The following is a 55,281-nucleotide window of genomic DNA, read 5'->3' on the forward strand; positions in this document are numbered from 1 at the left end:
GTAAGAGCACCGACGATCAGGATTACCAATGTGAGCCAGAGAGCGAACGGCACCTTGTCGGTCGGCAGGGTTCCCAGGCTCGGCGGCACGTACTTCTTCTCAGCAAGAGCCCCAGCCATGGCTAGCATCGCCACCGCCGGGACATAGCGGCCGATGATCATGGCCAATGATCCCCACAGGTTATAGAAGTTTACGTTGGCGTTCAGCCCGGCAAAGGCGCTGCCGTTGTTGTTGGCCATGGAGGCGAAGGCGTAGAGGACCTCGCTGAGACCATGTGCTCCGGGATTGGCCATGGAGGCCACGGCTGATGGGGTGAGCATGGCAATGGCCGAGAGTATGAGGACCGTGACCCCGGCGATGAGCACCGTGACGATGGACATCCACATCTCCCGAACCTCAATCTTCTTGCCCAGGTATTCCGGAGTGCGGCCAATCATGAGGCCGGAGACGAAGACGGCGATCACGGCAAAGGCGAGCATGGTGTAGAGCCCGGAACCGACCCCACCGAAGACGATCTCGCCCAGCAGTATGAGGCTTAAGGGGATCATACCGCCCAGCGGGGTCAATGAGTCGTGCATGGCAGCCACGGCGCCACAAGAGGTGCCGGTGGTGGCTACCTCGAAAAGGTTGGTGCCGGCCAGCCCGAAGCGGAGTTCCTTGCCTTCCATGTTGACACCGGACACGCCGAGCTTGGTCACCAGTGGATTGCCGCTCACTTCGGCCCATTGTAATACCGTAAACGAACCTATGAGCAGGAAAAGCATGACCCCGAGTATCGCCCACCCTTGGCGGGTATTACCCACCATAACCCCAAATGTGTAGGTGAGACTGCCAGGGATAAGGAGGATGAGCAGGATCTCCAGCATATGGGAGAATGGGGTAGGATTCTCGTAGGGGTGAGCCGAGTTTGCGTTGAAGAAGCCGCCGCCGTTGGTCCCCAACTCCTTGATCGCCTCCTGGGAGGCCACCGGCCCCATGGGGATGGTTACTTCTTTAGCTGTTACACTCTCGGTGACCGGGTTCCCCTTGACATCCTTGAGCGGATTGCCTTTGTCATCAAGCTTTGGCTTGTCGTAGGTGACGGCCTGCACCAGAGACACAGTCTTGTATGCCTTGAAATTCTGGATCGCTCCCTGGGAGACCAGCAGTATCGCTGCAACCAATGAGATCGGCAGCAGGACATAGAGTGTACACCTCGTCATATCCACCCAGAAGTTGCCAAGTTGTGAGGTGCGTCGCCGGGCAAAGCCACGGATCACGGCGATCGCCACGGCGATGCCGGTGGCGGCGGACACGAAGTTGTGGGTTGCCAGCCCCACCATCTGGGTGAAGTAACTGGCGGCCTGTTCCCCGACATATGCTTGCCAGTTGGTGTTGGTGACGAAACTGATGGCGGTGTTGAGCGCCAGTTGCCAGGTAAAGGCCGGGACCTTCTGTGGATTGAGCGGCAGAAGGTGCTGGGTCATCAGGAGTACGAAGAGCGACATGAATAGCACTAGGTTGAAGAGGATCATGGACCCGGCGTAGCGCTGCCATCCCATCTCCTCCTCGGACTGAACACCGCAGATGCGGTAGATAACTCGCTCAATTGGTCCGAGTATCGGGGTAAGCAGGGTCCGTTCCCCTTGGAAGAGACGGGCCATGAAGCCACCCAGCGGCTTGACCGCTGCCAGCAGTACTGCAAAGTACAGTGCAGTCTGTAACCATTCAAACTTTTCCATAATGTTCTCCAGATTTCTTTAGTTCATCTGCCAATGAATAAAACAGTGTGACTAGGCAATTACTGTTAATGGCAATATTGAGATTCGGCAATCCTTGGCCTTATCAGTGCGAGCTACTGTTCCAATTATATCAACGATTCTTGCCACTAAGTCATCGGATGCAAAAAATTCAAGCTTCACTTTTTCAACGATATTAGATAGATAACTTGTCCCTCGGCAAATCGTCCACTGACCCTTATGACGTCCATGGCAAACAAGAGAGCTTTCCATAAATTCTTTGATGCCAATTTGCCGTAAAGCATTTTTGACAGCTTCCAATTTTATCGGGCGTATAATTGCTTCGATAATTTTCATACTTATCCCTCCACGCATTATTCAGACACTGTAACCATACTTCTTCGAACCTAAAGAAGGTGTTAAAATGCGCACAGATGACATTAAGAAAGTGTGAAAGGGGAGACGCTTTCTAGGAAATGCGCAAATGAAAAAAGGCGACCACTTGGGTCGCCTCTATCCAGGCCGGACGGGTATCTGGTCTGAAGATGCTAGCAGGGTCTCCCGCCGGCATATATGGCAAGAACCTCAAATTCGCCACCGGCAATGTTGTTCCGGTGCAGCGCCTTCTCAAATTCCTCCCAGCTCAGCGTGAATTCCCTACCGTTGATACGTGCTCTGACTGACATGACTCTATCCCCCTTGTAGTTTTGTTGGTGGCCCAAAAGGGCTCCCTACAACCACCGCCGGAACGGTGACTCTAGGGAACCCTCTTGAGCCGGGGGGAAGAGCCGAGGGAGAGCGCATGAAGCGCCGCTCCCTCCCTATTTACAAAAGTCCCTGTTCGACAAAGCTTAGGAACTCGTCATCACCGACGATGATGTGATCCAGCACCCGGATGCCGAGGATGTCGCCGCTCTCCTTGAGACGCTTGGTGATGGCGATATCTTCGCTGCTGGGATTCGGATCACCGGTCGGATGGTTGTGCACAAGCAGGATGGCCGCTGCATTGGACAGACATGCCGTCTTGAACACCTCCCGAGGATGAACGATGGCCTGGTTGAGCGAACCGATGGAGACCCGGTCGAAACAGACGATCCGGTTCTTGCCGTCGAGATGCAACACTACGAAATGCTCCTTTGTCTCACGCCGGAGATCCCGAAACATCTCATAGACCTGTTCTGGTTTCGTGAAGCGCATCGATACCCACTCCGGGGCATCGTCACGCACGACTTCGTTTCTGTAGCGAGCCTCGATTGAGCGCACCATAATTCGTTTGGTGACCGGCGGTACCGGTTCACCGAATAGGTTGAGATTCATGTCCTCCTCCGATAGCGGGGGCGGACTTCCCCCTGGGGGGCAGTCATCGCCCCCACAGGGTTTGAGATAGATTATGTTCAGCTCTGGAGAGCCAGTACGGCTTCCCGGAAGGTCACGCCATCCAGCGCCATCGTGGCACTGATCGAATCCCAAGTCCGGTTGCAGACGAAACAGTGGACATGGTTCTCGTACAGGGCCATGGACGGATTGCGGTCCTCGTGAAACGGACAGCAGCGGTACCGTCCCTTGGAGAATTCGATGATGCTGCTTATGGGATACTGCCGGGCCTGATCGATCATCTCCGGGGTGATTCCGCCTGGCGCCTGCACCGTCTCCTTGCCGTTGACATGGTTCAGGAGCTCCGTCGCTTCCCGTTTCATGGGGCGCAGCTCCTTTTCCTGGTCTCTGATGAAGGATTCGGACAGGGCCTTGATCAGCGGGTCGCGACTGCGATCTATCCGCCGTCGCGCTCCCCAGATCTCCCGTTCCAGATGTTTGATCTGCGGCTGCAGGAAGGCCAGCCGGCGCATTACCGCGTAGCGCTCCGGAACGCCCATATCCCGTGCCGCCTGCAATGTCGCGTTCAGGGTCATTGTCAGCCTCCTTTCAGTCACGCAGCCGTTCGTCCCAGCAGCACTCGCCGATGAAGTGGGCGTAGTCGTCCCGCTGGTACAGGATGCGCGTCGAGGCCTGCGAAATCATGTTGCCGCAGCCGACACATTTGACGGCACGCTGGAGTGGGCTGTCCGGGGAGTTCAGCTCCCGGATGAAGGTCTCGTCGCATTCCTGGCAGTCGTACAGCTTCCGGTCGATCCCCAACAGGGTGTCGGTACAGGTGACTTCCAGAAAGCAGCCGCACACCGGGCAGCCGAGCTGGCCGGTATCGCCATGCTCCGCGAGCCGTTCATGGTTGTAGTTGTTGCGGGCGACGCGGAGATTCTCTTCAAAATCGATCTCCATCCGCTCACAGAAGTGCATCAGGTCGGTGAGCAGATCCTTCACGTCGTCTTCGTCGCCATCGAAATCCCGTCCTTCGAGGGTCAGACAGTAGGCCTGCATGACCGTGTCGATCCTGTTGGCACGATCCTCGTTGGTCGGTTCGTCTGTTGTTCGTTCAAGAAGGCTCATGCTGCGACCTCCTCTTCTCCGCACGCTTCCCGTTCATCCAGGACGTCCGGTTCATCGAGCGACTTGATCAGCACCGTGTCGGTTTCCCACCGGACATCGGTGTGCTTGTAGTAGCCCGACCAGAAGAAATCGCTGTCGGTGACGTTCAGAGTGGAACACTCCATCCGCCCCTCAAACTCCTTCATGGCAACCTTGCCGTCGTCCGGCTCGGCATCCCAGTCGGCGGTCCTGAAATCGCAGGCACAGTTGAATTCGCTGATCTTGTAGGCCTTCATCTGCCTCACGACCACCGCCAGCTTCTTGATCCGCTCGATGAGGGCGGCGTCAAGATCGATGACGGCGTAGTCAGCATTCTCGGAAAAGAACTCGCTGTTGTCGTGCATGGGGATGATGAGGCGCTTTACGATATGATTATTTTCAGTCATGACATACCCTCCACCGGACGGCTTACCTTGACCGTGCGAGGGACCATGATGGTTTCCTCGGCAGCCTCGTTGTGCAGAGTGAAGTCGATGAACGTCCTGATTGCGGCATCGACAGTTCTGTCGAAGTCCCAGACGATATCAACCAGTTCCTTGAGGCTTGAGGTGTCCCAGTCATCGTAGTCGCCGGAAGGCTCGCCAATCGATTCACCGGAGGTGTATGCCGTCATAACGGGGTGGGAGTAGTTGCGGCGCGGGTGTTTGCAGACACCGCACAGGTCGTGACCTTCCTCCGCTATCCGGTAGTTTCTCTGGCCGCAGGCGGGACAGTACGACTTGTAGCCGGTGTCCTTCCTGCCGCCACGGTACAGCACCAGGTACCCCCCGCTGCGACCGTTGCGGTGAATCTGGTAGCGGTAGTCGTTGCGGGCGTTGAATCCAGCGATGGTATTGTCGAATTCCACGAACGCATCTTCTACGTCCAGCAGATCCCATGCTCGGTTGCGGGTCTCATTATCGGGAAACTGAATGCGGTGGAGTTTGATGTTGCGGGAGAATGATGTCCCCCTGTTCCAGCTGGACATGGTGTCGTAGCGCTGGTGGGTTGCGAGAAACGCAATCATCTCCTTACGTGATCTAGGTTTTGCCATTGATGTCCTCCTTATCTCGTGGAGAAGGCGGATATCCCCCAGATGGGGAATATCCGCATCCCCGACGGGTTGGCAGTTGTGAGTGTTATGCGACCAGTTTTTCCCGCAACAGTTCCAGCAGCGCCGGGGTGAACTGGTCGAGGCTCTTGATGATCCGGTAGTTGTCGGGTAGGTACTGTTTGATGCTGCTGTCCTGAATACCTATCCCGATCACCTCGATTCCCGACTCCCTCATGCGATTGATAGCGGCTTGAGTGACAGGGCTATCGCCGGTGTCGCCATCGGAGAAGGCGATACAGATCTTGCGTGTCTCCCGGCGCAGACAGAGTTCTCCCCATGCCCACCAAAGAGCATGGCCGAGCCTGGTGCCGCCGGAACCGGTAATGTTGAATCTGCTGTGATCAGGCTTTTCCCCGAAACCGACCATGGGGAAGACGCAGTTGTCATGACCCTTGAAGGTGGCAATCGCCGTACGGACGCCGGGGATGGAATAGAGGGCCTCCGCCGCCACGAAACAGGCGCGGGATGCGATGCCCATCTTGTTAAGGACGGTAGTGTTGCCCATGCTTCCGGAACTATCCAGAAGCATGCAGACAGCCGTATTGACCGCCCGTTTTTCCTCTTTCCTGGTAAATACCCTGGTGTCGCAGACACGAAGTCGTGTCAGTACACGGGAATCCAGTCGGTGCCCGACGCTGACCGGGGTGGATCGTTTCTGTTTCGATGCTTGGACAAGCCCCTGAAGCCGGGCCCGCAAAGCTGCCGTGTGGACACGAAGCGCTGAAAGATCATCGTATCCGCCGGTATGATTCAGTGAATGGGCTGTTGGCAGTCGTGGTGCTGCTGCGGCTGTCCCGTTGAATGAACTTTCGGTAGCATTCTGGCAGAGCAGTTCGGCCAGTTTTTCTCCCACGTTCCCGAAGGAGCCGACACTCTTGCCGGACAAAGCTTCCGCTAATGCCTGGCGGACAGATTCCTGGGATGGTGAATCAGACGCCCCGGATTGTCCCCGAGAAGAGTGTCCGGATGATTTATCCTGTCCGGAGCCGGCAGGCTGTGAGGAGATTTGCTGCTTATCCCTGTTCTGTACCTGTTGACTACCGTTACTGCCAGTTCCATTCTGTTGCCGGGAATGATCACTGCCTGTCCCGTCGTTTTTATCTCCGTGATTGCCGGATTGACTTTGGGAAGGCCGGGGTTGCCCGTTTTTCGGTTGTTGGTGTGCAGAGTCGCGGATGAGCTTCATCAGTTCATCCCGGAGCGCCGCTGCTTCTCGGGTCGATGTAAGTGCCCCGACCCGATCCAATAGCAACAACGCCTGATCGAAGTTTCTCCCCAGAGCCTGCCGGACCAATGGTTCGGCTCTGTCCCTGGTTTGCCGCAACGAGTCATGACCAAGTACTGCCATGTAGATCACGGCCATGATCCAGGCGAGGATGCTTTGGGATGGATGGGACGGGTCTGGTCTGAATACGCCTTCCTGTTCAACCAGAAGACGGGTCAGCTCGCGGAGATTGGCGATACAGCCGGGATATTCCTGGCCGATTGCCTGCTCGATCCTCACATCTTCCAGGATGTTGAGCAGATCCCCCGCGAAATCGTTCGTGAGACGAACGGAAAAATCGGTGTACCGGACATGCGCCGCTTCATGATCGATATAGCCATGGGCAAGCGCTTCGGCATGGGGGCCTGACACGACCGGGATAGTGATTTCCTTCCCGCTGGTGCAGGCAACCTGTCCGGCAATGGTTACAGTGACATCGTATTTCCGGCCAAGGACTTTGGCGATCAGGGCAAGAGGTCGTGTTTTCATGGCGACTCCTTACCAGAACCAGACAGCCGGCGCTTCAATCTGCTGTACCGGCTGCGGCATGATCGTTACGGTCTTTGGTGGAAGATGTGCAGATAGTGCCGGTTCGACTTCAGGTTCGGGGAGCGGTTGCAGCATTTCTTCCCGTTCCTCGGTCGTGATGAAACCGGCAATGTCGGACAGCTCGCACAATACTCCGACCAGCCCCATCAGGGTTGCTCCGGTGACCGGACCGGATCTGGGTACGGTGGCGAGCGCTGCATGTACGTTGGCAACGAGGCCACTGATCTTGTCAGGGCCAACGAAGCTGAGGCTGGAGAGTTTGTCGAGGATCGCCTTGAGGGGGCGCAATGCCTTCCGAGTAACGGAAGTGCGGCCTCGGTACGATTCTTCCCAGGTTGATTTTGCCAGGGCGCCGATTTCATGGATCAGTTGATCCGCAAGGCCGCCAACCTGACGTTCCAGCGGTTGTACCGCAGAAGCAGTTACTCCGGGGGCTTCCACCTTGAAAGCGGTGAAGCCGCAGGAGAGCCGTTCTGCGACACGATTGGCAGGTTCAACAGCGCGGGCGACGATTTCGGACCACTCACCGGCTTCGGCGAGCCAGTCCTTGAGGTTGTCGTCGTATGCCGACAGGAAATTCGTCTTTGCCGTGGCAAAGCTCTGTTCGACCTGTTCCATCTTCTCCATCAGGGGAGCCAGTTTTTCCTCTGGAATGGCGTAGCCACCAAGGAATCTGACTCCTACCTCTTCGCAGGCGCGTTCAGCCTGGCGCTTCAGGGTGGCGAACACCTTGAGGGCATCAGGATCAAAAATGCGCTTTGACCCGAGAGAGGCGAGTTTGTCGGGTGGCAGATTCGCACCCTTCAAATCTTCCGGCCGGAGTTTCTTCTTGCCGGACCAGACGGAGAAGCTGAGATGAACCAGGACCAGGCCCTGGAGTACTTTGCTGATGGTTGTGTTGTTCATGATGTCTCCTTTCGTGGGACTGTAATTGATTACCAGAACCAAGACTTCGGCCCGTTACCGCCGATTGCCGGTGCGGGAGCCTCTGGTTCCGGCTCTTTTGGTTGTGTGGTAGCAGGTGCGGTTGGCGCCGCAGAAGGTTTCGGCATCAGGTTGTTCCAGACGCCGGGAGTGATGCCGTCGGCGTACTGATACCCGTCGCCCTGAACCTGTTCCGTTTCTTTCTTGTGCATGAGGCGGATGGCGGTCTGATAATCACGGAGGTTCTCACCACCCTTCAGAATGCCGAGGCGCATGGATGCGCCACGACGCCCGTATCCGTACAGGACGTCATAGCCGCCGTCGTTACGTTCGAATACTGCCAAGTGATAGACTTTGTCATGATTCCTGACCAGATCCTGCAGGTGCAGATCCACGGATGATTTGAGTGCCCGGTATCTGCTCATGGCGACCTCCTGTCCCCGAAGTGCCGCTGCAATACTGCGTGCAGGGCGGTTCGGGTATCGGGTTCAGCCCGGAAGCCGAGTGCCCGGTCGAAGGCCTTGGTCAGTGTTTCGCCGTTGGACATGCCCTGACTTGCCGCGGCCCGTCCCTGGAAGGCGGTGATACGTGCCCACCGGGTCAGGGTGCGGGTCGAGAGAGTGACTTCCGTCTCCCCTTTGACAAACAGGGCTCTGATTTCGTTAGCGATGGCCACCATTCGGTCTCTGATGTCGCTGCCGACAGATGGCGCCACTTCGGTCAGGATTTTCTTTTCGATGTCCTGGTCGGGATAACCGACCTCGATCATGTAGAAGCGGTCGAGAAAAGCCAGGTTTTGCCGCATTATCCCCTGGTAGAGGCCTGTAGCGTCACCTGCTCCATTAGAGTTGGCGGTGGCGATGAATCGGAAGTCCGGGTGGGCCGTTACCACTTCTCCCGTTTCCGGAATGGTGATGGGGCGGCCTTCGGCAATGCCGTTCAGCCCCGCAGCAGTTGAAGGATCGAGCAGATCGATTTCATCGATCAGGAACCAGCCACCTTCCTTCATGGCAATAATGAGCGGCCCGTGCACGAAATCCATCCCGCCGCCGGCATTGAGCCGATAGCCGCCGATCAGTTCCGGTGTTTCCAGCCGGGAGTGGGCGACGACATTCCAAAGGGGGATATTGAGCCGGGCTGCTACCTCGATGATGACGGAGGATTTGCCGCAGCCGGTGGGGCCGGTGAGGTAGAGAGAGTGTTCGCCGAGGAGATACCAGGTGAACAGATCCGACAGGGTTGACTGCCGGAAGATGTACTGGATATCCTGTTGGGGAACCGCCGGATGTCCCGGTGTTCTCCCCTTGATGGTGACGGATTTGGGCGCGTCGATATTGAACGTGCTTCTGATTTCGTAGTTCATGTCTGCCTCCTGTGCAGTGTGTGGTAACCGGACAGGGAGACAGACTCCCCCACAGGGATGTCGTGCTCTCCCTGCCAGGTGTCGATGGGTAGTTTGTATTAGTTGAATTCGTGGGCGCTTACGGCATTTGCCTCTGCAAGAGCCGCTTCCTCAATCAGGTCATTCAGGTCTCGCCCGGTATCAAGATGTACAAGTACCAGACGGATTGATTCGGCAACGCAGTTGAGACAGGTATTACTCCCCAGATGACAGCCGATACCACTCAATGCTTTGACGGCATCGGTTGCTTCCAGTCCCGAACGGAGACCGTACGAGACCAGGCGGGCAATGCCGTCAGCCATGGCGGAACCGCACCCTCCGGCTTTGCCGAAGCGCACGAATATTTCCATGGGAACAGCGGTGCCCGGGGAGAGTGTTACCGTGGTGTAGATCTTGCCGCATGACGACCGGCGTTCAATGGTGAAACCGGTAACAGCCTTGGGCCGTGGAATCTTTGGGCTCATAATGGCCTCCTTGTTCTGGCAGTGTGCTGCTGTGTGATTGCTATGCTGCAGGAGGGACTTTCCAGGCAGTGATGATCCTGGGTGAACCGTTGACCAGACGGGCAACGACAAGTACTCCCTTGTACCTGAACTTGAGCGGCTTCTCGTTGAGGAGCGGTAGAAGGTGACGGACACCCTCGACAGCTTCCAGCGGAATGTCGCGCTCCAGGAAGCGGTTTGCCCCATGCAGTGACAGGTTGACCTCTTCCATGGCGACAGCAGGAAGATGTATTTCATCTCCCGAGCAGAATATGTTGACCGATCCATTCATCCTCGCACCTCCTCCCAGCCCTTTGGATAAACCTGGGGTTCCGGTGGAGCAGCAGCGGCAAACATGAACACGAAGAGCATTGCAGCTATGAGGATCAGCGACGCTATGGTCTGAAGTGCCTCCTTCAGATCTTCGTATCTGTTCTCGCGGGTGAAGGACTTGAGGTCAGGCGGTAACGTACCGGTACGATAGATTTTCATCGGTAATCTCCTTTCGCTGAGGGCAGACACGCCTCCATGAATGGAGATTTCCCATGGGGAGCGTGATGCCCCCTGGTGGGGTTGATTCAGGCCGCTTGTGCTACGGGCGGCATGAATGGTTTGATTTCAAGTTTTACGAAACCGGCTTTCGGTTTCGTGACTTGGTCATAGATGTCAGGATAGTTTCTCTTGAGCTTGCAGCTGTCGATCATTACCGACTCCGCCACTGAGGTGACGTTGATCAGTATCCCGTCCGAAGCCCCTTTGAACGTGCCATCCGCAAAGGTGAGGATGTCGTTTTTCAGGACGTCCAGCCGGGTTTCGAGAGCCTTCTTCTGCTCATTCAGCTCCAGATACTTCCTGCCGGCATCAAGTATTTCCCGGGGGAGATCCAGGGCGACGGCATGGGTAGGACAGCCGGTGCGAAACGGACAGTAACCGCAGAGAATTCCTGGTTCGGTTCGAGGGGCACACTCTCCTCGCGCTGCCGCAAGGATATGTTTTCCCTTTTCCACAAGTTGATCGAATACCAGTCTGTTGGGTGTATAGCTGTTGAACTCATGGTACGTTCCCGCGTTGAGGTCAACCACCAGGATCGAACCGCCGATTTCCACTGTTGGATCGAGGGTGAGTTGCAGCAGGCCCATCTGGACATGTAGCTGATCCACCCATGATGAGTAGGGTTCGTCGGGGATGCCGTCGGTTGACTTCATTTCCACGATATGCAGCCGTTTTGTCTGCCGGTTCGCGTAGAACAGGAAGTCGATATGACACCTGATCTCAGGGATGTCCGGATGCCGCACTTCGACTTCTTCTTCGAAGAGAGCGCCACCGGTCCTGAAAAAATCGGCATACATGGCTTGCGCAGCGTGACCACGAGAAAAACGAAGGAGCGTCTTGATGTCATGACCGGTCGGGTTTTGTTTGCTGAGTGCCGCTTTACGCGGGCAGCCGGCAATATCGGAAGCTCCGACATATCCCGTTCGGTCACCTAGATGCGATGATTGTTTCTGTTGGTGGGTCGGAATAGCGCGGCCCAGAAATGCGGCGAGTTTGCTCATGGCTGTCTCCTTTCAGATCAGAAACGGCAGGGTCCCGACTGCGGTAAGCAGGGAACCGAAAATGACGCCGGCAATGATCCTGGTGACATTGATACTGATCCGGCACTCCGTTACAGGTGCATAGACCGGTACCTGACAGCCTTTGATGGTTACGTGCTTGATGATGTGGGTAGTCATTTTCTTGTCTCCTTGTCTGTGGGTTTGTACCCGGCAGAGGAGACAAGACACCCCCGGTAGGGAGAAAGTCGTTGTCTCCCTGCTGAGGTGAGTTGTGAGTGATGTTCAATCCGGAACGTCAGGTATTACCGGTACTGCCAGCATTTGCCCTTGCCGTCCCATTTGAAGCCATGGTCTTTCAGCCATTGACGAGCTGAAGTGTCGTTGTAGTCAGGGAAGGCGGAGATCTCCGATTCATCTGCGGAGAGTTCCATTCTGATCCCTTTGGCCGTCAGATACCCGATGATCTCGGAAGTCGAAACTGGTTCGGCTTCGTGAGATGATGGGGCGCTGTCAGTTCGGTGAGTCTGCGAAGTCCCGGAGGTTGCGCTGGTACTGCCGGCACTGTTTCCTCCGTTGTGTTCCGTCTGTCCATAAAGGTCAGGATCTTCCTCGATGTCCTGGGTGAAGATGTCCGAGGCTGCGGTTGAGGTAAGTACAGCATCCACCAAGCCGCGCTTCTTGGCCATTTTCAGGCATGTGTTGTAAAAGTCGGCAGGATTGTCGTGTTCGACCTTTTCTCCCTGCCTGGCAATCTTCCAGTTGCCGCTGTCATCCTTTTTTGCGCTGAAGCCGCGTCCACCGATGATCTCCTGCGCCTTTGCCGGGTTCTCCTTGCGAAGATCCCAGTATTCCTTCGGCACCGGTTTGTTCGTCAGTTCAACTGGCCCGACACGGAAGCGATACTTGCTTTCCATGGTCGAGCAGGAACCGACACCGGTACCGAGACGCTGGCCTGCTGGTGAGTAGAGCGTCACCTTGATGCGATACTCACGATGGCCAAGATGCAGGTCGATGGTTTCCACTTCCACGTCGTTTGCCAGCCTGAAGGTCAGCATGAGCTTTTCGGCGCCCGGTTTGAGAAGAACGGCTTTGTCTCCGCAACCTGGAATGGTGCCGTAGTGCTCGCCTGATTTCATGACGTCACGCATGACGTACTGGATCAGGTTTACCTGGGCCTTCAGTTCGCTGATGTTGACGGCGTGGTGAGTGAGGGATGATGCGGTGGGGCTGATGGGAATGATTTGAGCTGGTGCGTTCATCTGTCTGTCTCCTTTTCTGTGGTTTGTGTCTGACAGGGGAGACAGACCAATCCCTTTGGGGATTTGGTAATGGCTCCCCATAGGACTGTTGAGTTGTGGTTGCTGGTTACCTAGAACGGATCATTGTCATCGGGCGGAATCTCCTCGTGTGCCTGGTCGCTTGTTGGCTGTTCATCACTTCCGTCGGGAATGCTGCCCGTCTTGCCGCCCAGCATGAGAAGCTTGTCGCCGATGATCTCGGTTGTGTACCGATCTTTACCGTCCCGATCTTGCCATTTACGGGTCTTGAGTTTGCCGTCGAGGTAGACACTCTTTCCTTTGGACAGGTACTCGCCAGCTACTTCAGCGAGACGTGCATAGAGGACGATGTTGTGCCACTCGGTGCGGGTCTCCCATTCGCCACTTTTGTTCTTTACCTTCTCACTGGTCGCGAGTGAAAAATTTGCGACAGCGGTGCCTCCTGGTGTGTACCTAATCTCAGGATCACGACCCAGGTTGCCGATGAGTTCCACACGATTCAGACTTGCCATACTGCCTCCTTGTTGGTTTTCCCGAAGCAAGGAGACATTTGTCCGTCCCGGTGGGGAGAGAACAGAGTGTCTCCCAATCGGGATGTGGTGAAAGTATCCGCCGCTTACAAGGCTTGTCGCGGATGTCGAGCAACAAAAAACCCACTCCAGCTATGCCGGAACGGGTCATTATTTTTGCGGTATTATGTGTGCTCCAGAAACTGGACGCACTACTGCTTGGATTTACGTCGTTTTACCCAAACGACTGCTCGGTTGGCAAACATGCCTCCGAATCTCATCCGGACAGGGGCAACAGCAGCCTGATCTATCCGGGGATTTCATCCCTGCCGGGGCGATTCTTCCTCGGGCTTTCCGAAGAAGTTTGTCCGGAAGCGCTATGGCTTGCGGAGTCTCTTTCTCTGAAAGAGTCTAAAATATACGAGTTTAATAGCAGACAGCAACTTCATGTGTCAATAGCAAAACGTATATGTAACTTGCTGTAAATACGCTGAAACATTCTGAAGCAAATACCTCGTTGATTCGCAGGCAGGGTGTTCCAACGAAGAACATAATTCATCCTACGTTCCCGCCATTTCTGATCAACACTGTCAGCAGATAGTTTATCGACTACTTAAGCAGGACTATCAATCAAGTCAGCTCTTTGCTCCAGAATTTCATGGGATGGTCCCGTTTGCCACCATTGGTCTCACGCCACGTGAAGTGGGTGGTTACCCCTGGGATCCGGACAAAACCGGTGCGGGCAAGGAATCTTGTGATGGGGATGTAGTCATTCGGGCGCAAGGGGTGATCATCGGGACGTTCAACCGTGGCACAAGTGAGCGTGCGGTAGCGGCCTAGAGAACGGATGTGGCTTTCCAGTCGTACAAGCAGCTTCTGGCCCAGTCCACAATTGCGGTAGACCAGGCGAAAGAGCAGTTCCCCAACGTAATATGCCTCGTTGAGCGGAAATGCTGTCCCAGAAAAGGCGTCAAGCATATGGGCGTCTTCATGGACAAGAGGCATGCCTGCAATCGCCCCGATAACCGCATGTCCTTCATGTGCGAGAATGACGCAGGCATCGGGTGCCTCGGCATAGGTACCCAGGTATTTAAGCTCATCTTCTCTGCGCCCTTGATACAGATAGGGATACTCCCGGAAAATTTCAAGTCGGAGCGTCGCCACATCGTCCAGAACATCCGCAATGGCAGTCTTGGTCAGGAATTGCTCGGTAATTTCCTTAATCCCTTTCATATCGAGCATCTCAGCCGTTTCCCAAATGTTTAAATTCAGTGATTCCACACTTTCCAATGCGGAAGTTGTTGTCTATTCCGCAGCGGATATCTGGCGGAGTTTCGTAATGTCCCGCAGTGGCGGCGCGCCGAACAGGCGGTTATACTCGCGACTAAACTGAGTTGGGCTCTCATAGCCTACTTGGAACGCTGCGTTTGCGGCATCCATACGTTCTGCGAGCATGAGACGTCTGGCCTCTTGCAAGCGCAACTGCTTCTGAAATTGAAGTGGACTGAGTGCGGTCATTGACCGGAAGTGGTTATGAAATGATGTGGGACTCATGTTCACCTGCTCTGCGAGGTCGTCTATACTAAATGGTTGTGTGAAGTTATTCTGCAACCACTCAATAGCACGCCTTATTTGCTGACTCTTACTCCCAACTGATGCTATCTGGCGCAAACGCTCACCTTGATCCCCCACCAGTAATCGGTAGATGATTTCTCGCTTGATGATCGTAGCAAGCATCGGGATGTCCTGTTTTTCAGCTAGGACTTCAATCAACCTTTGAAAGGCGTTAAGCAACGGCTGCGTCACCTCGCCAGTCGCCATACCACGGCTTGTCTGTTTCGTACGCGGTGGGGGCAGATTACTGTCCGCCATCAGTTGTGAAATTTCCTTCAGATCAAGTTTAAATCTGAGCGCCAGAAAAGGTTTCTCCGTACTTGCTTCAATAACCTGTACGATCGTTGGCAGATGCACGGATGTGATCAAATAATTGTGCGCGTCATACACATAGGTGTCATCTCCAAGAATGACTCGTTTAGCTCCTTGCACAGCCAAACAAACGCTGGGTTCATATGTGACGCTGATTGGTCCGGTAGGCCCATCCATTCGGAAAAGTGATAAGTCATGAATTGGGGTTGGGTCCTGATCGCCATTTTGGGTGCATCGGGCAATGCTCTTTGTTAGCGGATCAAGCGCAATCTCTATTCCATCATTAGTAAAATCCTGCATAAATTCCTCATTTAGCATACATTGATTATATTTTGATTCTAACTAACCCATTTGCTCGTTACAACTGTATTCTAGTAATTTTGCATTTTTAGGCAATAAGTTAGTAGTATTGGGCTACCTCCTGCAGATACTTCGGAGATAAGATGAAATCATCATGGTGGCAGAATAGATCAAGGAAGGATTTATGGAAAAGAATAACCAGATAACTGGATTGCTCGCTCAAAATCCCCAAGGACTGACTCGCCGAGACTTTTTGGTTACTACTGCACTTGTCGGGGCAGGATTGGCCGTCGGGCCACTGTTGGGAGTCGCATCAGCGGAGAAAATTGAGAATCGGTCCGGCAACGGACTCCATAAAGGCGGAAATACAATGAAAACTCGAAGGCTCGGAAAATTGGAAGTCTCGGCAATAGGTGCAGGGTGCATGAGTATCAGCGCCAACTACGGCCCACCCGCAGACAGAAAGCAAGGAATTAAGGTCATTCGCACAGCCTATGAAAAGGGGGTCACGTTCTTTGATACCGCCGAAGTTTACGGCCCCTATACGAACGAAGGCCTTGTCGGGGAAGCTCTCGCGCCTTTTCGCGACAAAGTCGTTGTCGCAACCAAATTTGGATTTGATCTTGTAGCGGGTGGACTTAATAGCAGGCCAGAACATATTAGGAAAGTGGTAGAGGAGTCACTAAAGCGGCTTAAGACTGACCGCATTGATCTCTACTACCAACACAGGGTAGATCCAAAGGTGCCAATTGAAGATGTGGCTGGTGTGATCAAGGATCTCATCAAGCAGGGAAAGGTTTTGCATTTCGGTCTCTCCGAAGCGAGTGCGAAGACAATCCGCCGAGCGCATTCTGTTCATCCGGTATCAGCAGTTCAGACTGAATACTCGCTTATGGAAAGAGATCCAGAACGCAACGGTGTACTTAAAACGTGTGATGAGCTGGGTATTGGCTTTGTTCCTTGGGGGCCGGTTGGAATGGGTTATTTGACCGGGAAAATTGATTCTCGTACGAAGTTGGACCCGAAAACAGACCTTCGCTCCGGGTTTGATCGTTTTACTCCTGTAAACATAAAGGCAAATATGCCGATTGTTGATTTTCTAAAAATATTTGCTGAGAAGAAGAATGCGACGCCTGCACAGATATCTCTTGCATGGCTATTGGCGCAGAAACCATGGATTGTTCCAATCCCAGGGACACGTAACATGGATCATCTGAACGAGAATTTGGGAGCAATCAATGTTCAACTAACGCCTGCGGATTTACGTGAGATCGAAACTGCACTCTCTAAGATCAAAGTGTACGGTGGCCGTATGGGCGAAATATACATGCGTGATGTTGACCAGTCAAAGTGATCAGTTGTTGTACCGGGTAAAGAGGAATTTGAAGTAGGATGAAATTGAAAGGGCGCCCGTTTCGGCGCCCTTTGCTTTTTATATTGGTATTTTGGTTTCTGTTGATATGAGTTGCACCAACCGTTCTCCGCTACGATTGCATCAGCATCCGCTCCTCAGCATGGTCAACGCGCCACTCCTTGCTTCGGTCATCGGTCAGGATCACGGTGAAAACGGACCTACCAATCGAAGCAGAACGGCCGTCTTCAGAATAGTCATCAATCCCGAAGTGGGCAGAGAGAGACGCCGTAACCACAGCGCCAGGTGGTGCCAGTTGCCCGGCGTTTCGGAGGAGTGTTCTCTGACACATACTGGCAAGAGTCCGGTTCCTCTCAATGTCGAATTCCGATGGTTCGATTCGCAGTTCCAGGAGGTCAATTGCCACCACCAGCAACTGGTGCTGATACGCCAGCCAGGCATAATGCTGGGCCGAACAGGCAAACATATGAGCGATGCCGCTGGCGAAGCTCTTGATATGCTTGCGGCCCAATTTTTTCTGCTCGAATGGTGCATCTGCCGTTACCATTGATCAATCCTCGCGCTTTGACTCAACCAGACAGGTTCACTCCGGCTGCCAGGCGCAATCTGCCCAGTGCGCTTCGTAGCGTTTCACAAAGTCTTTCATCTCCCGGATGTTGGCGGCAGGTTCGCGGCAAGCCCGGGCGCAGGTGGAAACAACATCCCGGTAGAACCGAACGGCCACGCCCGATGACGATGCAATAACAAAAGTCCCGATCAACCCGCTGCCGTCGTCACCGGATCGGGCCATCCCGGCCATCGCCCTTGAAGATTGGAGTCACATCCATCGGCCAGCAGGTCGCTGGATGTTGATTCTTGACTTTCGGCATGTTAGGCCTAATATTATGCAAAGTCTTGCAAGAATTTCCTCGAGCGAGGCCGCGTGACGTCGGAACTTGTGGGGGTGGTATGACAGCGCGCCAGCAGGCGATCTTCACACTCGACGAGTTGGCTGCCTACTTGAAAGTCGGCAAGCGGACGCTTTACCGGCTCGCCTCGCACGGGGAGATTCCGGCCTTCAAGGTCGGCGGGACGTGGCGGTTTCGTCAAAGTGAAATCGATCGATGGATCAATGATCAGATCCAAGCAGGCAGAAAGAAGGAGGTGATACGCACAGATGAGCAGCCAAAGTCAGCGGAACACTCCGTGTCGTCTGGGCGCGCTGTCCGTCGCCGCAGGCAAACGGAGTGAGCGAGAGTCTTCAATTTTTCTTCTGGAGGTGTGACATGGACATTGATTTCAAGAAATTGGCTCCCTGGAACTGGTTCAAGAAGGAGCAGGAAGAACAACAGAGCACTGCCTCGCTGCCGGTGCAGCGCAATGACCTGCCGGTGGCGGGTGGGCCCGTCAGTCCCATCCTGCAATTGCATCGCGAGATCGACCGCCTCTTTGACGATGCATTTCGAGGCTTCGGCTTTCCGGCGCTGGCCATGCCGCGATGGCCGTCGGACTGGCCGGGCCTGCTGAAGCCGGCACTTGACATCCAGGAAACCGACAAGCTGTATAAGATTTCTTTGGAGGTTCCCGGCGTCGAGGAAAAGGACATCCAGATCACGCTCGACAACGACGTGCTGCTGGTGCGCGGTGAAAAGCGTCAGGAGCAGGAAACGAAAGACGGCGGTTTCCACCGGGTGGAGCGCTCCTACGGCAGCTTTCAGCGCGCTCTGAACCTGCCGGCCGATGCCAACCAGGACACGATCAAGGCCGCTTTCAAGAACGGCGTGCTCACGATCACGATGGAAAAGCGCGAGGCCAGCGCGCCCAAGCAGGGCCGCTCGATCCCGATCAACGGCTGACGCTGGTCGGCTCGCTTTTCTCAAAACCACAAAAGGATGAGACGCCGTGATCGGCGGCGTCTCATCAAATCAATCTTTACAGGAGCATCAGCATGGCCAGAAAACAATGCCAGGTCTGCGGCCAGCCCGCCACGGTGCGGGTGGAAGCCAATCTCAATGGTCGACACAGCACCATGCTGTTGTGTGACGATCACTATCGCCAACTGGTGCGCCAGCAAAAGCGCACCGTCTCACCGCTGGAAGCCTTGTTCGGCTCGCGCAGCGGGCTGTTCGAAGACTTCCTTGGCAGCGACTTCTTCCGCATCGGTGACGACGCACCGTCCATGGCGGCCGATACCGACGAGGTCGTCGATGCCTCGTTCGGCGAACCCGCCCCGGCCGGTACGGGCACCGCGCGCCGTCGCGGCAGTGGGCTCGCCAGCCGTATCAGCGAACAGTCCGAGGCCCTGTTGCAGGAAGCCGCCCGACACGCTGCAGAGTTCGGGCGCGCCGAAGTCGATACCGAACACCTGCTGCTGGCGCTATCCGACAGCGACGTGGTCAAGACCATCCTGGGGCAGTTCAAGATCAAGGTCGATGACCTCAAGCGACAGATCGAATCCGAAGCCAAGCGCGGCGACAAGCCATTCGAGGGCGAGATCGGCGTGTCGCCCCGCGTGAAGGATGCGCTCAGCCGTGCTTTCGTGGCCTCAAACGAACTCGGCCACTCCTATGTTGGCCCGGAGCATTTCCTGATCGGGCTCGCCGAGGAAGGCGAAGGTCTGGCCGCCAACCTGCTACGCCGCTACGGGCTCACGCCGCAGGCGCTGCGCCAACAGGTCAGCAAGGTGGTCGGCAAAGGGGCCGAGGATGGCCGCGCCGAGACGCCGACCAATACGCCCGAGCTGGATAAATACTCGCGCGACCTCACCAAGATGGCGCGCGAGGGCAAACTCGATCCAGTCATCGGCCGTGCGCAGGAGATCGAGACCACCATCGAGGTGCTGGCCCGGCGCAAGAAAAACAACCCGGTGTTGATCGGTGAGCCCGGCGTCGGCAAGACCGCCATTGTCGAAGGACTGGCGCAGCGGATGGTCGCTGGCGAAGTGCCCGAGACGCTGCGCGACAAGCGCCTGGTGGAACTCAACATCAATGCCATGGTGGCCGGCGCCAAGTACCGCGGCGAGTTCGAGGAGCGCGTGCAGAAGGTGCTCAAGGAAGTGACCGAGCACCAGGGTGAGCTGATTCTCTTCATCGACGAGGTGCACACCATCGTCGGTGCAGGCCAGGGTGGCGGCGAAGGCGGGCTGGACGTGGCCAACGTGTTCAAGCCGATGATGGCGCGCGGCGAGCTGAACCTGATCGGCGCCACCACGCTCAACGAGTATCAGAAGTACATCGAGAAGGACGCCGCGCTGGAGCGTCGCTTCCAGCCGGTGATGGTGCCCGAGCCGACGGTAGCGCAGACCATGATGATCCTGCGCGGCCTGCGCGACACCTTCGAGGCGCACCACAAGGTCAGCATCACCGAGGATGCGATCATCGCCGCCGCCGAGTTGTCGGACCGCTACATCACCGCGCGCTTTTTGCCTGACAAGGCCATCGACCTGCTCGACCAGGCAGCCGCACGCGTGAAGCTGTCGGCCACGGCGCGCCCGGTGGCGGTGCAAGAGCTGGAGTCCGAACTGCATCAGTTGCGGCGTGAGCAGGACTATGTGGCTTCGCGCAAGCAGTACGACAAGGCCGCCAAGCTCGGCAAGCGCATCGAGGCCAAAGAGGCCGAACTAAAGAAGCTCGTCGAGGATTGGGAGCGCGAGCGCGCCTCGGGCAGCGCCGAGGTCAAGGCAGAGCACGTGGCGCAGATCGTCTCGCGGCTGACCGGCATCCCGGTCAACGAGCTGACGGTGGAAGAACGCGAGAAGCTGCTGCATCTGGAGCAGCGGCTGCATGAGCGCCTGGTGGGACAGGACGAAGCAGTACGTGCCGTGGCCGATGCCGTGCGGCTGTCGCGCGCGGGCCTGCGCGAAGGCAGCAAGCCAGTGGCCACCTTCCTGTTCCTCGGGCCGACGGGTGTGGGCAAGACCGAACTCGCCAAGGCACTGGCCGAGTCCATCTATGGCGATGAGGGCGCGCTGCTGCGCATCGACATGTCCGAGTACGGTGAACGCCATACCGTGGCACGCCTGGTGGGCGCGCCTCCGGGCTATGTGGGCTATGACGAGGGGGGGCAGCTCACCGAGAAAGTGCGGCGCAAACCCTACAGCGTGTTGTTGCTCGATGAGATCGAAAAAGCGCACCCCGACGTCTACAACATCCTGCTGCAGGTGTTCGACGACGGGCGGCTCACCGATGGCAAGGGCCGGGTGGTGGATTTCACCAATACCATCATCATCGCCACCTCGAACTTGGGCTCGGACATCATCCAGCGTCGGCTGAAGGCCCGTGGCGCCGCCGGCGAGGAATACGAGAAGACCAAGTCCGAGGTGATGGACGTGCTGCGCGGGCATTTCCGCCCCGAGTTCCTCAACCGCATCGATGAAATCATCGTCTTCCATGCGCTAGGCAAGGAGGAGATCCGCCATATCGTCGGCCTGCAGCTCGATCGCGTGGCGCGCAACGCCGCCAGCCAGGGCGTGACGCTGGCCTTCGATCAGACCTTGATCGATCACTTCGCGGAGGAAGGCTACAAGCCCGAGTTCGGCGCGCGTGAGCTCAAGCGGCTGATCCGCAGCGAGCTGGAAACCGCTCTGGCGCGCGAGATGCTGGGTGGCGGTATCGGCAAGGCCGATCACGCCAGCGCCCGCTGGGATGACAAGGCCGAACGGGTGGTCTTCGAGCGCCAGGAGCCACCCGCGAAGCCGGCCGAGCCTGAGAAGCCCGATGCCGCGAACGCGGCCGAGACGCCGCCTAGCGACGCGAGCAAGCCTGCGCGCAAGAAGAAGTCAGCGGGCGGCGAATCTTGATTGATGGGAGGCTGTCGTGTCCGACCCTAACGGGCTGACATGGGCAGCCACCCTCGTGTCGCTGGCGGTCGCCATCCCCACAGCGGGGCACGCGGTCATCTACAAGCGTGACCCGCGATCGGCCACGCTGTGGGTACTGCTGATCGCCTTGTTGCCGCTGGGCGGTTCGCTGCTGTATGGGCTGTTCGGCATCAACCGTTACGAGCGGCGGGCGCGGCGGCTGTTTCCGGGGGCAGATCCTGCTGTTCGGCAGGACCTCGCGCCTACGATGCCCCAGGCCGTATCGGCGCCGTTTGCCGGCCTGGCGCACCTGGTGGGACGTGCCACCGGCCAGTCGCTGACCAGCGGCAACCGCATCGAGCCGCTCGTCGATGGCGAGCAGGCCTACCCAGCCATGCTCGCTGCCATCGAGTCGGCGCGGCACAGCGTCGCGCTGGCTTCGTACATCTTCGACAGCCAAGGCATCGGGGCGCAGTTCGTCGATGCGCTGCGCCGGGCTCATGAGCGCGGCGTGCAAGTGCGGGTGCTGATCGACGACGTCTATGCCCGCTGGAGGCCCCGCAGCGCCTACCGCGCCTTGCAACGCGCCGGCGTTCCGGCGGCGACGTTCAACCCGACGTTGATTCCCGCGCGCCTGCATGCCGCGCATCTGCGCAATCACCGCAAGCTGCTGGTGATCGATGGCAAGACGGGTTTCACCGGCGGCATGAACATCTTCAGCCCGTATTGGCGGCCCGATGCGCCGGAGCAGGCCTGTCACGATTTGCACTTTCGTCTGCGCGGGCCAGTGGTTGCGCATCTGATGCGGTGCTTCACCGACGATTGGTGCGATACCACGGGCGAGCGGCTCAACGAGGGTTTCTGGGGCGAACCGCCCGCAACGGCTGATGAGCAAGGAACCTCTTGGGCGCGCGGCATCGAGGCCGGTCCCGATGAGACCCTGGACCGGCTGCGCTGGACCTTCATGGGCGCTTTGAGCGCCGCGAAGCATTCGGTGCGCATCTGGACACCGTATTTCGTCCCCGATCAGCCGATGATCGCGGCGCTGAGTACGGCTGCGTTGCGCGGCGTGCGTATCGACGTGCTGACGCCCGCAAACGGCGACCATCCCACGGTGCAATGGGCCGCACGCGCCCACTACTGGCAGGTGCTGGAGCACGGTGTGCGCATCTTCGAACGGCCGGGCCCGTTCGACCACAGCAAGCTGATGCTGGTAGACGGAGCGTGGTGCTGCCTGGGTTCGGCCAATTGGGATGCGCGCAGTTTGCGCCTCAACTTCGAGTTCAATGTGGAGGTGTACGACACCGCGTTGTCTACGCGGCTGTCATCCCTTTTTGATGCCGCCCGTGATGCATCGAACGAGATATCGGCCATGGCGTTGCGCGCCTGCCCGCTGGCCATCCGCTTGCGCGACGGGGTGGCCCGTCTGTTCACCCCCATTCTCTAGCGGCACGGCTTGCGAGGAACATTGCCGATGGAAAAGAAAGATCAATGGAACATTGGCTACTGGATCGTCGCCGGCCTGTTGCTGCTGACGCTGCAGAACTACTGGCAGGCGGCCAAGACCGTCGAGCCCGTGCCCTACAGCGAATTCGAGAAGGCGCTGGCCGAGGGGCGCGTCGCCGAAGTGCTGGTGTCGGACCGCACGGTCACCGGGCGCCTGAAATCGCCGGACAGCCGGGGCAAGACCACCATCGTGGCCACTCGCGTCGAACCCGACCTGGCCGAGCGGCTGTCCAAGTACGACGTGCCTTACGCGCGGGTGGTGGAAAGCACCTGGCTACGTGATGTGCTCTCCTGGATTCTGCCGGCGGTGGCCTTCTTCGGCGTCTGGTTCTTCCTGTTCCGCCGCTTCGCCGAGAAGCAGGGCATGGGCGGCTTCCTGAGCATCGGCAAGAGCCGTGCCAAGGTATTCATGGAGAAGAACACGGGCGTCACCTTCGCCGATGTCGCTGGTGTCGATGAGGCCAAGGCCGAGCTGGTCGAAATCGTCGACTTCCTGAAGAACCCGCAGGATTACGGCCGCCTCGGCGCGCGCATCCCGAAAGGTGTGTTGCTGGTTGGCCCGCCCGGCACGGGCAAGACCCTGCTGGCCAAGGCCGTGGCGGGCGAGGCCGGGGTACCGTTCTTCTCTATCTCCGGCTCGGAGTTCGTCGAGATGTTTGTCGGCGTGGGCGCGGCGCGGGTGCGCGACCTGTTCGAGCAGGCGCGCGGGCAGGCGCCGGCCATCATCTTCATCGATGAACTCGACGCGCTGGGCCGTGCACGCGGCGTCGGCGGGCCCATCGGCGGCCACGACGAGCGTGAGCAGACGCTCAACCAGCTGCTCACCGAGATGGACGGCTTCGACAGCTCGGTGGGGCTGATCATCCTCGCCGCCACCAACCGCCCCGAAATCCTCGACCAGGCGCTGCTGCGCGCCGGCCGCTTCGACCGCCAGGTGCTGGTGGACCGGCCCGACAAGAAGGGACGGCTGGACATCCTGAAAGTCCACGTCAAGAAGGTGACGCTGGCTCAGGATATCGATCTCGAACAGGTGGCTGCGCTGACCACGGGCTTTTCGGGTGCAGACCTCGCGAACCTGGTCAACGAGGCCGCGCTGGCCGCGACCCGGCGCAAAGCGTCCGCCGTGGAGTTGCAGGATTTCACCGCCGCCATCGAGCGCATCGTGGCGGGCCTGGAGAAGAAGAACCGAGTGCTCAATCCCAAGGAGCGGGAAACCGTGGCCTATCACGAGATGGGCCATGCGCTGGTGGCGCTGGCGCTACCAGGCACAGACCCGGTACACAAGATATCGATCATTCCGCGCGGCATCGGCGCACTGGGCTACACGCTGCAACGCCCCACCGAGGACCGGTTCCTGATGACGCGTACCGATCTCGAGCACAAGATCGCCGTACTGTTGGGCGGGCGCGCCGCAGAGAAGTTGGTGTTTGGCGAACTGTCGACCGGTGCCGCAGACGATCTGGCGCGGGCCACCGACATCGCGCGCGACATGATCACCCGCTTTGGCATGGACGAGGGGCTCGGCTACATCGCGTTTGAGGCGCAGCGGCCACGCTTTCTCGATACACCGGAACTGGCCCAAGGCGGCTGCCGGGTGGCCGAATCGACCCAGGCGCGCATCGATCAGGCCATCCGCGACATCGTGATGGGCGTGTTCGAGCGCGCCTACCGGATCCTCGACACCAACCGCGCGGTGCTGGAGCGTTGTGCGCGCGAACTGCTGGTGCGGGAAACGCTCGACGAAAGCGATATCCGTCAATTGACTCAAGGACTTGTTCGGAACTGAAAACAGTAGTAGGTGCCATTCAGAGTAAGCCGGCGGCTCTGTTCGGTGCGTCATCCAATTCGCCGGCATTGTTCAAGGAGAACCGATATGTCTGCATTGACTCCGTGGGACCCCTTCCGGGAACTGGATGAATTGCAAAACCGCCTGGCGACGATGTTGGGACGGCCCCCCCCAGCGACAGGGCGCCCGTACTGGCAACGAAGCCATGACCACGGCGGACTGGGAACCAATGGTGGACATCAGCGAGGATGAGAACGTATTCCTCCTCAAGCTGGATCTGCCGGAGGTCCCCAAGGATGCCGTGCGCGTCAGCGCGGAAAACGGCGTGCTCACCATCAGCGGCGAGCGCAAACTGGAAAAAGAGGAGCAGGGCAAGAAGTTCCACCGCATCGAACGTGCGTATGGCCGCTTTGTGCGCAGCTTTGTCTTGCCTGACAACGTTGATCCGACCAAGGTGACGGCCTCGATGAAAGACGGCGTGCTGGAAGTGCGGCTTGTCAAGGCCGAGCAAGCCAAACCGAAACAGATTGAAATCTCAGTCAACTAACTTTAACTAGGAGCCCAAGATCATGAATATCAAACAGCCCCAATTAACCTTCTCCGCACTTGCCCTGGCGGTCGTCGTCGGACTGAGCGGACCGGCTCTGGCCCAATCGGCGGCAGGTTCTAGCCCAGGTGCTGCAGCACCCTCTGCCGCATCCAAGGCGGCGCAGCCACAGGTAGATGACAAGGCCGCCCGGGAAGCCGAAAAAAAGCGTGCTGAGCTCACTCAGGACGCCATCACGGCGCTCACCAAGACCCAGGAGGCTTTGACACTTCTTGATGCAAAGAAGACCAAGGAGGCGCTCGCTGCGCTGGAACTGGCCAGCGGAAAGCTGGAACTGGTATTGGCACGCGACGCCAAACTTGCTTTGGCGCCGGTCAATGTACGCGTCATCACCCGCGATATCCACGCCAACGTGGAAACGGTGAAGAAAGCGGTCAAGTTGTCTCGGGAGTTGTTGGGTGATGGCGAGGTGCAAAAGGCCCGGCCCATCGTCGCCAATCTGGCCAGCGAAATCGTGATCGAAACCGACAACCTGCCGATGGCAACGTACCCGGCAGCGATCAAGTCGGCCGCACGGCTCATCGACAGCGGCAAGATCGACGATGCCAAGGCGGAACTCGCCCGAGCACTGAACACGCTGGTGGTGACCTCGGTCGCCTTTCCTCTGCCCGTGCTACGGGCTGAAGCCGCGATGGCAAAAGCTGAAAAGCTGGCCGAGACCGGCAAGCGCAATGCCAAACAGAGCAAGGAGCTCAGCGCCCTGCTGGCCTACGTGCGCACGGAAATCGAGCTGGCGCAAGCCCTAGGCTATGGCAAGAAAGCGGACTTCAAGCCCATCTTCGATCAGGTGAAGGCTATCGAGCAGAAATCCGCCGGAGGAAAAAGCGGCAAGGGATGGTTCGACGAGTTGAAGACGCGCATCCAAAAGCTGTTTTGAGGTGATGAAGGGGCTGACTGCTCTGTCGGTCAGTCTCGCGATGTTCGCATTCAGCCCCAATAGATTCGCCTATTTTCACTATCACATACGAGGTATATCACCATGAATGAGCAAACACCGAATCCCAATGCGACGAACGAAGGAATAAACGAACAGGCCGCGGTAAGCAGCCTTCCTGTCAGTCCAGAGGCCAAGCCTGAAGTCGTCACGGAGGTACAGCCTGAGGTTCAGAAGGAAACGGACTCGCAGGCGGCAGACAAACGTAAACAAGTCCTCGATGAGGCCGTCTCGGCCTTGTCGCTGACCAAATCAGCGCTGGCCGCACTTGACGGCAAGGACACTGCACGCGCATTAGCATCGCTGGCCGAAGTGACGGGAAAGCTGGAGCTGATCGTCGCGCGCGAACCCACGCTCGCCCTGGCCCCCGTTGATGTGCGCACCATCGTGCACGACTTGTTCGCCAACACGGAAACCATTGAGGCGATGACCGACGAGGCGCTGGATGCCCTCAAACATGGCGAGGTGCAACAGGCACGTCACGTGCTGGCTTTGCTGGCCAGTGAAATCGTGATCACGGTCACCAACATCCCTCTGGCGTCCTATCCCGCAGCCGTGAAGTCAGTCGTGCCGCTGATCGATCAGGGCAAGATTGAAGAAGCCAAAGCCGCGCTGCAGGCAGCGCTCAGCACGCTGGTCGAGGAGCGCAGCGTGCTTCCGCTGCCCGTCCTGCGTGCGAAGCTGCTCCTGCAGCGCGCCGAGACCTTGGTAGAAGATGGTCAGCGCAGCGAAGCGTCCAATGAGCGCCTGGAGACATTATTGAACGAAGCGCGGCAGCAGTTGGAAATGGCAGAACTGCTGGGCTATGGAAAGAAGAAGGACTTTGAGCCCCTGTATGCCGAACTCAAGAAAGTCAAGCAAAAGACGGCTGGGGGAGGCGGCGGAAAAGGCTGGCTCGATGAAATCAAGGCAAAGCTGTCCAAGTTGTTCTGAAACCGCTGGATAGGGCGTAAGAGGGGCGCGTCGCGCCCCTCTCTTGGCTCAGGAGTGTTTGCTTTTTCACCCCATTAGATCTTTAGGAGATATAGTATGAATACAGACACCATCACCAATTCCAATGGGGATGACCCCACCAAAGCACTGTGTTCGCTGAGCCAAAATTGGTGGCTTTTTGCGCTGCGCGGTGTCTTGGCATTGATTTTCGCAGCCCTTGCGTTCGAGATGCCACAATCGGCTCTGTTGGCCATGACCTTAGTGTTCGGCGCATTTTCCTTGGTCAATGGCGCTTTCAACTTGGTTGCAGCGGTGCGCCATATCCAGAAAAAAGAGCGCTGGGGCTGGCTGCTGTTCAGCGGCATTGTCGGCATCCTTACCGGCGTCGTCGTCCTGGTTGCTCCTTGGGTCGCCACGATGGTCATGGCTTCTTTTTTATGGGCTAGCGTGGGGTTCTGGGCGATTTTCACCGGTGTGCTGGAGATATCCGCCGCGGTTCGGCTGCGTCAAGAAATCAAGGGTGAAATCTGGCTTGCCTTCAGTGGACTGCTCTCGATTGTCCTTGGCGCTATCGTCTTGTGGATATTCTTTTCCCGTCCGGCCGAGTCATTCCTGGCCGCAGGCTGGCTGTTGGGCTTCTATGCGGCAGTCTATGGTGTCACGCTTTTGTTCTTGAGTTGGCGTCTTCGCAAAACGCGCCAGGGATAAGAGCAGGTCAAACTAAATTCTATGGATATGAGCATTTTCGGTTCGTGCCTCCATAGGAATGACATCAAAGGAGTCATGCATGCAGATTCAATATAGCTTTCGAGCTATCGACAAAGAGTTTCATGAACCATGGCAGAGAGCTTTGGGAAATGTGATCGAGCGCGACCTCAAGCCACTGCTCGACAAACACACTAAAGATTCAGTGCGACTTCAAATCGTCCTTGATCGCGACAAGATCAAGTGGCAATTTCTGGCCAGTGGCTATATGCACCTGCCCGGCAAAAAAATTGTCAGCGTTACTGCATCACATGACGAGCTGACGCCCCTCGCGCGGAAGCTCGCACAGTCGTTGTTCCGTCAGGCCAAGAAGCATTTTGACCGGCTGCATGCTCAGGACCAAATCAAGCGCAAAGCACGACGCGAGCGCTTGCGCGAGCTTAAGGTGCGAATTGCCGCAAAACCCGCGTCAGCCGCCCATGAGGCCAAAGTGACCCGAATGCCTCTACTATCGAAACTTGAGGCTGTCGCAAGGCGTGAGCTGGCTTATCTGCGTGCCGTCGGCGATTTACCGCGCGATTATCCGACGCTGCGCGACGTGGTGGATGAAGCGATTGTCCAAGCTGAGGTGGAATGGCAATCCGTGCCGGAAGAAAAAGCGGCTTACTTCGGTCTTCTGAAGCATCTGTTCGCCGTCCTAGATCACGAAGTGGTAAACAGCCGGCAATTTGGCGAATTCGTTTCTCTGGACGCGCCGGTCGAAGCGGATGCCCAGGACGTCGCCGAGGCCATGGTGGAAGAGGAAGTCTTCGAATTTTATCAGCCCGACGACACACTCAGGCTGGCCGATATCATCGCTGACAGTCAGCATCCCGATGCCGCAACGATCGCGGAACAGGAGGAGCTAGTTGATCGGTCGAGCGAGTTCGCTTTTGCATTCGACCTGCTGAAGGACATGCCGCGTTTGTGGCGGCGCATTTTTCTGCTTATCCGTGTGGACGGGCTGGATGCCAGCAGCGTCTCTGAAATCCTGCTGATTCCTTGTACGGAAGATACTGTCCAAAGGTGGCTCATGCAGGCCGAAGCATTCATCGCTGCTCATTTGGAAGAGGCCGGAGTAAGCAAAAACGGGAACGATTGGCTTCAAGGCGTTGATTGGTCGGCATTGTCTGTGACCCGAAGCGCGGCAGCCTCACTGTGGTCCAAGGAGGCGAACCATGAAGAATGATCTTCACCTCGTCTGTCCGCATTGCCAGTCCATCAACCGCGTACCGACTGCGAAGCTATCGGAACATCCCAACTGCGGCCGCTGCCAGCAGCCCTTGTTCACGGGCGAACCCATCGAGTTGACCACGGCGACGTTCTCGCGCCACGTGGAGCGCAGCGACCTGCCACTGTTGGTCGATTTCTGGGCACCTTGGTGCGGGCCGTGCAAGATGATGGCCCCGCAGTTCCAGCAAGCGGCGCGCCAGCTCGAACCCAGGGTCAGGCTGGCCAAGGTCAATACCGAGGCAGAACCCCACCTGGCCGCGCAGTTCGGCATCCGCAGCATTCCGACGCTCGCCCTGTTCCAGGGTGGGCGGGAGATCGGGCGTCAGGCCGGCGCCTTGGGCGCGCAGGACATCGTGCGCTGGGCATCTGCACAGGTGGGGCGCTGACCGATGCAGGACTTGCTCGGCGCCACCCTGATCCTGCTGGCGGCATGCAGCCTCGCGGCGGTGGCGACGGCGGCGTTCAGAGTACCCGCCTTGCTGGGTTACCTCGCCGTCGGCGCCTTGCTGGGCCCGTCGGTCAGCGGTGTAGTCGCGCCGGGAGAAGCGCTTGATTTTCTGTCCGAGCTGGGCGTGGCGCTGCTGCTGTTCATGGTCGGACTGGAATTCTCCCTCGGGCACTTTTGGCTCACTCGTAAGACCGTACTGGTGGCTGGCAGTTTGCAGATGGTCGTTGTGGCCGCACCTCTGACCCTGATGCTGATGGGGTTGGGGCAGCCAGCTCAGAGCGCTGCGCTGCTCGGCGCTGCGGCGGCCATGTCGTCCACGGCGCTGGTCAGCCGACAGCTGGCCGACCAAGGCGAGCTCACCACCCGCCACGGCCGCAGCGCCATCGCCGTGCTGGTCTTTCAGGACCTGGCCAGCGTGCCCCTGCTGGCCCTGCTGGCGATCTGGGCGCGCGGCGAGTCGCCGAAGATCGAGAGCGTGCTGCTCGAAGTGTTGGGCGTGCTGATGTTGTTCGCGGCAGCGGCCCTCGCCTCCCGTCGTCTGTTGCATGGCCTGCTGGGCTGGGTGGCGCGGCAGGGCCACGAAGAATCCTTCGTGCTGGTTTCCTTGTGCGTGGTGGTGGCTGCCGCCGCTGCTGCACACGCGGTCGGCGTATCCGCCGCCCTAGGTGCGTTTTTGGCCGGCATAGTGCTGGGCGAGAGCGACTTCCGTCACCACATGGAAAGCCACCTCAAACCGTTTCGCGATGTGTTGTCGGGGGTGTTCTTCGTGACCATCGGCCTGCAGTTGGACGGAGCGCAGATTCTTTCGGCACCACTGGCGGTGTTCGCGTGGCTGGCAGTGCTGGTACCGGTCAAGATCGGGCTCAACACCCTGGCCTTGCGGGCGACGCGCCTATCCGCCCTCGATGCCTGGCGCACGGGCATAGCGTTGGGGCATGGCGGCGAGTTCGCCCTGCTGTTGTTGGGCATGGTCTTGCAGCAGCATCTGATTCCCGCGACCGTCGTACAACCCATGCTGGTCGCGCTGGTCCTCAGCATGGCCTTGGCACCGCTGCTGATCCGCCATCACGATGTACTTGCCCGGTTCTTGAGCCGCACCGGCGGCGTCATTCAGCCACCCCAGGCTGAAGAAGTTGAGATCACTGCGCAGACAGCGCGATTTCGAGACCACGTCATCATCTGCGGCGCGGGCGAGCTTGGCCTGACCGTCAGTGAGATTCTTCGCCACGCCGGCGTGGCGCATCTGCTGCTGGAAGCAGACGAGCAGAAGGTAGAGGCCGAGCGTGCCGCCGGCGTGCCGGTGTTCCATGGCGATGCGAGTCGGCCCGATACCCTGCTGGCTGCCGGGTTGGCACAAGCGCGTCTGGTGGTGCTCACGTTCGCCCATGCTCAGCAAGTGCTGCGCATCGCCCAGGCGATTGCCGAGCGCCGTCCGGCGCTGACCTTGTGGGTGTCATGCGGAAGGACGGCCGCGGCCGATGCATTTCGCGCCACGCCCAACGTGCGTGTGTACCAGCAATCCTTTGCCGCAGGCCTTGGGCTGGCGGAACAAGTGATGTCGTCGCTTGGCATGTCGGCCGAGCTCGTCGAACGAAACATCAGTGCGATGCGCCGCCGTCTCGACAGCGGCAATGTCGCAGGGAGTCCATCTGCATGAAGTCAACAGGCCGCAATCCATTTCAGGTGTTCCGTGACCAATGGGCCATCATGAGTTTATACGAGCGCTTCGAGCAGGTCGTTGCCCTCGTTCTGTCGGCGGTAATTGCCGTCATCATCGTGGTGTCGCTGTTCCAGCTCATCGCCATCGTCTTCACGCTGCTGGTCCTCGATGCCTTCAATCCCCTGGATCACAAGGTATTCCAGAGTGTGTTCGGCATGATCATGACGCTCTTGATCGCGATGGAATTCAAGCATTCCATCGTTCGCGTGGCGCTGCGTCGGGACAACATCATCCAGGTCAAGACCGTGATCCTCATCGGTCTGATCGCGCTGGCGCGCAAGTTCGTGATCCTTGACCCCGAGGCGAGCCCCGCAAAGATAGCCGCGCTGGCAGGCGCCACGCTGGCTCTGGGTGCGACCTACTGGCTGCTGCGCAAGCGCGGCGACCGCGCCGCCGAGACATCTGAGCATGATCCGTCATCATCCCAATGACCCGCGCGCGGCGTTGTTGCAACACCGCTGGCTCAACCGCCTGCAGACCGGGCTGTTGATCCTGACCCTGGTCGGGATCGCAGCCGCCGCAGGAAGCCTGCTGTTCGGGGAAAGCGGCCTGTGGCTCGCGCTGTTTGCCGTTGCAGGCACGCTGCTGCTGGAACCGGCAGCCGCATCGGCGCTGACCTTGCGCCTGTACCGCGCGCGGGCCCTGCACCCGCACGAAGCGCCCGAGATTTGGGCCCTGTTGCGCGAGCTGTCCGCCCGTGCCGGTTTGCCCGCCACGCCGGTGCCGCACTACGTGCCCAGTGCCGTCGTCAACGCCTTCGCCACCGGATCGAAGCAGGAGGCATCGATCGCCCTCACCGATGGCCTGCTGCGCCGCCTGAGCCCACGCGAGCTGGCGGGTGTGCTCGCGCACGAGATCGCGCACATCGCCAGTGAGGATCTGCGCGTCATGGGGCTGGCGGATTCCGTCAGTCGCTTCACGAGCCTACTGGCCCTTATGGGACAGATCGCGATCCTGCTGAGCCTGCCCGCGCTGCTGGTTGGCGCGGCGGAGGTCTATTGGCCTGGTTTATTGTTATTGGCCGCATCGCCCCAGCTGGCCCTGCTCGCACAGCTCGGCTTGTCTCGCGTGCGTGAGTTCGACGCTGACCGCCTCGCTGCGGAACTGACTGGCGACCCGCAGGGGCTTGCGTCCGCGCTGGCGAAAATCGAGCGGGTCAGCCGCTCCTGGCGCGCCTGGTTGTGGCCGGGATGGGGCAATCCCGAACCCTCCTGGTTGCGCACGCATCCGGCCACGCAAGAACGCATCTCACGCCTACTGACGTTGGCGCCTGGGCCAGCATCAGCGTTGCCACTCCACGCGCCCCATTTCTTGCCGGAATCCGCTTTGACGCCGCGCCCACCGCGCTGGCGCCCGAGCGGGCTGTGGCGCTGATTGCCTATCAACAGGAGACCTCTCATGGCCTACCCCGACCCGTACCAACGTCCCGCGCCGGACCACTTCGTCCGGCGCTGGCTCTTCATCACCGCCTGCATTGCCGCGCTCATGCTGCTGTGGCAGTTTCTGCCCGCCATCGAGGCCTGGTTCAGTCCGCGCGAGGCGGCAGAACGCACCGTGACGGCGCGTGGCGATCTGGCGGCGGACGAGAAGGCCACCATCGAACTGTTCGAAAAATCGCGCGCCTCGGTGGTGTATATCACCACCGCACAGCTGGTACGAGACGTCTGGACGCGCAATGTCTTCTCCGTGCCGCGCGGCACCGGCTCGGGCTTCATCTGGGACGACGCCGGCCACGTTGTCACCAACTTCCACGTCATCCAGGGTGCGTCCGAAGCCACCGTCAAACTCGCCGACGGCCGCGACTACCAAGCCGCGCTGGTGGGGGCAAGCCCCGCGCACGACATCGCTGTGCTCAAGATCGGCGTCGGTTTCAAGCGCCCGCCTGCCGTGCCGATCGGCACCAGCGCCGACCTCAAGGTGGGTCAAAAGGTCTTTGCCATCGGCAACCCCTTCGGCCTGGACTGGACGCTCACCACCGGTATCGTCTCCGCGCTCGACCGCTCGTTACCCGGAGAAGCGGGCGGCCCGGCCATCGATCACCTGATCCAGACCGACGCCGCCATCAACCCTGGCAACTCCGGTGGGCCGCTGCTCGATTCGGCAGGAAGGCTCATCGGCATCAACACGGCGATCTATAGCCCCTCCGGCGCCTCGGCCGGGATTGGTTTCGCCGTGCCGGTGGACACCGTCATGCGCGTAGTCCCGCAACTCATCAAGACCGGTAAGTACATCCGTCCGGCGCTGGGCATTCAGGTGGACGAACAGCTCAATCAGCGCCTGCTGGCGCTGACTGGAAGCAAGGGCGTGTTCGTGCTGCGTGTTACCCCTGGTTCGGCAGCGCACAAGGCCGGCCTCGCGGGTGTCGAAGTCACGCCGCAAGGCATCGTGCCCGGCGACCGCATCATCGGTGTTGATGGCAAGGCGACGGACGATGTGGCTAAGCTGCTCGCGCGGCTAGACGACAGGAAGGTCGGCGATGTGGTGGTCTTGTCAGTGGAACGGGCCGGCAAAACGCGCGAAGTGCGTGTGGAGCTGCAACCGGGGATTTGATTGAATCGACCCGGTCTATCAGGCGGCGCGGAGCAGGCAAGTGGCCTCAGCCTCCCGCCGCGTGACAAGCCCCGGCAGCACCCTGCCGCCGCCATAGACCCAGCGCCGCAGCTCAGTCGCGGCAGCGGCCCAGTCCCGCTGGTTCACCCGCCGCCGCAGCGTCGAGGTCTGCAAGCGACCGCCGCCGAGATTGAATGTGAAGTCCACGATGGCCGCCAGCCGCCCTTCGGGTTCGGAGGCCAACACCGGGCAGTAGCGCAGTGTGGCGGCCAGCGCCGTGCTCAGGTCGCGGGCGAGATAGGCTTCCGCTTCGTCCTCGGTGATCGGCGGGTGCTGGGCATCGCAGAGGTGGCCGAAGCCAATCGTCCAGAAGCCTGCCGGGCAGATGTACGGATACGCGCGGCCCGGATCGGTTATATTGGGAATCTGTATTATGTCCCGGAATTTGGCACTTACGATACCGACCGTGAGCGCCTGTTTTTTTGTTTGTAACTGGTATGTCACGGGTTCAATTAGGTTCAGTCTCCTCCTGGGTTTTCCGTTCCTCTTCTTCCTTCGTTTTCTTAGCCGGCCAAACGCTGGCTGATCAGGCGCATACGCTCTGCGTGAACCGCTTCCTCGCTTCCGTTCTCGCGTAGCAGCGTGGCCGCTTCCGGATTCGGGCAGGACTTGGCCCAACCTTCGTAAAGTGCTTCCCCGCCAGCTTCGGCGGTTGCCAGCTTCTCTATTAAATCAGCAGACAATTGCGGTTTTTGCCATCCAACAAAATAGGGATTCTCTTCCGAACTCGGGACGGAATATGGCTCATGTGCCAACAGGCTGACAACCTGTGCCAGCCGCTGGGCGTGCAGATATTCATCCTGTCCGCTCTCAAGCAGCATTCGGCGGACGTCAGGTTCGACGGCATCAGCGGCAAGGTCGTCGTACATCGCTTTTCCAGCGGCTTCAAGCAGGAGCATCAGCTTGAGGTCATCAATGGTCGGCTGCCGGACCGAGCCGATATACGCAAAGGCTTCGTACAGATTGGTTGGTGCGTTGGGGGGAAGTGCATACATGGGTAAATATCCTCCTGTGAGATGAGTTTTTGTTTCAAATTACCCGGAAATTGTAAAAAAAGTATGTCCTTGATGTAAAAAAATGTAAATGGCTGCCAAGGAAGGCAAAAAACGCATTCGAAACCGTAGCGACAGTGCCGGGGCGGCTGAAAACCCAGAGAAAATGCTTTTTGAGTGACTTTTTGAGTGGCTGACAACGGGTTCCCGCTAATCTGCCCCCGTCGTTCCTGCCGGAAGGCGGACCACAACCTGAAAACCTTCCGGGACATTCCTGGCCTGTACCTCACCGTGATGCAGTTCGACAATTTTCTTCACGATCGACAGGCCGAGGCCGCTCCCTTCGCCAAGGGAATCTTTTCCCCTGTAGAAGGGCTTGAAGATGAGATCCAGTTCCTCCAGATCCACCGGGGTGAAGGGATTCGTCACTTCGATGACAACCGTGTCCGTCTCCCGGCGCACTGAAACGTCTACCGCTCCCCCTTCACCGGTATGCCGCAGGGCATTCTCCAGCAGGTTCTTGAAAGCAGCCCGCAGCCATTCTTCGTCTCCAGGGACGCGGACTCCGGGGTCCAGGTCGAGGGCAATCTCAGTCCGGTTCGACCGCGCGAGTGGTGCCAGCGTCCTGGCCAGTCCCTCCATGATTACCGCCGGTGCCACTTCCTCCGTCATCGGGAGCGGCTCGTGCAGGTCGATCTTGGAAAACTCCAGAATGCGGCCGATCATGCGATCCGCCTCCTCAATGTCCTCCCACATCACCTTAAGCATCTCTTGAGCATCCTTGGGGTTCCCCCGATCCAGCGCATCATTCAGGCACTCCCCGGCGATGCGGATACGGGCAAGGGGGCTGCGTAGTTCGTGGGAGATATTCGCGGTCAGCTCCTTGCCCCCCCGAACCATGCGCTCCACCGTCTCGGCCATACGGTTAAACGCGTTGCCGAGTTTGCCGATTACGTCTCTCTCGGTGATCTCTGCCCGGGCCGACAGGTCTCCTCCTGCGATTCGCAGGGCAGAATCCTCCAGGCGCTTCAGCGGCTTCGTTATCCGCTGGGAAAGCGGCACGGCCAGCAGCGCCAGGATTGCCCCGATGAGCGCAAGCCCACCAGCGAAGGCTCCGGCTGGAAAAGCGCCAGCTTCCGGCTGTGAAAGCAGGTGCAGAGTCATGTTCCGCCCTTCAAAGGAAAGGGGCACCACGGTGTAGGTTGCCCTGTTTGGGCCCACATCAACCGAGACGGCGACTTCGCGGTAGCGGCCGGATTTTTCCGGATCGGTGGCTGGGGGCGAGACCGCTCCTGCAAAAGAGGTTGCGACGATCTTGCCTCCGGGTCCCGCCACCCAGGCTTTGTCGCTTGAGGTGGCCGCTAGCACGAGCAGTGCCGACTCCAGCGCCTCTGCCGGCTTCGCCCCCTTCACTGCCGTCTGTACGTATTCGCGCGCCACCAGTGATTTCTGTCCGACCGACCGGATTACGTACTGCCGGTGGCTATCGCTGACCACCAGGATGAACAGGGCGTATATCAGCGCCTCGCATATGACGAGAGCGATGATCCAGTGCAGCAATATCTTCAGGTAGAGGCTACGGATCATTTCTCCACCTCGAACATGTAGCCGGACCCCCAGACGGTCTTGATGCAGCGCCTCCCTCCAGGCAGCGACTCAGTCTTTGTGCGTACCTTGCTGATGTGCACGTCGATGCTCCGGTCAAAAGGACCGAAGTCCTTCCCGCGCGCGAAGTTGAGGAGTTCGTCCCGGCTGAGCATCATCCCGGGGTGGGTCATCAGAGCTTCCAGCAGCTTGAACTCGGTAGAAGACAGCTCCTGCTCCGCACCGCCGGCCGATACGGTACGTCTCCTGCGGTTCAGGACAAACCCTCCGGCCTCCACCGTTTCCGTGGCAGCCGTCGTCGCTTCCTCCCTGGGAACCGTCCTTCGCAGCACCGCATTGATCCGGGCGAGGAGTTCACGCGGGTTGAAGGGCTTCGGCAGGTAATCGTCGGCGCCCAACTCCAAGCCTGCGATCCTGTCCTCATCCTCCCCCTTTGCAGTAAGCATAATCACCGGAACTGCCGACTCCCGGCGTATTCTACGAAGAATCTGCAGTCCGCTCTCCCCGGGCATCATGATGTCCAGGATGACAGCAACCGGTTCACCATCCGATATGGCTTCGACAACCCCGCCGCCGCCGGAAAACTCGCGGACATCGAAGCCGTTGTCCCGGAGAAACTTCACCAGAAGCCTCCGCAGCTTCGCGTCGTCGTCCACCAGAAAAAGCATCTTTGCGCCTTGCGAGTTCAAGCCGAACCTCCTTCCATGCTCATGAACAATTCTAGCAGGCCGGCGGTCAACTCTGCCGGTTATTTACACTTTTTTTACACCTGGAACACACTTTTTTTACATCCTCCGGTTACCTTGCAACTGTCGCTACAGCGACGATCTACAGAAAGGAGAATCAACATGAAAAAAGGATTCAAAGCTATTGCCGCCGTAATGGCGGTGGCATCACTGGGGGCGCTTGCGGCATGCAAGCACGGGCATCAGGGACACGACCCGAAGGAAATCAAGGGACACATCGAGTCGACACTGAAAAAGATCGGCACGACTGAGGAGCAACAGGCAAAGATCGGCACCATTTCCGACCGTATCATTGCCGACTGCGGAGAAATCCACAAAAACAGCCAGGGGCTGCGCCAGAAGTTCGTCGCCTGCCTCCTGCTGGACAATCCGGACCGCGAATGGCTGCACAAGACGGTGGACGAGAAGGCGAAGGAGATCACGGCGTTCACTCACCGCACCATCGACAGCCTCATCGAGATCAGCGGGACGCTCACCCCAGTGCAGCGTGCGGAACTGAAGACGCGGTTCGAGACTGGCCACGGAAACGGGAAGTAGTCCGCTATCATTCAAACAAAAAAGGAGCTAACAGATGAGCATCGAAGTCAACGAAGAAATCCGCAGGAGCTTTCATCTCTTCTGGGACAACTTTCCGGCGGCAGTCATCCTGGCCTACAAAGATCGCACAATAATCGAGGTCAACAAGGTCGCGCAGGATCGCGGTTACCCGGTCGGCGTCCGGTGTATGAGCATGGGAGAAACAAAGCACCACGCCGGGTGCAAGTTGCACATTGCGCTAAGCGAGAAGACTGCGGTACGGGATGTGGCGTACTACGAGTTCCTCGGGCAGGTAGCTGACAGCTACTGGATTCCGCTGGCCGGCGCCGAAGACTTCTTCGTCCATTTTGCTACTGATATCACCGAGTACGCCGCAGACCGCCTGTTCCCTGGAAAGTGCGGTAGCGCGGGAAACGAATGCGGCTCCTGCTCCGCCGCGTAACGGAAAGGGAGCCCGATGATGTCATATCTGGTTCTTTCCGCGCTGACCTCACTCCTCGTGTTAGTTAACCTGCCTCTCGGGTACCTGCGCAGGAGATATGAACGGTTCACCTTCGGGTGGCTTTTCTACCTGCACCTGTTCCTTCCCGTTGTCGTTTACCTGAGGGTAAAGACGGGATATGAGTGGAAATTTGTTCCACTGCTCTTGGGCGGCGCAGTTGCTGGGCAGCTCCTGGGAGGGCTGCTCGAACAGCGCCATCAGGTTACGCAAGATGCATGGAAGGTGCGTTGCCACTTACGCTCCGACAGAGTATGAAGCTTTTAATCTCAGATAGTCCTTTAACCGGTTGATCATCGCCAGTCTGCTGGAGCATGCCAAGCGGCAGTATTCAAAGTAACTGTAACGCCCGCATGACGTAACTTGCGTAGAAACGCGATACTGATTCCAATCGCGTCGGACTGATAACTTATGAGAGTCGGGCAACACTGTATTTAATTAAAGGCGACCAGTCGGCCGCCTTTGCTGTTTTCATACTACCCACGGCACAATCGTTCTCAACCCTGTAGATAATCCTTGCCCCTGAGCAGCGCGTGCTCTTCAGTGGTGATTCCGGCTACTTCGATGGTTTCAGGCAGATCGGTGAGAAATACGGCCCCTTCGACCTGACTCTTCTGGAAACGGGTGCCTACAATAAATACTGGACGAACGTCCATATGCACCCGAAAGAGAGCATCCATGGGCATCTCTACCTGAAGGGGAAGCGCCTGTTCCCTATCCACAACGCTACCTTCGATCTGTCCATGCACTCCTGGCGGGAGCCGTTCATCGACACTGGTGGGATGATCCGGATAGATCCAAAGAAATACAGAGGGTACAGGTAAAAGGGCAACCGGCTGGGATGGCGGGCAATATAAAATACGTAGTAAAATGTAAACTAAAGGTTTACATGTCATGCTGTAAATTATATATTGATGCTCATGCGCTTAAGTGGTTCAATTATAAGATAGGTGCTTAAATGTCAACTAATAGTTTACATTCAAGTAAAAATCTGAAAGCAGCACTCTTTTCTCTGCCGAATGGCATGCCGGTTACAACCAGTCAGATGGAGCAGATGGGTATATCTCGCCAACTGGTACACCGGTATGTGCTGAATGGCTGGCTGGAGTCACTCGGGTACGGCTATTTCCTGCGTGCCGGTGATGAGCTTACCCGGAATGGCGCTGTAGCAGCTCTTGAAAGCCAGGGGCATGATGTCCACATAGGCGGGAAATCGGCTTTATCACTCAGAGGAACCATACATTATCTAGCCCTTGGCAAAGATAAGCTGACCCTGTATCGGATGTCACGCAAGAAGATGCCTGAATGGTTTACCGCCAGGTTTGACTGCGAAATACGCATGAGCCGCCTTTTTGAGGAAAAATGTGCCTTGGAGAACAGGCTGCACGTACGGCGTCTCGAAGAAGCCGACCAATACTCCCCATTTGTGTCAGAGCCGGAACGGGCTCTCCTTGAGATGCTTGATGACGTGCCCCATAAACAGAGCCTCGATGACGCCAAAAAGGTCATGGAACCCCTTTTTGCTTTGCGCTCCGATCTGCTACAGGAGCTATTGGAAGCCTGCACGAGGATCAAAGTCAAGCGGCTGTTCTTCACGATGGCTGCTGAATTACAGTTGCCGGTAGTACAGCAACTCAACGTATCCAAATTGGATTTTGGCTCCGCTTCTGTTTATGTCCGGACACTGAAAGGGAACTCTCTGATCTTGCAGAATCCAGGAAAAGGAAGCAATGGATAGCCGTTACCTCGATATTGTCCGGCTGCTTATCGACGCAGCTCCATTCGTTTTTACCCAGCAGTGCTTTGCCCTCAAAGGGGGCACTGCCATCAACCTGTTTGTAGAAGATATGCCGCGATTATCAGTCGATATCGATCTGGTTTTCACGGATCTCACTTGTCCCGACAGAGAATCGGCGCTTGCGGCAATCGAGCATGCCTTGCATGACGTGGCAAATCTGCTGCACAGCAAACTCGGTGTTACGGTTCGACCGACAATGTCGGGCAGCGACCATGAGTCCAAGCTGTTTATATCCAGGGGGCCTGTACTTCTCAAGGTTGAGGTGAATCATGTCTTCCGGGGCACGGTATATCCTCTCGTGACTGGCAACTTGTCAGCGGAGGCGCAGCGACGTTTCTCCAGGGGCCTTTCCATTCCCATGCTTGATCCTGACGAACTGTATGCCAGCAAGCTTGTCGCGGCGCTTGACCGCCAACATCCTCGTGATCTGTTTGACGTGATGCTTCTCTTTGAACGCCAAGGCATTACTCCGAGGATTCGGCGGGCTTTCACCGTCTATCTCGCCGGCCACAACAGGCCGATCCATGAACTTCTGGCGCCCCATCGAAAAGACATCCATGTTGAGTTCGAGAGAGACTTTGCCGGAATGACCACCCGCGAAGTGACCATTGATAAACTGCTTGAAGTCAGAGAGCAGTTGTTTGAACAGCTACCGGCAACTCTTGACGATGCAGAGCGCAATTTTCTCCTCTCGATAAACCGGTGTGAGCCGGATGGAGCAATTATCGCCATGCCGGGTATTGAAAACCTGCCGGCCCTCAAATGGAAACAGCTGAACCTGCAAAAACTGGCCAAGTCTAACAGGACGAAATTCAAGGCCATGACCGCAGCATTGAATGAGGTTATTGAAACCGTCAGGTGACGGCAGTTTCGGATACCTTCTTCTTGCTTCCCTTACTCTCACCTTCGACGTTTTTTGCAAACGGGTTGGTAAAGCCCCGTGGCGGCGTGTAGTCCCATTCCATCAGCTCGCACATCTCGGCATTCAGCAGGTTGATTTCTTCGCGAATCTGCTGGCTCCTCTCGATAAATTCCTGCGCTTTTTCAAACGTGATGTTCTTGTTCCGCCCCATCGTCATGCGCAATCGGTGAAGCACATTGTCATGGGTATTGAGCATGGTGATGAAATCGCTCTGGTCCAGAGTTTTCCGGGAAATGACGTCAATATCATCCCGGACAACCTTTTTCAGCTTCCGGTCCTGCCAGGACTGTTTCCCTGAAGCTTTCTTCCCGCTTGCTTCCTGTTTGCTCTCAGCCATTGGTTCCTCCCTTGATTACTGTGGTTAGATTCTGCCGGTCGCCCGCAGGGCGATCCCCTTACCGAAACGGTCAGATAATTCCGAAAACACTGTGTCGTCGAACTTCTTCATGTTCTGGACGATCATCTCCACCGCATTGATCTCCGATGCCGCGTTGGCATAACTCTGCTGGGCCACGGTGAGCAATTGTAGCGTCTTCTCCTCCAGTGTCTGGATGTGCTGCATCCCCTCACCGAGTAACGCCAGTTGGCAGGTTTCCGGAGATGCCCCCGCTTTGTTCCCCTTCTGGGTTGACATGATGTTCCGGGCCATCTCCTGGAGCTGCACCGCCCTCCCGAACAGATCAAGCAGCATGTAGTATCCGTAAGCTCGGGCAGTCAGTTCAGCCAGCTTTCCGATGACCTCGCCCTCGGTGTTGGTGGCCGTGGCATTCTTGAGAATCAGCCCGACCGACAGTGGCGTGCTCTTGAGGAACGCTTCCTCATCGGCGGTGAGTGCTGTCTTCGATTTGATCTTCCCGGCGATGGACTGCATCTTGCCGGCCACATAGACCATCAGGTTCTTGTTGGCATCGGTGATGTCGGCACAGGCCCCGGCGGTATCACGTCCTTGGGCGGAGCCGCTGATGAAGGAGTCGAAACTGTTGTTCTTGTCGCACGGGGGGATGTACTGGGCCTGGTAGGTGGTACCGGTCGTTGCCGGGTTCTGGATTACCACATCACCGATGAAGCCGCGCACCAGCTTGACGTAATCGCTGCTCATCCCTTTTTTGCCGGCAAGATTCTCCAGCACCGACCCGTCCCCGAATACTTGCAGTACTTCGGTCGGGCAACCGGCGGTGGCGCTGGTGGCCGAGGTCTGGGTGGTGCCGGGGACTCCCGGCTTGTTGCCGGCATTGGTCTTCTGCTCGCTCTCGAACAGCTTGCTGACATCCTGGTAGAGATCCTTGGCGCCGCTCGACACCATGAAATCGGTCTGGGCTGTTTTCATCTCCGCCTTCAGGCTGTCCGACATTACCGACGAAAACGGACTGGCTGCGGTGGCCACCAGCGCCTTAGCCGCCTTGCAGTCATTCAACTGGAGCGAGTTCAGCCGGTCGGTGATTGCTTCAAGGGTCTTGATGGTGTCGGCCACCTGGGGGGCAAGGGTCTTCAGGGCGATGTCGAAGGCCGCTGCAGGAGCTGCCGACAGGATGTTCTGAAGCTTCTGCACCAGGTAATCCACGTTCAGGAACGAGAAACCGCCAAGGAACATATCGATACCCCCGCAACCGGACTTCAGTTTCGGGAGCGAGGCGGTGAACAGATGGTCATCGGTGTTTGCCCACCTGGCCGAAAAGCTCCCACCGGTGTAGTAGCCACGCTTCGATCCTTCGTAGTAGCTGGGCGAGGTGGAACTCTTCTGCTGCACCCAGTCATCGACCCAGCCGGACCATGACAGGACAGGGTTCAGGGCTATCGCTGCCGCCAGGCAGGCGGCGGTGGTTCTGGTATATACGGTTCGTCTCATACGGACACCTCTTCTCTGTCGCTGACCGACCGTGATCTCATGGCTGCTCCTGAAGACGGCGCTTCTTGACGTCAAAGCCGCCTCCCTTCTGGAATTCGTAGAGCGAATACTCCTCTGGAGAGATGTCCCCCTTCAGAAGACGCACGGCCCGGTACGCCTTGTCCTCGATCTCGTCGGATGAGATGACCCCGGCCGAGACCGGCAGGTAATCTTGATTCCCTTTCTGGATCAGGATCAGCGTCGGGGTGATCTCCACGCTGAATTTGGCGGCAAGTCCCGGACTCTCACTGATGTTGACCCGCTTCACGGTCCAGCCGGTCTCGTTGGTGAACCAGTCCAGAATGCGTGACTGCTCGTCGCAGTAACTGCAGTCGGAGCGCTGGAAGTAAATCAGGGCGAAGTCGTCCCGGTTGTCCCTCAGCACACGCTGCCGCTCCTCGTTGATCTGGGCGATCCTCGCCAGGTTGCCGGGGGTGGTGATCGGGTAATCCTTCTTCGTGGTCAGTTCCGGGTATTTCTGCCAGACGAACTGGGCCACGTTGGAAAAGGCGAGCGCCTTCTTGCGGGCGATCTCCTGGACCTCGAAATACTCCTTCACATTCTCTTCACTCGGCTTCTGGACCGCCTTCTTCTTTAGCGCCTCGGCGAACTCCTGGAACTGGTCGGGGTGCATCTCCCAGATCTGCTCAAAGGTGTAGTCCTTGAGGGACGGAGTGTGCTTGGTCGGTTTCTTCTTTTTGACCGGCTTCTCGGCCTGCTTCTCCGGTTCCTTCTGGTACCACCACCATCCAGTGGCCGAATCGGTGTAGTAGCTTGCAGAGGCGGATACGGACAGCGAGAGCATCGCCGCAGCCATCAACGGCCAACGCATTGTTCCACCTCCTTGTTCTTATGCTTGATATCTTTCACCATTCGCTTCAGTTGCGCGGATTTCTGTTCTTCCAGTTCCGACGCAGTTACGCCGAAGGACTGAGCAGTGAGGGGGATCAGAATATGGGAAAGGCGCTTGCCCCCACCGGTAATGATGGAAACCTTAGATGTGTAGTAACCGTCAGCAACGTATTCGGTTGCCAGGGCCTGCTTGGTTCTGGCCAACTCTGTAACAACGGAGTGCATCAGATTCCGTTTCTCCGCCTCGAAGCCTTCCGAGGCATAAACCAATGGATCATAGTTACTTACTTCCTTGATGGCTTCCCAGAGCGCATCGGGGTTGACATAGATCACTCCGTTGGGCATGGAAACAACAGACCACTGATCACCTTTCGGGGTGGATTCAACCAGATTTATCCTGTTTTTCAGCGACTCAATTACTGCATCCGGAACAATGCATTCCGGGATATTTATCAGTTGTGGTGTGTACTTCTCTTTGGCGGGAGCAAATCCGAGCGGGTCTGCCCGTTCTGCCGATGGTAGTTCTGTTGTTACTGGTCTGGCTGACGTGGGTTCTATTTCTTCTGCGGCGAACTGCGTGTCAACGTTGCTTTCAGTGCGGCTGTTCTTTTGCTCCCGCATCTTCAAATAAAGTGCTGACAGTTCGGACTGGCGAGCCTCATGATCGCTCTGTTTGAGGCCATCCGTCAGGATGTTGTCGCTCTTCATCAGATGGTGGCCGGTCACGGCACGAAGAATATCTTCCTTATTAGGGAGGGAAACGAATTCCGGAATTCCATTCAGGATGAGCCCGGCAATAATAGGATGGTCGCCGCTACTGTACATGCCGTCGTGATACGAGGGGATCTTGCCGATGTCATGGGCCAGGGCAATGAGGATAATATCCGCCAGCAACGCCTCCTGGTCAGCCTTGGCAATGAAGTTGCGGGCTACTGTCAGCGTATGGCGGTAAAGCGGAACTGCCTCAAGCATGGCATACGAATCCTCCGAATAGATCCGTTCAGCTTCGTCTTTGTGTTTTCTGACAACGGATGGGCAGTCACCCTCCTTATCGAGCAGCTTGAGCAGCCAGATTATCAGGTCTCTGCGGATTCCATTGATTGATGAGCGGTGTTCGATCATTTCGCTGAAAAACCGCTCGATTTCTGTATGGGTAAATGATGGGCGAGGCGTAGCAGAGTTGTTCTCCTGAGACTGTTCCCTCCAGAGATTTGCTGCGTCTTTTATTTGTACCTCACGGTCTTTCCAGAGGTGGCTCAGCTCGGCCAGCTTGGCCACCTCAAACTGTTTCTCCTCCTGTAGTGCAGGAGTTTCCTTCGGCAGCCATTTCCTTGACCCATAAATGGCAAAGCCGATTCCTACAGTGGCCGATATTCCTAACAGCGTCGTATTCATGGCGAGGACGGCGTTGCAGGCTTAGATTGAGACAGCTTCGAGGTGATAACCGCCGGCGCTTCCGGAAAGATGATCTTCATCTTGGGTTCATGGGCGTCATTAGTGGTCCCCTTGAAGCGTCCCGAGTAGGTCATCATGTAAAATTCCCGCGGCTTCAGACTCAAGACATCCTGAACCCGCAGAATGTCCTGTTCGACCTCACGGGTCGTAACCTGATTCGAGCCGAATATCCCGGTCAGCACATTCTGTACGCCAAAATGCTTGACCACGTAATCGCTTGTCTCGGCATCGGAGCAGCGCATGAAAATCTTGGTGTTGGTGTTGTCGAGGATACTCTTGCCGAACTCTTCGCCGATGACGGCATAGACCTGGTTCACCGATTGAGCGAAAGCGGTCACCATGACATCAGCGGACCCTGCTTTGGCGAACAGCTCCTCCACACCCTGGTAAAGCAGGCTCTGCGCCTCATCGATGAAGATGGAGAGCGGAGGATTGACCTTTTGGCGGTTGGAGAGGTACACCCGTCCCACAAAGGATTGAATCATGGATAGAAGTACTTTGCCGAGGGTGGCAGAGGCCTCGCGGGTGATCATGGCGCCGGTATGGACCACAAGGATGACCGGTTTGCCGGACTCAAGATTCTTTATGAAACGGTTTGAGTCGGCCTGGCCGATGATCTTGCCGATATTGCCCGAAGATAGTTCCATCAAGGCGGTGCGTAGCGTCGACGAGACCTTGGCGTAATATTCCATAGGGGATTTCAGGATGTCCTCGATCATGCCTGCTGTCAGGTCAGCTTCGGCACTGCCGATGCTACGTAGCGATTTCATGGTTGAATCGAGTGACTCCCGGCGTATGCGCTTCCGTATTTCATCGATATTCAGGATTGGCAGGTTGCCGTGTCGTTTCGACTGGATAATGTAGGCGGAGATTACGGCAGTGGTGATCTCCTTGGCGATGTTCCGGTAAAACGGTTCGCGTCCACCCATGATGCCTGAAACGATATGTCCGACCAGTTCATCCGGCATGAAATAGAAGGCCATGGGATCAACCACAGCTGAGTATTCCGGGAAAATGGGGGTGACGAGCATCAGTTCTTCAAGGCGATCACTATCTCTGGCCACTTCATAAATCTTGGTGAAGATCTGCTGGTCACCCTTGGGATCAAAATAGACCACCGAATACCCCTTGCGGATGTCCTGTTCGATCAGATTTTCACACAGACGGGTTTTGCCGACCCCGGTGGTTCCAAAGACAAAAGTGTGCCGTTTCCTGTCTGCATCGGGGATGGCGATAGGAACGATCTTTGTGCGTCGGTCCAGGTTCACGCCGCTGCCGATGTCTGTCATGTCACCGGACGGATTAATGATTCGTTTTTTGAACAGAGACATACAGGTGCTCTTGCAGTTCCTTCCCTACGGAGTTGATGATGTCCTTTGGTATTCTTGTCGGTGTCACGATTGAACTGAAGGCCCCGGGGATACGTTTCAGGCATACAATCCCGTAAATGCGGCTGCGCTCCCTCAGGAGCAATTGCGGCAATTGCTTCGAGCTGCGGCTTAGCTGCACCCGTACCCTGGACGACCTATGGTCAATCATTACCGGAACAACGCTGGTTACATGGAACTCCTTCACGGTTCCTAAGAGATAGCTGCCACGCTCGTGAATGGGTTGAAACCGTAGAGGACAGATTCCGGAAAGAATCAAGCGCCGATAATAGTCTGCAATTTCCAGGGTGACGATCAGTGAACCATCCTCGGCAATACGAGTAATCTCGCCCGGAGCCGTATAGCCTCTCAGCTCCTTCAACTTTCCTGCTTCATTCAAGGTTTTCCGCATTTGCAGTTCCAGTTCGACCTGATGTTGCACATGCCGTCTCAATTTTCTATCTATGTCGGTGAAAGAAAGTGCTGTCGGCGCACCGCCAGGCGCATAAACGAGAATTTGCATTTGATCCTTGATCCTGACAGTGACATTTATCTTGAGTGCATGAGTCAGTGTTCTGGCAACGGCTACCTCAATCGCATCCAGCGCGTCAGCTTCGGTCAAACCACTTTCAGAGATAATCTCAGCGGTGTTCACGGCCAAAAGCTTCTTCCCAAGGAGTGGCAACGTTGATTGCTGAAGCCACCTGAACTGATTGCGGACGGGATAGTTCGTGTTTGACAATACGGGCTACTCTGGCGGCGTACCGATCACGTTTGGACGGTGTGCGGGAGTTGTAGCAGCCGACAGCCGGCCAGGTGTATCCGTAGTCCTGAATGCATTGGGAAAGAACCCAGGCCCCGACCATGACATTGGTGCATGGATCGGCAAGGTAGCTCCAGGAGATGCCGAGTTTGCGAAGCGCCGGTTCCCATGAGGAGTTGATCTGCATGAGGCCGTAATCGTACGTGTCGTTTGTGTTGTAGTTGATTGCGAGAGGATTGAAGCTGCTTTCCCCCTTGGAGATTGCATAGAGGAGTTGAGGCGAGATTCCGTACCTGTTACCGGCTTCTTCAAAACAGAAGGCGGATGCCGGATTTGATGAACCGACAGATATGCAAAGTAGGAAAACTAGAGTGGCGAAGCGCATGATTCCCCCTACGACTATAATCTATAGGGGGGGCAGGTGTGAGTGGGGCAGTTGTAAGCTTTGGACGACTTGGGGCGTGATGGTGCTATTAAGAGTTTATGTTGTTTTTCAGAATGGTGCTCGGTTTGAACGTTAGAATTCTTCTGGCCTCAATGGTAATGGCATCACCTGTTTGAGGATTCCTGCCTTTGCGGGCGTGCTTATTTTTAATTTCAAATTTTCCGAAGCCGGATATCTTTATATCCTCTCCGATCTCAAGGGTGTTCTTCAGAATGCTGAAAACCAACTCGACCATTTCAATGGAATCTTTCTTCGAAATTCCACACCGGTCGGAAACTCTTTCAACAATATCTGCCTTAGTCATTATTGCTCCGTTTGCCAGAAAATGATTGAAACCCCTCCCCCGGTTCGGGGGAGGGGAGAGGGGACAAAGTTACTCTATGTTGATAGAGATTCTCAAGGTGAAATATTCAGATCTGCTTCGAATGATCAAGCAAAAGCACGATGGAGCTATTCTCCATCTGCATTACTATCCTGCGATTTGGGCGACAGAATGTCCAGTAACAAGGCTTCCCACTTCAAAAGGGCGTCCTTTTTCTCATTGTCATAGCGATATTTATTGTAAACGCCGACTATGCCTGGCTTGATGTGATTTATGACTTCTTCGCCAACCTCGTCTGTAATGCCAACTCGTGCCATATTCGTGCGTGCGGTTCGGCGAAGATCATGCGGCGACCACGGCTTCATCCCGAAGTAAGGTTCTTTGCGCGCTTTGATTTTTCTGTTCCCAACAACTTTCACGACATCTTCGTCCAAATAACCTCGATTTATGGCTTGTGAAAGAGTGTTCTCGGAAATATGGCCTCTTTTCCCTCGGCCAGATGAGAAGATGTACCCTTTACCTTGTCCGATCAGTTCCAGAGCAGTGTCAGTCAAGTAGACTCTGTGCTCACGCTCATTTTTGCCAGCAACCTCTGCAGGAATAGTCCACCATCTGTCCTTGATCTGATCACGGTGAATTTGTGCAACTTCTCCGGGGCGCTGAGCGGTTACCAGAATCAATTTAAGCGCACGCTTGACCTCGGTAGAGCTTGGTCCCTTGCTGATTTCTTCCCACGCCTTCACGATTTCGTCGTCATCAAGATGCCGGTCGTCAGTTTTGGGGGCAATCTTAGGGACAGATGCTGTGATCTCCTGGAACGGCTGAATCTCCGCCCACTCTTGCCGACAGGCATATTTGAACATTTGTCTGCCAAATTTCATCACGTTACGAGCCGATCCCGGGACCTTAGATGCAATTTGCTCGATGAGAGAAACAGCATGCTTGTGTCTGACAGAGGAAATTTCCATTTTGCCGATACCGGGAATGATGTGGGTCTTGATAGCGCTAAGGATAGTTTCTCGCCATCGAACTGAATGATTCTCCTTAGAGTATTTGACGTACCATACCGCAGCGAGCTGCTCTACGGTTATCGGGGTGTATCCTTCGGGGAGTTCATTCTCTATCAGGGAATCAAAGGAATCTTTTTCCAATTTCTCAGCAGCAAGGGCTGCAGCTTCAGCTTGAAGTCTAGCCTCTTTTGCCAATCGAGATTGTTCCTCGATAGCTGTTCTTTTTTCCTCGCGTGGATCGATGCCGTTCTTGACGAGTTTATATGCGTCGTTGTAAGCTATCCGGGCATCACCCAAGGACATGGCGGGATAATTGCCGAGCAGTAGGTAACCCTTCTGCTTGTTCAGTTCAAAGATATACATAAATGTCTTTGTTCCTGAAGGCAGCACCTGGATCGCGAATCCTCGGCCCTCTCTTACGACATATTTTTTATCTTGAGGTTTGAGAGAGGTGAGGTAACGGTCGGTAAATTGTTTCATCGTTTTCCCCATTTTTTTGCATCCGTTTTGCATCCGTTTTGAGTGTCGCTTGACCCCTTTGCATCCGTTTTGCATCCGTTTTACGGTTGGCAAGCGGGGAGGCAGACTGAAACATCTGGAAACAGAAAATAGGGTAAAACATGAAATATGTCAATAGTATAGAGTTGGGTAATGATAAAGGCAGAAGCTTTTTGAAAGACGCTGAAACATCAAATTGTCAGCTTCCCAAGCTGAAGGTCGCGGGTTCGAATCCCGTTTCCCGCTCCAAAGAAAATCGGAAGGGCTGACTTTTTTGTCAGCCCTTTTCATTTTGCAGCGCCCTTTGGAGCTGTCATGTCTTACGGCGCCTATCCCCGTCTCTTGCTGAGGAGGAAGGGGGCGATTCTTGCGCAAATCACAAGATGCAAAGCCTGACCCTCCCGCCTCTCTTGGTTAAGCGCCAGGCCAAGAACGGATCTCATGCGGGGAAATTCTTCTGGGCTTGTTCGACCTATCCGAAGTGTCGGCAGGTAATAGCAATCGAACAAAGCAGAGAAAATTTTCTCCCGTAATATTTCTCAATCACAGACAAAGGACCGCAAATGAATTTCACTGATATTCTCGGTAGCTCCAAGAGTTCGGCATCCCTTGCGCTTTTTGATTCAACATCAATCGCTGCCATTGAATCAACCTTGACCGAAAAGAACGGGAAGCCTTATCTCACCTGTCAAGTGCGGAACAAGGAAATTCAAGCCAAGCCGGAAGAGATCATCCGCCAACTCTGGATTCAACGCTTGCTCAACGAGTACAAGTATCCCCTTTCCAGTCTCACCGTAGAATATCCGATCACTTTCGGCCGCGACTCATCTAAACGGGCTGATATCGTGGTTTTCGATGCCGACCGCCCGACAGTTCCGTTCCTCATTATTGAAGTAAAACAAGGGGATTTGAAGGGGGGCAAGGAACAGCTCAAATCTTACACCCATGCCACTGGTGCACCGTTGGCGCTCTGGAGCAATGGCAACCAAGCCACCATTTGGCATCGTAAAAACCCCAATTATTTCATCGAAATTCCCGACCTTCCCACTGCCACCCAGACTATCGACGATATCGCTGGACAGCCTTGGACCATTCAGAACCTCATCGATGAGGAGCATAAACGCGAGGCTCTGGGGCAAAAGGCCCGCAATCTGCGGCAGTTGATTGAGGATATGGAGGACGAGGTACTAGCCAACGCCGGGGTGGATGTCTTTGAAGAGGTATTTAAGCTGATTTTTGCCAAGCTCTACGACGAGATTGCCTGTTATCAAGGGCGTAAAGGGCAAAAATACCTCCGCTTCCGCAATAGCAATACCGCTGCCCAACTCAAAGTCAACATCCAAAACCTGTTTGATGACGCAAAGGCCGAGTGGGAAGGAGTATTCTCCCCGGACGAAAAGATCAAGCTCAACCCCGACCACTTACAGGTCTGTGTAGGTTCCCTGGAAGAGTGGAAGCTGTTCAACTCCAACCTGGACGTGGTGGATGAGGCCTTCGAGTACCTGGTCAACAAGTCATCCAAAGGGGAGAAAGGGCAGTACTTCACCCCTCGCTGGGTTATTGATATGTGCGTTAAGATGATGAACCCCACAGAAGGGGAAACCGTCATCGATACCGCCTGTGGCAGTGCTGGGTTTACAGTGCATGCCATTTTCCATGTCTGGAAGCAGATATTGGAAGACGAGGGACTGACCGCTTCCCACCTCTTCACCATGGAGGATAAACCGCAACGCTGCAAGGAGTACGTACGGGACAAGGTTTTTGCCATCGACTTCGACGAAAAGAGCGTCCGGGTCGCCCGCTGCCTGAACCTGATCGCCGGTGATGGCCAGACCAACGTGCTACACCTGAATACCTTGGACTGGACCAAGTGGGACGAAACTGCAAAACAAGACGATTGGCGTGACACCTATGGAGATGGGTGGAAGAAGCTCCGGAAATTGCTGGCTGAAAAGGGAAGCTATCGCGGGTTTGGTTTCGATGTGCTCATGGCAAACCCACCCTTTGCCGGAGACATCAAGCAGACCGATATGCTGGCCCCCTACGAGCTGGCCCACAAGACCAACGGCAAGCTGGAAAATAAGGTGGGGCGCGACCTCCTCTTTATCGAGCGGAATCTTGATTTTCTCAAGCCCGGTGGCCGGATGGCGATAGTTCTTCCCCAGGGGCGTTTCAACAATTCCAGCGATCAGAGAGTAAGGGAATTCATAGCGGAGCGAGGCCGCATATTGGCGGTGGTCGGCCTGCATCCCAACACCTTCAAGCCCCACACCGGCACTAAGACCAGTGTGCTTTTTGTCCAGAAGTGGAACGATGACCCCAAGGCAGGGCCGCTTTGCCCCAAGGTAGAGGATTACAACATTTTCTTTGCCACGCAAAAGTTGGAGTCAAAGGATACCAGTGGTGATAAGATCATTGCCGTGAAGGATGGCAAGCTACTCCGTGACACGCACGGGCATTGGGTCATTCAGCACGATCTATTCAACCATGACGGACTGACACAGGATGGGGTAACCGAAGCGTTCGTCGAGTTTGCCAAGAAGGAGAAGCTCAGTTTTTTTCTCTAAGCCCCTTTGATGAGGCTCGTTACCGGGCGTTGTTGGAGGGGCTGGAAGTAAGTGTAATTCGGTTGTCGGAAGTTCTGAAAAGCGAACGAACTGGAAGGATTGATAGTTCCTATTTCACAAAAGAGCAACTTGCTGTTAGGAAGTTATCGGCAACATGGCCGAAACTCGGTGATTACTGCAAACGGATTGTATGTGGGCCGTTTGGCTCGAACGTATTGGATACTAATTATGTTGAGTCTGGTGTTCCAATGCTACGTCCGTTCAATCTCCGAGGGTTACGGTCTGATGCAGCGGAAATAGTTTACCTTTCCCCCGGCTTCATAGCCCAACAGGGACTGAAAACCTTCAAACGGGGAGATATTGCCTTTGCCCGTGTCGGTGATGTGGGTTGCGGAGTCGTGATTCAAGCAGAGGTAACAATCAGTCCGAACGTGATTGTCGCCTCTCTGAAGCAAGGTGCTGTCGATCCCTTCTTTGCTACAGTGTTCTTCAATACTCGCTTTGGCAGGCTTCAAATGGAAGGTGCTATCAAGGTGGTAGCGCAACCAACCATTTCAACAGAGATTATCAAAGAGTTGCGTTTGCCGGTTTTCTCCGAAGACTTCCAGAAATCGGTTAAGCAAGCATTCCTGAAAAGCGAGCAGCTACAAGATGAGGCGAACAGATTAGCTACCCAGTCCGAACAAACCCTGCTCCATGCTCTCAATCTCGATAGTTGGCAACCACCTGAGCCGTTGACCTATACTCGCCGTGCCTCCGATGCTTTCGCTGCAAAACGGCTGGATGCAGAATATTTTCAACCGAAATACCAATCGTTGCGTGACTCACTTTCAGCAAAATTTGAACTTCAAACTCTTGAACAAATTGGAAAAATCACGAAGGGAATAACAATCCCATACTCGGAAGACGGGCCAGTCCCCATAATACGCTCTGGCGATTTGAAAGATTTGGAGGATGACGGGAAATTTCTTCGTGCAGCTTCCGACAGCCCGATATTCAAGTTGCATCGTGGCGATGTATTGATTTCTTCAATCGGATTTGGTTCGATCGGCAAGGTGCAAGTCTTCGACAAACCTGGCACTTTTGGTACGGTAAGTGAAGTAACTGTCATTCGACAGAACCGTCTTAACCCCTACTATTTGCACTTTTACCTACGCTCAATTGCCGGACAGCTCCAGATTGAACGATTTATCACCGGGGCAACTGGTCAGCTTCATCTTTACCCTAAAGATGTTGGCAAATTTTTCGTGCCACTAATTCCAGAAGCAGACCAAGCCAAATTGGAAGAATTGGCAAAAACCGCTAAGGCTGCCCGCGCCAAGGCTAAGAAGCTTCTGGAGCGGGCAAAACGAGCGGTTGAAGTTGCCATTGAATCCTCGGAATCCGTCGCCCTCTCATACCTCAACGGAGACTGACCATGCCAAGACCTAACCGTGACAATATTAAGCAGTGGCTGGATCAATCAGACGTGGAGTTCTTTACACATTTTGTAAAGGCTTGGATACCCTTCAATGCCTGGTATCGACACACGTACGATACCCTGCGCACCGAAAGAGAAATCCTGGACGAAGTGAAATCGGATGGAAACCGCATCAGAACAAGATTTATGGCAAAGCTGGACGGAGGCGACCCGGACAGCGAGGAGATCCGAAACCACATTGCGGCGCTACACCGTCGTCTATCGTCCGATCCTCTTCAAGACCGTAACGATAACCAAGTGAGCTTTGAGAGTGTCTGTATCGGCAGAAATCCACAAAGAATTTTCAGTCGTACCTTCTACAATTGGACCTACCGAGTAGAACGGCAGAATGCAAATAACATCGTGTCTACGGTTACATCTCCTGCTAACGCTGTTACTTGTACAATTACTCAAACCAACGGCTGGGACGTTGACGAATTCGAGACACACCCGAGCTTTATGGCACTGCATACCAATAAGAGGGGGCCGTTCAGGCAATGTTACGCCGAAGCTAATCCTTTCCAGTTCACATCACTGCTAACGACAAACCCGCCACCAGCAGATGCAATGCTGATGGATGGATATCATTTTGTGAACGATAAATATGCCATATTCGCAGGTTTGATAGAGGTCTTATATTGCATGCGCAACCTTCTGTTTCACGGTGAGTTAGTGCCAGATGCTCAGGCTAATCGCACCTATGAGCCAGCTTACTATCTACTTCGCCATCTAATACGTTGCATCACCTGATACAATCTTAATGGAGGCAGTGCTATGGCAATCTGGTTAATCCGAGCCGGTTCTTATGGTGAATACGAACAGAAGTTCATTCAGGAAAAACGGGTTTACGTGACCTGGGACAATTTCAATCAGGACCTTTCGCTCCTCTCTAGCCGAGATACCCTGTATGCCGCTATGGCTTCGATATATCCCGACTCTAAGCCGAAACGCCTCCAGAATTGGGTGAGCCAGGTTTGGCCTTTCGCCCACGAAATAAACACTGGCGACCTCGTTATCCTGCCACTCAAGACTCAACCAGTAATTTACATCGGAGAAGTGACCGGTGATTATCATTTCGAGCCGGACGGACCAAACCCGTTTTACCACTGGCGGCCGGTCACGTGGATAGGAGAGGCCATTCCCAGGTCAAATTTCAGCCAAGATATCCTCTACACCCTCGGGGCATTCCTCACGATCTGCCGCGTCCAGAGAAATAACGCAGAAGCGCGTATCAATGCCATGCGTGCAAACGACTGGAAACCGGAAAGTGTTGCAGCGGTGGCCGCTACACCCGCCGTGGCCGCAGATACGGACGAGGCAGCCGTATCGACGAATCTTGAGGAATTGGCTCTCGACCAGATTGCCCGGGTCATCGAGGCAAAATTTAAGGGGCACGGTTTGACTCGAT

60 protein-coding genes and 2 pseudogenes (2 of these 62 only partly in view) are annotated in these 55,281 nt (G+C 56.3%); 27 read left to right on the plus strand and 35 right to left on the minus strand.

Annotation, left to right across the window (positions count from 1 at the left end; genetic code table 11):
- The 18 genes and pseudogenes from kdpA to QMN23_RS08305 all read right to left on the minus strand — a co-directional run.
- Nucleotides 1–1,721, minus strand: the 5' portion of a protein-coding gene (gene kdpA / locus QMN23_RS08220) for a potassium-transporting ATPase subunit KdpA (RefSeq protein WP_282003308.1). The gene continues 64 nt to the left of window position 1, outside the view; the window shows 1,721 of its 1,785 coding nt (coding positions 1–1,721); it begins with the start codon at nt 1,719–1,721; the stop codon falls past the left edge of the window.
- Between the two features lie 51 nt (nt 1,722–1,772).
- On the minus strand, nt 1,773–2,075 hold the full coding sequence (locus tag QMN23_RS08225) for a P-II family nitrogen regulator (protein WP_282003310.1): 303 nt from the start codon (nt 2,073–2,075) through the stop codon (nt 1,773–1,775).
- A gap of 468 nt (nt 2,076–2,543) precedes the next feature.
- Nucleotides 2,544–2,918 (minus strand): annotated as a pseudogene (radC, locus tag QMN23_RS08230) (RadC family protein); the annotation flags it as partial.
- A 194-nt stretch (nt 2,919–3,112) separates the two neighbouring features.
- Nucleotides 3,113–3,628: a CHC2 zinc finger domain-containing protein gene (locus tag QMN23_RS08235; protein WP_282003312.1), complete on the minus strand. Its 516-nt coding sequence runs from the start codon at nt 3,626–3,628 to the stop codon at nt 3,113–3,115.
- Between the two features lie 13 nt (nt 3,629–3,641).
- Complete coding sequence (locus tag QMN23_RS08240) at nt 3,642–4,163, minus strand: hypothetical protein (RefSeq protein WP_282003314.1); 522 nt, start codon at nt 4,161–4,163, stop codon at nt 3,642–3,644.
- A complete protein-coding gene (locus QMN23_RS08245; protein ID WP_282003316.1) occupies nt 4,160–4,588 on the minus strand; it encodes a hypothetical protein in 429 nt (142 codons plus the stop codon). The genes QMN23_RS08240 and QMN23_RS08245 overlap by 4 nt, the downstream gene beginning before the upstream one ends.
- A complete protein-coding gene (locus QMN23_RS08250; RefSeq protein WP_282003318.1) occupies nt 4,585–5,235 on the minus strand; it encodes a hypothetical protein in 651 nt (216 codons plus the stop codon). The genes QMN23_RS08245 and QMN23_RS08250 overlap by 4 nt, the downstream gene beginning before the upstream one ends.
- Before the next feature lie 85 nt (nt 5,236–5,320).
- Entirely contained in the window at nt 5,321–7,048 is a 1,728-nt protein-coding gene (locus tag QMN23_RS08255; RefSeq protein ID WP_282003319.1) for a VWA domain-containing protein, read from the minus strand.
- A gap of 9 nt (nt 7,049–7,057) precedes the next feature.
- A complete protein-coding gene (locus QMN23_RS08260; RefSeq protein ID WP_282003321.1) occupies nt 7,058–8,014 on the minus strand; it encodes a DUF3150 domain-containing protein in 957 nt (318 codons plus the stop codon).
- A gap of 29 nt (nt 8,015–8,043) precedes the next feature.
- Nucleotides 8,044–8,457 carry a hypothetical protein gene (locus QMN23_RS08265; protein ID WP_282003323.1) on the minus strand — a complete coding sequence of 138 codons (414 nt, stop codon included), beginning with the start codon at nt 8,455–8,457 and terminating at the stop codon, nt 8,044–8,046.
- A complete protein-coding gene (locus tag QMN23_RS08270; protein WP_282003325.1) occupies nt 8,454–9,395 on the minus strand; it encodes an AAA family ATPase in 942 nt (313 codons plus the stop codon). The genes QMN23_RS08265 and QMN23_RS08270 overlap by 4 nt, the downstream gene beginning before the upstream one ends.
- A gap of 98 nt (nt 9,396–9,493) precedes the next feature.
- Nucleotides 9,494–9,898 carry a TSCPD domain-containing protein gene (locus tag QMN23_RS08275; RefSeq protein WP_010942802.1) on the minus strand — a complete coding sequence of 135 codons (405 nt, stop codon included), beginning with the start codon at nt 9,896–9,898 and terminating at the stop codon, nt 9,494–9,496.
- Between the two features lie 40 nt (nt 9,899–9,938).
- Nucleotides 9,939–10,208, minus strand: a complete 270-nt coding sequence (locus QMN23_RS08280; RefSeq protein ID WP_282003332.1) for a hypothetical protein — start codon at nt 10,206–10,208, stop codon at nt 9,939–9,941.
- Nucleotides 10,205–10,408, minus strand: coding sequence for a hypothetical protein (locus tag QMN23_RS08285; RefSeq protein ID WP_282003334.1), 204 nt, complete (start codon nt 10,406–10,408; stop codon nt 10,205–10,207). Before QMN23_RS08285 ends, QMN23_RS08280 begins: the two co-directional genes overlap by 4 nt.
- 86 nt (nt 10,409–10,494) lie before the next feature.
- Nucleotides 10,495–11,469 (minus strand): PD-(D/E)XK nuclease family protein, encoded by a 975-nt coding sequence (locus tag QMN23_RS08290; RefSeq protein WP_282003336.1) that lies wholly within the window; start codon nt 11,467–11,469, stop codon nt 10,495–10,497.
- Nucleotides 11,470–11,481: 12 nt separating this feature from the next.
- Entirely contained in the window at nt 11,482–11,646 is a 165-nt protein-coding gene (locus QMN23_RS08295) for a hypothetical protein (protein ID WP_282003337.1), read from the minus strand.
- 125 nt (nt 11,647–11,771) lie between these two features.
- On the minus strand, nt 11,772–12,728 hold the full coding sequence (locus QMN23_RS08300; RefSeq protein WP_282003339.1) for a hypothetical protein: 957 nt from the start codon (nt 12,726–12,728) through the stop codon (nt 11,772–11,774).
- Between the two features lie 110 nt (nt 12,729–12,838).
- Nucleotides 12,839–13,258, minus strand: a complete 420-nt coding sequence (locus QMN23_RS08305) for a single-stranded DNA-binding protein (RefSeq protein ID WP_282003341.1) — start codon at nt 13,256–13,258, stop codon at nt 12,839–12,841.
- A 122-nt stretch (nt 13,259–13,380) separates the two neighbouring features.
- Between QMN23_RS08305 and QMN23_RS08310 the strand changes: the two genes are divergently transcribed.
- On the plus strand, nt 13,381–13,740 hold the full coding sequence (locus tag QMN23_RS08310) for a hypothetical protein (protein WP_282003342.1): 360 nt from the start codon (nt 13,381–13,383) through the stop codon (nt 13,738–13,740).
- A 145-nt stretch (nt 13,741–13,885) separates the two neighbouring features.
- Here QMN23_RS08310 and QMN23_RS08315 read toward each other — a convergent pair whose 3' ends face one another.
- Complete coding sequence (locus QMN23_RS08315; RefSeq protein WP_282003344.1) at nt 13,886–14,536, minus strand: GNAT family N-acetyltransferase; 651 nt, start codon at nt 14,534–14,536, stop codon at nt 13,886–13,888.
- Nucleotides 14,537–14,560: 24 nt separating this feature from the next.
- Nucleotides 14,561–15,481 carry an AraC family transcriptional regulator gene (locus QMN23_RS08320; RefSeq protein WP_282003346.1) on the minus strand — a complete coding sequence of 307 codons (921 nt, stop codon included), beginning with the start codon at nt 15,479–15,481 and terminating at the stop codon, nt 14,561–14,563.
- Nucleotides 15,482–15,665: 184 nt separating this feature from the next.
- Here QMN23_RS08320 and QMN23_RS08325 point away from each other — a divergent pair, with 184 nt between their 5' ends.
- Nucleotides 15,666–16,835, plus strand: a complete 1,170-nt coding sequence (locus QMN23_RS08325) for an aldo/keto reductase (RefSeq protein ID WP_282003348.1) — start codon at nt 15,666–15,668, stop codon at nt 16,833–16,835.
- Between the two features lie 130 nt (nt 16,836–16,965).
- On the opposite strand, the gene QMN23_RS08330 is transcribed toward QMN23_RS08325, so the two are convergent.
- Complete coding sequence (locus QMN23_RS08330) at nt 16,966–17,400, minus strand: hypothetical protein (RefSeq protein WP_282003350.1); 435 nt, start codon at nt 17,398–17,400, stop codon at nt 16,966–16,968.
- Nucleotides 17,401–17,436: 36 nt separating this feature from the next.
- The gene (locus QMN23_RS08335) at nt 17,437–17,643 is read right to left on the minus strand and encodes a hypothetical protein (protein WP_041276954.1); all 207 of its coding nucleotides are present in this window, start codon (nt 17,641–17,643) and stop codon (nt 17,437–17,439) included.
- Nucleotides 17,644–17,801: 158 nt separating this feature from the next.
- Here QMN23_RS08335 and QMN23_RS08340 point away from each other — a divergent pair, with 158 nt between their 5' ends.
- The 15 genes and pseudogenes from QMN23_RS08340 (at nt 17,802) to QMN23_RS08410 (ending at nt 34,091) form a co-directional block, all read left to right on the plus strand.
- Complete coding sequence (locus QMN23_RS08340) at nt 17,802–18,083, plus strand: helix-turn-helix domain-containing protein (RefSeq protein ID WP_012761384.1); 282 nt, start codon at nt 17,802–17,804, stop codon at nt 18,081–18,083.
- A gap of 35 nt (nt 18,084–18,118) precedes the next feature.
- Nucleotides 18,119–18,688: an Hsp20/alpha crystallin family protein gene (locus QMN23_RS08345; protein WP_092193030.1), complete on the plus strand. Its 570-nt coding sequence runs from the start codon at nt 18,119–18,121 to the stop codon at nt 18,686–18,688.
- A 92-nt stretch (nt 18,689–18,780) separates the two neighbouring features.
- Nucleotides 18,781–21,630: a heat shock survival AAA family ATPase ClpK gene (clpK, locus tag QMN23_RS08350; RefSeq protein WP_282003359.1), complete on the plus strand. Its 2,850-nt coding sequence runs from the start codon at nt 18,781–18,783 to the stop codon at nt 21,628–21,630.
- A 16-nt stretch (nt 21,631–21,646) separates the two neighbouring features.
- A complete protein-coding gene (cls, locus tag QMN23_RS08355; RefSeq protein ID WP_282003360.1) occupies nt 21,647–23,077 on the plus strand; it encodes a cardiolipin synthase in 1,431 nt (476 codons plus the stop codon).
- A 27-nt stretch (nt 23,078–23,104) separates the two neighbouring features.
- The gene (gene ftsH, locus QMN23_RS08360; protein WP_282003361.1) at nt 23,105–24,922 is read left to right on the plus strand and encodes an ATP-dependent zinc metalloprotease FtsH; all 1,818 of its coding nucleotides are present in this window, start codon (nt 23,105–23,107) and stop codon (nt 24,920–24,922) included.
- A gap of 87 nt (nt 24,923–25,009) precedes the next feature.
- Nucleotides 25,010–25,469: pseudogene (gene hsp20-GI, locus QMN23_RS08365) on the plus strand (small heat shock protein sHSP20-GI).
- 22 nt (nt 25,470–25,491) lie between these two features.
- Nucleotides 25,492–26,406: a heat resistance protein YfdX1 gene (gene yfdX1 / locus QMN23_RS08370; RefSeq protein WP_282003363.1), complete on the plus strand. Its 915-nt coding sequence runs from the start codon at nt 25,492–25,494 to the stop codon at nt 26,404–26,406.
- Between the two features lie 102 nt (nt 26,407–26,508).
- On the plus strand, nt 26,509–27,396 hold the full coding sequence (gene yfdX2 / locus QMN23_RS08375; protein ID WP_004838854.1) for a heat resistance protein YfdX2: 888 nt from the start codon (nt 26,509–26,511) through the stop codon (nt 27,394–27,396).
- 96 nt (nt 27,397–27,492) lie between these two features.
- Nucleotides 27,493–28,104, plus strand: coding sequence for a heat resistance membrane protein HdeD-GI (gene hdeD-GI / locus QMN23_RS08380; protein WP_282003365.1), 612 nt, complete (start codon nt 27,493–27,495; stop codon nt 28,102–28,104).
- 79 nt (nt 28,105–28,183) lie between these two features.
- Entirely contained in the window at nt 28,184–29,329 is a 1,146-nt protein-coding gene (locus QMN23_RS08385) for a hypothetical protein (RefSeq protein ID WP_282003366.1), read from the plus strand.
- Complete coding sequence (gene trx-GI, locus QMN23_RS08390; RefSeq protein WP_012761376.1) at nt 29,319–29,759, plus strand: heat resistance system thioredoxin Trx-GI; 441 nt, start codon at nt 29,319–29,321, stop codon at nt 29,757–29,759. Before QMN23_RS08385 ends, trx-GI begins: the two co-directional genes overlap by 11 nt.
- Before the next feature lie 3 nt (nt 29,760–29,762).
- On the plus strand, nt 29,763–31,478 hold the full coding sequence (gene kefB-GI, locus QMN23_RS08395) for a heat resistance system K+/H+ antiporter KefB-GI (RefSeq protein WP_282003373.1): 1,716 nt from the start codon (nt 29,763–29,765) through the stop codon (nt 31,476–31,478).
- Nucleotides 31,475–31,972 (plus strand): heat resistance protein PsiE-GI, encoded by a 498-nt coding sequence (gene psiE-GI, locus QMN23_RS08400; RefSeq protein ID WP_282003374.1) that lies wholly within the window; start codon nt 31,475–31,477, stop codon nt 31,970–31,972. The genes kefB-GI and psiE-GI overlap by 4 nt, the downstream gene beginning before the upstream one ends.
- On the plus strand, nt 31,950–32,915 hold the full coding sequence (locus QMN23_RS08405) for a zinc metalloprotease HtpX (protein ID WP_282003376.1): 966 nt from the start codon (nt 31,950–31,952) through the stop codon (nt 32,913–32,915). The genes psiE-GI and QMN23_RS08405 overlap by 23 nt, the downstream gene beginning before the upstream one ends.
- Nucleotides 32,916–32,939: 24 nt before the next feature.
- Entirely contained in the window at nt 32,940–34,091 is a 1,152-nt protein-coding gene (locus QMN23_RS08410; protein WP_282003378.1) for a S1C family serine protease, read from the plus strand.
- 18 nt (nt 34,092–34,109) lie between these two features.
- On the opposite strand, the gene QMN23_RS08415 is transcribed toward QMN23_RS08410, so the two are convergent.
- From QMN23_RS08415 to QMN23_RS08430, 4 genes are all read right to left on the minus strand, one after another.
- Nucleotides 34,110–34,595: a lysozyme gene (locus QMN23_RS08415; RefSeq protein WP_282003380.1), complete on the minus strand. Its 486-nt coding sequence runs from the start codon at nt 34,593–34,595 to the stop codon at nt 34,110–34,112.
- Nucleotides 34,596–34,654: 59 nt separating this feature from the next.
- Entirely contained in the window at nt 34,655–35,146 is a 492-nt protein-coding gene (locus QMN23_RS08420; protein WP_108105943.1) for a ferritin-like domain-containing protein, read from the minus strand.
- Nucleotides 35,147–35,353: 207 nt separating this feature from the next.
- Nucleotides 35,354–36,730, minus strand: coding sequence for a sensor histidine kinase (locus QMN23_RS08425; RefSeq protein WP_108105941.1), 1,377 nt, complete (start codon nt 36,728–36,730; stop codon nt 35,354–35,356).
- Nucleotides 36,727–37,416 carry a response regulator gene (locus QMN23_RS08430; RefSeq protein ID WP_108105939.1) on the minus strand — a complete coding sequence of 230 codons (690 nt, stop codon included), beginning with the start codon at nt 37,414–37,416 and terminating at the stop codon, nt 36,727–36,729. Before QMN23_RS08430 ends, QMN23_RS08425 begins: the two co-directional genes overlap by 4 nt.
- A gap of 180 nt (nt 37,417–37,596) precedes the next feature.
- On the opposite strand from QMN23_RS08430, the gene QMN23_RS08435 reads away from it, so the two are divergent.
- The 6 genes from QMN23_RS08435 to QMN23_RS08460 all read left to right on the plus strand — a co-directional run bounded on the left by QMN23_RS08435 (nt 37,597) and on the right by QMN23_RS08460 (nt 41,190).
- Nucleotides 37,597–38,031, plus strand: coding sequence for a Spy/CpxP family protein refolding chaperone (locus QMN23_RS08435; RefSeq protein ID WP_108105937.1), 435 nt, complete (start codon nt 37,597–37,599; stop codon nt 38,029–38,031).
- Nucleotides 38,032–38,065: 34 nt separating this feature from the next.
- Nucleotides 38,066–38,473 carry a hypothetical protein gene (locus QMN23_RS08440; RefSeq protein ID WP_108105935.1) on the plus strand — a complete coding sequence of 136 codons (408 nt, stop codon included), beginning with the start codon at nt 38,066–38,068 and terminating at the stop codon, nt 38,471–38,473.
- A 15-nt stretch (nt 38,474–38,488) separates the two neighbouring features.
- Nucleotides 38,489–38,788: a hypothetical protein gene (locus QMN23_RS08445; RefSeq protein ID WP_108105933.1), complete on the plus strand. Its 300-nt coding sequence runs from the start codon at nt 38,489–38,491 to the stop codon at nt 38,786–38,788.
- A 254-nt stretch (nt 38,789–39,042) separates the two neighbouring features.
- Nucleotides 39,043–39,354 carry an MBL fold metallo-hydrolase gene (locus QMN23_RS08450; RefSeq protein WP_432613104.1) on the plus strand — a complete coding sequence of 104 codons (312 nt, stop codon included), beginning with the start codon at nt 39,043–39,045 and terminating at the stop codon, nt 39,352–39,354.
- A 134-nt stretch (nt 39,355–39,488) separates the two neighbouring features.
- A complete protein-coding gene (locus tag QMN23_RS08455; protein WP_108105929.1) occupies nt 39,489–40,268 on the plus strand; it encodes a type IV toxin-antitoxin system AbiEi family antitoxin domain-containing protein in 780 nt (259 codons plus the stop codon).
- Nucleotides 40,261–41,190 (plus strand): nucleotidyl transferase AbiEii/AbiGii toxin family protein, encoded by a 930-nt coding sequence (locus tag QMN23_RS08460; RefSeq protein WP_108105927.1) that lies wholly within the window; start codon nt 40,261–40,263, stop codon nt 41,188–41,190. The genes QMN23_RS08455 and QMN23_RS08460 overlap by 8 nt, the downstream gene beginning before the upstream one ends.
- Here the strand turns inward: QMN23_RS08460 and QMN23_RS08465 are convergent.
- From QMN23_RS08465 to QMN23_RS08505, 9 genes are all read right to left on the minus strand, one after another.
- Nucleotides 41,183–41,587, minus strand: coding sequence for a hypothetical protein (locus QMN23_RS08465; protein WP_282003387.1), 405 nt, complete (start codon nt 41,585–41,587; stop codon nt 41,183–41,185). The two genes, QMN23_RS08460 and QMN23_RS08465, sit on opposite strands and share 8 nt — an antisense overlap.
- A 24-nt stretch (nt 41,588–41,611) precedes the next feature.
- Nucleotides 41,612–43,096, minus strand: a complete 1,485-nt coding sequence (locus QMN23_RS08470) for a conjugal transfer protein TraH (RefSeq protein ID WP_282003388.1) — start codon at nt 43,094–43,096, stop codon at nt 41,612–41,614.
- Nucleotides 43,097–43,133: 37 nt separating this feature from the next.
- Nucleotides 43,134–43,967, minus strand: coding sequence for a conjugal transfer protein TraF (locus QMN23_RS08475; RefSeq protein ID WP_282003389.1), 834 nt, complete (start codon nt 43,965–43,967; stop codon nt 43,134–43,136).
- On the minus strand, nt 43,952–45,382 hold the full coding sequence (locus tag QMN23_RS08480) for an HD domain-containing protein (RefSeq protein WP_282003391.1): 1,431 nt from the start codon (nt 45,380–45,382) through the stop codon (nt 43,952–43,954). The genes QMN23_RS08475 and QMN23_RS08480 overlap by 16 nt, the downstream gene beginning before the upstream one ends.
- Nucleotides 45,379–46,773 carry a type IV secretory system conjugative DNA transfer family protein gene (locus QMN23_RS08485; protein ID WP_282003393.1) on the minus strand — a complete coding sequence of 465 codons (1,395 nt, stop codon included), beginning with the start codon at nt 46,771–46,773 and terminating at the stop codon, nt 45,379–45,381. Before QMN23_RS08485 ends, QMN23_RS08480 begins: the two co-directional genes overlap by 4 nt.
- Nucleotides 46,745–47,464: a hypothetical protein gene (locus QMN23_RS08490; RefSeq protein ID WP_282003394.1), complete on the minus strand. Its 720-nt coding sequence runs from the start codon at nt 47,462–47,464 to the stop codon at nt 46,745–46,747. Before QMN23_RS08490 ends, QMN23_RS08485 begins: the two co-directional genes overlap by 29 nt.
- A complete protein-coding gene (locus QMN23_RS08495; RefSeq protein ID WP_282003396.1) occupies nt 47,451–47,957 on the minus strand; it encodes a lytic transglycosylase domain-containing protein in 507 nt (168 codons plus the stop codon). Before QMN23_RS08495 ends, QMN23_RS08490 begins: the two co-directional genes overlap by 14 nt.
- Nucleotides 47,958–48,045: 88 nt before the next feature.
- Nucleotides 48,046–48,321 carry an integration host factor subunit alpha gene (locus QMN23_RS08500; protein ID WP_010942767.1) on the minus strand — a complete coding sequence of 92 codons (276 nt, stop codon included), beginning with the start codon at nt 48,319–48,321 and terminating at the stop codon, nt 48,046–48,048.
- A 146-nt stretch (nt 48,322–48,467) separates the two neighbouring features.
- Entirely contained in the window at nt 48,468–49,841 is a 1,374-nt protein-coding gene (locus tag QMN23_RS08505; RefSeq protein WP_282003399.1) for a tyrosine-type recombinase/integrase, read from the minus strand.
- A gap of 569 nt (nt 49,842–50,410) precedes the next feature.
- Between QMN23_RS08505 and QMN23_RS08510 the strand changes: the two genes are divergently transcribed.
- The 4 genes from QMN23_RS08510 to QMN23_RS08525 all read left to right on the plus strand — a co-directional run.
- Nucleotides 50,411–52,414 carry an N-6 DNA methylase gene (locus QMN23_RS08510; protein ID WP_282003401.1) on the plus strand — a complete coding sequence of 668 codons (2,004 nt, stop codon included), beginning with the start codon at nt 50,411–50,413 and terminating at the stop codon, nt 52,412–52,414.
- 248 nt (nt 52,415–52,662) lie between these two features.
- Complete coding sequence (locus QMN23_RS08515; RefSeq protein ID WP_282003402.1) at nt 52,663–53,829, plus strand: restriction endonuclease subunit S; 1,167 nt, start codon at nt 52,663–52,665, stop codon at nt 53,827–53,829.
- A 2-nt stretch (nt 53,830–53,831) separates the two neighbouring features.
- A complete protein-coding gene (locus QMN23_RS08520; RefSeq protein ID WP_282003404.1) occupies nt 53,832–54,623 on the plus strand; it encodes a hypothetical protein in 792 nt (263 codons plus the stop codon).
- Between the two features lie 24 nt (nt 54,624–54,647).
- Nucleotides 54,648–55,281: the 5' portion of a restriction endonuclease gene (locus QMN23_RS08525; RefSeq protein ID WP_282003406.1), read on the plus strand. Its footprint extends 407 nt past the window's final position; only the first 634 of its 1,041 coding nucleotides appear in the window; it begins with the start codon at nt 54,648–54,650; its stop codon lies off the right edge, out of view.

The organism is Geotalea uraniireducens, assembly GCF_027943965.1.
GTDB classification, from domain to species: Bacteria; Desulfobacterota; Desulfuromonadia; order Geobacterales; family Geobacteraceae; genus Geobacter; species Geobacter uraniireducens.

Excerpts from the sequence above, each read along its gene's own strand:
- QMN23_RS08500 (WP_010942767.1), bottom strand. The coding sequence starts at position 48,321 with ATGACTAAGGCAGATATTGTTGAAAGAGTTTCCGACCGGTGTGGAATT.
- psiE-GI (WP_282003374.1), top strand. The coding sequence starts at position 31,475 with ATGAAGTCAACAGGCCGCAATCCATTTCAGGTGTTCCGTGACCAATGG.
- QMN23_RS08250 (WP_282003318.1), bottom strand. The coding sequence starts at position 5,235 with ATGGCAAAACCTAGATCACGTAAGGAGATGATTGCGTTTCTCGCAACC.
- clpK (WP_282003359.1), top strand. The coding sequence starts at position 18,781 with ATGGCCAGAAAACAATGCCAGGTCTGCGGCCAGCCCGCCACGGTGCGG.
- QMN23_RS08470 (WP_282003388.1), bottom strand. The coding sequence starts at position 43,096 with ATGAGACGAACCGTATATACCAGAACCACCGCCGCCTGCCTGGCGGCA.
- QMN23_RS08385 (WP_282003366.1), top strand. The coding sequence starts at position 28,184 with ATGCAGATTCAATATAGCTTTCGAGCTATCGACAAAGAGTTTCATGAA.
- yfdX1 (WP_282003363.1), top strand. The coding sequence starts at position 25,492 with ATGAATATCAAACAGCCCCAATTAACCTTCTCCGCACTTGCCCTGGCG.
- QMN23_RS08515 (WP_282003402.1), top strand. The coding sequence starts at position 52,663 with ATGCTACGTCCGTTCAATCTCCGAGGGTTACGGTCTGATGCAGCGGAA.
- QMN23_RS08320 (WP_282003346.1), bottom strand. The coding sequence starts at position 15,481 with ATGCAGGATTTTACTAATGATGGAATAGAGATTGCGCTTGATCCGCTA.
- QMN23_RS08410 (WP_282003378.1), top strand. The coding sequence starts at position 32,940 with ATGGCCTACCCCGACCCGTACCAACGTCCCGCGCCGGACCACTTCGTC.
- trx-GI (WP_012761376.1), top strand. The coding sequence starts at position 29,319 with ATGAAGAATGATCTTCACCTCGTCTGTCCGCATTGCCAGTCCATCAAC.
- QMN23_RS08520 (WP_282003404.1), top strand. The coding sequence starts at position 53,832 with ATGCCAAGACCTAACCGTGACAATATTAAGCAGTGGCTGGATCAATCA.
- QMN23_RS08325 (WP_282003348.1), top strand. The coding sequence starts at position 15,666 with ATGGAAAAGAATAACCAGATAACTGGATTGCTCGCTCAAAATCCCCAA.
- QMN23_RS08275 (WP_010942802.1), bottom strand. The coding sequence starts at position 9,898 with ATGAGCCCAAAGATTCCACGGCCCAAGGCTGTTACCGGTTTCACCATT.
- kefB-GI (WP_282003373.1), top strand. The coding sequence starts at position 29,763 with ATGCAGGACTTGCTCGGCGCCACCCTGATCCTGCTGGCGGCATGCAGC.
- QMN23_RS08240 (WP_282003314.1), bottom strand. The coding sequence starts at position 4,163 with ATGAGCCTTCTTGAACGAACAACAGACGAACCGACCAACGAGGATCGT.
- QMN23_RS08270 (WP_282003325.1), bottom strand. The coding sequence starts at position 9,395 with ATGAACTACGAAATCAGAAGCACGTTCAATATCGACGCGCCCAAATCC.
- QMN23_RS08305 (WP_282003341.1), bottom strand. The coding sequence starts at position 13,258 with ATGGCAAGTCTGAATCGTGTGGAACTCATCGGCAACCTGGGTCGTGAT.
- QMN23_RS08285 (WP_282003334.1), bottom strand. The coding sequence starts at position 10,408 with ATGAAAATCTATCGTACCGGTACGTTACCGCCTGACCTCAAGTCCTTC.
- QMN23_RS08485 (WP_282003393.1), bottom strand. The coding sequence starts at position 46,773 with ATGTCTCTGTTCAAAAAACGAATCATTAATCCGTCCGGTGACATGACA.
- QMN23_RS08405 (WP_282003376.1), top strand. The coding sequence starts at position 31,950 with ATGATCCGTCATCATCCCAATGACCCGCGCGCGGCGTTGTTGCAACAC.
- QMN23_RS08420 (WP_108105943.1), bottom strand. The coding sequence starts at position 35,146 with ATGTATGCACTTCCCCCCAACGCACCAACCAATCTGTACGAAGCCTTT.
- QMN23_RS08455 (WP_108105929.1), top strand. The coding sequence starts at position 39,489 with ATGTCAACTAATAGTTTACATTCAAGTAAAAATCTGAAAGCAGCACTC.
- QMN23_RS08460 (WP_108105927.1), top strand. The coding sequence starts at position 40,261 with ATGGATAGCCGTTACCTCGATATTGTCCGGCTGCTTATCGACGCAGCT.
- QMN23_RS08505 (WP_282003399.1), bottom strand. The coding sequence starts at position 49,841 with ATGGGGAAAACGATGAAACAATTTACCGACCGTTACCTCACCTCTCTC.
- QMN23_RS08475 (WP_282003389.1), bottom strand. The coding sequence starts at position 43,967 with ATGCGTTGGCCGTTGATGGCTGCGGCGATGCTCTCGCTGTCCGTATCC.
- QMN23_RS08495 (WP_282003396.1), bottom strand. The coding sequence starts at position 47,957 with ATGCGCTTCGCCACTCTAGTTTTCCTACTTTGCATATCTGTCGGTTCA.
- QMN23_RS08430 (WP_108105939.1), bottom strand. The coding sequence starts at position 37,416 with ATGCTTTTTCTGGTGGACGACGACGCGAAGCTGCGGAGGCTTCTGGTG.
- QMN23_RS08280 (WP_282003332.1), bottom strand. The coding sequence starts at position 10,208 with ATGAATGGATCGGTCAACATATTCTGCTCGGGAGATGAAATACATCTT.
- QMN23_RS08480 (WP_282003391.1), bottom strand. The coding sequence starts at position 45,382 with ATGAATACGACGCTGTTAGGAATATCGGCCACTGTAGGAATCGGCTTT.
- QMN23_RS08440 (WP_108105935.1), top strand. The coding sequence starts at position 38,066 with ATGAGCATCGAAGTCAACGAAGAAATCCGCAGGAGCTTTCATCTCTTC.
- QMN23_RS08225 (WP_282003310.1), bottom strand. The coding sequence starts at position 2,075 with ATGAAAATTATCGAAGCAATTATACGCCCGATAAAATTGGAAGCTGTC.
- QMN23_RS08510 (WP_282003401.1), top strand. The coding sequence starts at position 50,411 with ATGAATTTCACTGATATTCTCGGTAGCTCCAAGAGTTCGGCATCCCTT.
- QMN23_RS08295 (WP_282003337.1), bottom strand. The coding sequence starts at position 11,646 with ATGACTACCCACATCATCAAGCACGTAACCATCAAAGGCTGTCAGGTA.
- QMN23_RS08330 (WP_282003350.1), bottom strand. The coding sequence starts at position 17,400 with ATGGTAACGGCAGATGCACCATTCGAGCAGAAAAAATTGGGCCGCAAG.
- QMN23_RS08255 (WP_282003319.1), bottom strand. The coding sequence starts at position 7,048 with ATGAAAACACGACCTCTTGCCCTGATCGCCAAAGTCCTTGGCCGGAAA.
- QMN23_RS08345 (WP_092193030.1), top strand. The coding sequence starts at position 18,119 with ATGGACATTGATTTCAAGAAATTGGCTCCCTGGAACTGGTTCAAGAAG.
- QMN23_RS08340 (WP_012761384.1), top strand. The coding sequence starts at position 17,802 with ATGACAGCGCGCCAGCAGGCGATCTTCACACTCGACGAGTTGGCTGCC.
- QMN23_RS08300 (WP_282003339.1), bottom strand. The coding sequence starts at position 12,728 with ATGAACGCACCAGCTCAAATCATTCCCATCAGCCCCACCGCATCATCC.
- yfdX2 (WP_004838854.1), top strand. The coding sequence starts at position 26,509 with ATGAATGAGCAAACACCGAATCCCAATGCGACGAACGAAGGAATAAAC.
- QMN23_RS08290 (WP_282003336.1), bottom strand. The coding sequence starts at position 11,469 with ATGAGCAAACTCGCCGCATTTCTGGGCCGCGCTATTCCGACCCACCAA.
- hdeD-GI (WP_282003365.1), top strand. The coding sequence starts at position 27,493 with ATGAATACAGACACCATCACCAATTCCAATGGGGATGACCCCACCAAA.
- QMN23_RS08310 (WP_282003342.1), top strand. The coding sequence starts at position 13,381 with ATGTCGAGCAACAAAAAACCCACTCCAGCTATGCCGGAACGGGTCATT.
- QMN23_RS08445 (WP_108105933.1), top strand. The coding sequence starts at position 38,489 with ATGATGTCATATCTGGTTCTTTCCGCGCTGACCTCACTCCTCGTGTTA.
- ftsH (WP_282003361.1), top strand. The coding sequence starts at position 23,105 with ATGGAAAAGAAAGATCAATGGAACATTGGCTACTGGATCGTCGCCGGC.
- QMN23_RS08435 (WP_108105937.1), top strand. The coding sequence starts at position 37,597 with ATGAAAAAAGGATTCAAAGCTATTGCCGCCGTAATGGCGGTGGCATCA.
- QMN23_RS08245 (WP_282003316.1), bottom strand. The coding sequence starts at position 4,588 with ATGACTGAAAATAATCATATCGTAAAGCGCCTCATCATCCCCATGCAC.
- QMN23_RS08260 (WP_282003321.1), bottom strand. The coding sequence starts at position 8,014 with ATGAACAACACAACCATCAGCAAAGTACTCCAGGGCCTGGTCCTGGTT.
- QMN23_RS08465 (WP_282003387.1), bottom strand. The coding sequence starts at position 41,587 with ATGGCTGAGAGCAAACAGGAAGCAAGCGGGAAGAAAGCTTCAGGGAAA.
- QMN23_RS08265 (WP_282003323.1), bottom strand. The coding sequence starts at position 8,457 with ATGAGCAGATACCGGGCACTCAAATCATCCGTGGATCTGCACCTGCAG.
- QMN23_RS08235 (WP_282003312.1), bottom strand. The coding sequence starts at position 3,628 with ATGACCCTGAACGCGACATTGCAGGCGGCACGGGATATGGGCGTTCCG.
- QMN23_RS08425 (WP_108105941.1), bottom strand. The coding sequence starts at position 36,730 with ATGATCCGTAGCCTCTACCTGAAGATATTGCTGCACTGGATCATCGCT.
- QMN23_RS08335 (WP_041276954.1), bottom strand. The coding sequence starts at position 17,643 with ATGGCCCGATCCGGTGACGACGGCAGCGGGTTGATCGGGACTTTTGTT.